The following is a 53,051-nucleotide window of genomic DNA, read 5'->3' on the forward strand; positions in this document are numbered from 1 at the left end:
TTTGGCAGGGAAACACTTGAGTTTCAATCTCAACAGGCCCTGCAAAGAACTTATTCAAGGGAAGGGGAAAGTTATGCAAGTCCACTTAAAAAATTTAAGGCCCTTCTTACTGTAGATGGAATTATGAACGGGGTTGCCACAGGAGACCTTGACGGTGATAAAAAAAATGAAATTGTTGTTGTTCAGGACAGAATCGTACAGATTTTTAAATATGCATTTAACGGAAAGATCAGCCTGGTCCAAAAAATTGAAGACACTTCAGTATCCACTCGTATTGTGGGTGTTGACGTGGCAGATATTAATCAAAATGGTTTTTCAGAAATTTTTATTACCCGGATCAACAACAACCACCAGTCTGTTGCCTCCTGTGTGATTGAATATAATGGCAGCAAATATGTAAAAGGGAAAACAACATATCCCTGGTACTTAAGAGTGATAAAAGATGCCAAAGGCAATTCGGAACTGTTTGCCCAGGCACACACCACAAAAGGTCCATGGCTTTCAAATGATGTCTTTAAAGTCGTGTGGCAGAATAATTCATATGTTCAGGGAACCCGTCTTAGGGTACCGGAAAAAGGGTTTTCCGTGTTGAGCATGACAAGCGGCAAAGCAGTCAGTAATGATACCGCAATGTACCTGTACACGGACGAACTGGGACAGCTTGTTGTTTTTAATGATTCCGGCAGTATCGAATGGTCCAGCGACAAAGGATATGGCGGCAGCAGTCTTTTTTATACGTTCCCCCAGAAGACTGCTGATGAGTTATATGATAAGGAGTATGCTTTTTTGCAACCCAAAACTATTACTTATGATAGAAATTCCGATGGGAAAGCTGAGTTGTTTGTCATAAAAAACAAGGAAGCCTCTGATTATTTTTTCAAGAACACCCGGGTATTTAAAAAAGGAAGTATTGAAATTTTTAACTGGAATGAAATGGGGTTGACATCTGAAAATGCGCCTAAAAAATTATCGGGTCCTGTTACCAGCATTGATATTGGTGATTATGATAATGATTTGAAAAATGAATTGCTTGTTACAATGATCAAGAAAAGCGATAATATGTTTTCCCGTGATTCAAAGAGTTTATTAGTTGCATATGATCTTGATTGAATTTATTCCCGATACACACTCTGCTTTATGCTGACTAAAAGTGATTGCGAGTAGTTGGCCATATAGAGGAATCAGGATCATTAAGATGATTGTCCTGGGCTAAAAAGAACAATTCTTGACCTATATTTTGGGGTATAGCCTTAAAATCAGTATCCGGTAAAATAGACTCGGCAGTTGAATACTTTTTTGTGAATTGCATTAATGAGTCAAAATGATACCGTTTTAAAAGCATTGTTAGTTTTATGGCTGTAAAACTGCTGATTTCATTATATTCTAAAGCATATGAAAGTCCATGGATTACCCTGGTTGTAGTTTTGTCCAAGTGCTGTATTCCGAATTTTTTTATCCTTAATATGGTATTCAGATGCTCGAAAGAAATTCCATAGACTATAACCCTTTCAAGAGTATCCCTCTTTGTCTGGTACATGGGTATAATGAGTGTGTCTTTTCTGACAATCTCGGAATAAGTACATCCAGTCAAGGCCATCCCAAGAAAACTCAGAATTATACCGGACAGCATTTTTACTGTAGTTGTTCCCATAATTTTCATCTTGTCGTATAGCCCGTTTCTTGTTTTATGCGACCATGGGGGAAAGTTTTAGCAGACGTCAAAGCTTTGCCTGGTGAATAAAAAAATGGGGCTTGCTGTTAAAAGCAAACCCCATTTAGTGTTAAGCAGTATTTATATAATTATAAATAATTTTACTTAGAAACTTACGCCTAACTGAACAGTAAGAGTAAGAAGAGCATCATCATTGGCATCACTATTATAATCAGGAACAATATACCCAACACCGCCAGAGAAAGTTACTGCAGGCATCCAGGCATAATCAAAGTTAGCAAGAGCATAAATTTTAGAATCCAGATTGTCAGATTCATTCGGTTCTGCATATCCAAGTTTTGCATACAGAGTCAAGGCGTCACTAGCTGCAAACTTAATATCGCCAACAACACCCATAACGCCTTTGCCGTTACCGGAAACATCAAAGATGTCGCAGGAGGGATTAGGAGAATTATTATATCCTAAAGCACCGGCCCAATCTAACATTACAAAGTTAGCGTCATCGACTATATTTGTAACCTGTGTGTCACCGGCATCAACATCATCAGCCCATATAGCGGTTACTCCACCACTCCATGAGTCAGAAAATTTTCCGTCTAAAGCAACCCAGAATTGAGTTCCTGCATAATCAGCCCCAGCACCATCATCGCCGAAATACGTATTCGCCTCACCGTTTATGGCGAAGTTAGCAACTGGAATGGAAAAATGGAGACCAAGACCAGACAAGTCAGTATCATCAGCTCCATTAACTGTGGTTGCAAAGGAAAGCCCGCCTGAAAATGCGTCACCGGCATAACCAACGCTTACGCCATAGGTGTCAGTATCATCATTGGCGCCGTCATCTGTAAGTACGTTACCATCTGTACCGCCTTCAGATTCTTTGACATAAACAAGGGTAAGGGTAAAAGGTTTCAAATCAACCGCAGCCTGAATACCCTGAAACTGATCACCCCAAAGAGTTCCTTCAAGTCCAAACATGCCGTATTGCTGACCAACAGTCAATGTCAGCGGGCCCTGGTTGATTTTAACCCAGGCACGGTCAACCATGAGAGTGTCAGTACCTTGTTCCGGTCTGTAACCATCACCCCATGCAGCTTCTGAAATGTCAGTACGAATCTGTGCGCTGACATTGTCATTCACTTTCCAGTTAAACGCAACTCTCATTCTTTGATCAAAATAATCGGATTTTTCTGCTTCTCCTGGGTCTTTACTGACTGCTTCAAAACGGTAAGTACCGCCTGCAGAAAAGTCGGATGCTATTACCGGAGTAACATAAAATGCTGCGATAAGAGCTATCGCAAGTACTAATGCTAGTTTTTTCATCTTTTTTCCTTTTAAAAAAAGTTAAATTAAATTTTTTATTGTACTCCTTTTAAATACAATAAAAAAAAGTTAAATTGAGCACGATCTTTAAAAAAACGTTAAGAACCTTTATTTTCCAGGCATCCCCCCTTTCTTTAGAGATTAATGCTTTGCATGATAAACCATAAACTTGGGCAGGTGTCAATGATAAAATGCCTTTTTGGGGTGTTTTCAGTAAAAAAACATGAAAAAGGGCAGATCACCATATTTTCCACCAGGGTTTTTCCTCATCTTCTCCTGTGGGGCGGGTCGGCATCATCCGTTCTGGATTCATCCGCCTTAAGTCCTCTTCAGTGATGATCTTTTCTTTTTTAAACTTTTCATAGGAAACAGTCGTTCGATCAAACATTTTTTTATTAATTTTGGCTGCAATAATATCGATTTGCGAGATAATCTTGTCAATTGTTTTCGACTGCCCGTAAAAGGTCAGAAAGGATTTTTCTTTTAAGTTGTAAACTTTTGTATCAATACTATACGCACCTGAAAACTGGGTTACTATGCCCGTGATCACATAATCGGCAGTTGTTTTTCCCCCAAGTTTAATGATGGTTTCACTTTCAGAAGATTCGGTTATGCCGGACAATTCTTTTGTTACTATACCTGTTTTAACAACAGCCACATTGCCTTTCCACGACAGTCTTGACCGAAGCATGTTTAAAACGCCTGATGTGATATATGAGATATCTTCTTGTGAGTTTGTTTCAAACGGGATAATGGCTATGGTTTTCATGTTTTTTGTATCTGCCATACCGGAACTTATGGGAATAAGTATGAAAATGATTAACAATAAAGATATTTGGTTTTTTAACCTGTTTAACTTGTTCACTATAAACTCCGTTTATTTTAATTTGGTTTTCAACAATTGTGTGACGATCTTCGGATCAGCCTTGCCTCGGTTTTTTTTCATAATTTGGCCCATAAAAAAGCTGAAAAGTCTGGTTTTGCCGTTTTTATATGCTGCTGCTTCATCCGGATTTTCAGCAATGACATTCTGGACCAGTGTTTCAAGTTCAGATGAATCAGACACCTGTTCAAGCCCTTTTTCCTTTACAATACTTTCCGGGTCTTTCAAGGATTCAACCATTTCTTCAAATACGGTTTTTGCCGCATTGGCATTGATTTTTTTATCCTCAATCATCTGGATGAGTTTTGAAAAGGCCGGTGCTTTAACCGGGGAGTTGCCGATGGTTATCCCTTTGCTGTTCAGCATGCCCAGAAAGGTAGTTATAATCCAGTTGGCCGCCAGTTTTTTGTCTTTAAGGGGGCCGGCGGTTTCTTCAAAAAAATCAGCAAGCTCAATGGATGAAGTCAAAACGCCGGCATCATAGCCCACAAGTTTATACTCTTTAACAAATCTTGAACACTTTTCATCGGGAAGTTCAGGTATGTCTTTTTCAACATCCTGTATCCATTTATCATCCACAATGAGCGGCACAAGGTCGGGATCAGGGAAATACCGGTAATCATGGGCTTCTTCTTTGCTGCGCATGGGGGTTGTTTTGTTTTTGGCAGGATCCCAGAGTCTTGTCTCCTGGATTACCTGGCCGCCTTCTTCTAAAACATAGGTCTGGCGCTCAATTTCATAGGAAATGGCTTTTTCAACATTTTTAAAAGAGTTGAGATTTTTAAGTTCTGCCCTGGTACCAAATTCTTTTTGTCCTGCCGGCCTTAAGGATATATTGGCGTCACACCTGAAATTTCCTTGTTCCATGTTGCCGTCACACACATCAATGTATTTTAATATGGAATGCAGTTTTCTTAAATAGGCACCTGCTTCCTGGGCCGTCCGTATGTCGGGCTCGCTGACAATCTCGATTAAGGGAACCCCGGTCCGGTTTAAATCCACCATGCTTCTGGCCCTGGCCGGATCATGGATGAGTTTTCCCGCATCTTCTTCCATATGAATTCGGGTGATGCCTATTTTTTTTTGGCCGGATGTTTGAGTTTCAATTTCAAGGTATCCATGCTCGGCAATGGGAAGTGCAAACTGGGATATTTGATATCCTTTGGGAAGATCCGGGTAAAAATAATTTTTTCTGTCAAACCGGCTTTCCTGATTGATCCTGCAATGGGTGGCCAGAGCCGCTTTAATGGCAAAGGTGACCACCTGTCTGTTCAGGACAGGCAAAACGCCTGGCATACCCGTACAAACCGGGCAGGTATTGGCATTGGGGGGTTTTCCAAATTCAGTGGAGCAGCCGCAGAAAATTTTGGTTTTGGTTTTCAGCTGCGCATGGACTTCAAGACCTATAACAGGTTCAAACTGCATGAATCATTATTTCCCTTACAATTTTATTTAATAATAACCTCTTTTTATACCTGTGTTGGTTTTATTAATCAATATAATTTTTATTGCATAAACCCCGTGAAAAATATAAAAGTATGGCCTGATGTTTTGAAATTCACAGGTATTAAAGAAGACGGGGTTTAGATGAAGTTTTTCTTTTGTGTCATCGGCATGGTCATGATTGTTGAGGGGCTGCCATACTTTGCATTCCCCGGAAAAATGAAAGAAATGGTTCAGATGATTACAGGGCTTGATAATACAAATCTCAGGAAGTTCGGATTTGTTTTAATGTTTGCGGGGCTCTGCATTATTTATTTTGCCATGGATGGACGCGGATAATGTTTTTGCTGTCAGACTATGCTTACGATCTGCCAAAGGAAAAGATTGCCCAGGCACCCTGTAAAAACAGGAGTGAATCAAGGCTGTTGCATCTGAACAGAAAATTTGAAACCATCTGCCATCATCAATTTAAAGACATTACAGCATTACTGAGAGACGATGACCTTCTGGTGATTAATAATACCAGGGTAATTCCGGCAAGACTGTTGGGGAAAAAAGAAACCGGCGGCAAGGTCGAGGTGTTGATTATCGATTATGCAGCCGGTATGAAAAACCTTGAGGAAATCGGATTTTTCAAGTGCGACTGCCTGATTAAGGCATCAAAAAGTCCGAAAGAAGGCGCCGGACTTTTATTGGCAGATGAGGTCGAAGCAAGGGTTGAAGCAGTAAAAGGAGTTGTCTCTGAAATAAAATTTTTAAATGGGAAAGCATTCTCAGAATTTTTACAAAGATCTGGTAAAATTCCGCTGCCGCCGTATATAAAAAGAGATGAAGTGATCTTTGGCCGGAATGACCGGGAAGACTACCAGACGGTTTATGCATCAAAAAAGGGGGCAGTGGCTGCACCGACAGCAGGGCTTCATTTTACAAAAACCTTGATGAATGATCTTGGAAAAAAAGGAATTGAATTTGCTCAGATTACCCTTCATGTCGGATATGGAACATTTGTGCCGGTAAAAGTGGGGGATATAAGGGATCACCAGATTCATTCCGAATATTTTTCCTTGTCAGAGAAAGCAGCAGATAAAATTAATAGCGCCAGACGCCAGAACCGCCGGATTGTTGCCGTGGGTACCACCAGCGTAAGAACTCTTGAATTTCTTTCCGATACAAAAGGAAGGGTCACCGCCAGCACCGGTATGTGTGACCTTTTTATATACCCCGGTTACACCTTTAAATGCGTGGATGCCATGATTACCAACTTTCATCTTCCTGAATCCACGCTTTTGATGCTGGTATCTGCATTTTATGACCGGGAAAAAATATTGGATGCATATCAGGAAGCCATCAAAAAAGACTATCGATTTTTCAGTTATGGCGATGCCATGCTGATTGAATAGGAAAATCATGTTAACCTTTGAATTATTAAAAGAATCAAATGAAAAAAAAGGATCTGAGCAGTCCAGGGCCAGGCTCGGAACCATCACAACCGATCATGGTGTCATTGACACCCCTATTTTTATGCCGGTGGGGACACTGGGGTCAGTAAAAGGTGTCAGTGTAGAAGACCTTGATCATTGCAGGGCTCAGATTATTCTTGGCAATACCTATCATTTGTATTTGCGGCCGGGGTGCGAGGTGATTGAAGTAATGGAAGGCCTTCATGAATTTATCCGCTGGGATAAGCCCCTGCTGACAGATTCCGGGGGATTCCAGTTCTTTTCTCTGGCAAAGCTGGCTAAATTTACAGATGAAGGGGTTTCTTTTCAGTCCCATATTGACGGATCAAGACATGTTTTCTCTCCTGAAAAAGCGGTTGAGATTCAACTAATCCTGGGCTCTGATATCATGATGTCCCTTGACTGGTGTATCGGGCATCCTGCCAGCGAAAAACAGACCCGGCAGGCGCTGGACAAGACAAGCATGTGGGCCAAAAGAGGTTTTGATCATTGGCAGGAAAAAGGGGCGGTGAACAATCTGTTCGGAATTATACAGGGGGGGATGTTCAAGCATCTTCGCTCTCTTTCCGCTGACCAGTTGACGCAGATTGATTTCCCGGGCTTTGCCATCGGGGGATTAAGTGTGGGGGAGCCAAAAGATCTCATGTATGAAATGGCAGACCATACCCTGCCGTTGCTGCCGGTTCACAAACCCAGATATATTATGGGGGTGGGTACGCCTGAAGACCTGGTTGAACTGGTCGGCATGGGGTGTGACATGTTTGACTGTGTCATGCCATCCAGAAATGCCAGAAACGGTCAGCTCTTTACTTCCAGGGGAACCATGAATATTTCCAATGCAAAATTCAGGCTGGATAAAGGGCCCATTGATACGGATTGCAATTGTTATACCTGTCAGAATTATTCAAGGGCCTACTTAAGGCATTTGTATAAGTCCAGGGAGCTTTTGGCTTACAGGCTGAACACGATTCATAATATTTATTATTATCTTGATCTTATGGAAAAAATGAGAGATGCAATAAGACAAGACAGATTTTTAGACTTTAAAAAAGAGTTTTATTCTAAATGACAGAACTGAAAGGAAGCAGACATATGCACGAAATGGGGATTGCAAAGCAACTGGTTCAGATTGCCATAGATTCTATTCCCCGGGATATTGAGAATCCAAAGGTAGAAAAACTGAATCTGAGAATCGGAAGACTCGCGTCTGTGGTTGAACACAGCCTGACCTTTTGTTTTGAGATCCTAACAAAAGATACCCCTTTGGAGAATGCCAGGCTGGATATTGATGTTGTTCCGGTAATGGTTCATTGTAACTCCTGTGATAATGGATGGGAAGTGACAGGCCCAGTGTTTAAATGTCCTTTTTGTGAGGACGGGGATGTTGAAATGCTGACCGGAAGGGAAATTGAGATCACCTCTCTGGAACTGGCAGATGAATTAAAGATATAAACCAAAAATAAAGACAGGCAGAATAATGGAAATAGATATTCAAAAAAAAGTCCTTGAGGCCAACGACACAGAAGCAGATATTAACAGAATGTTTTTCAAGGACCAGAATGTGTTTGTACTGAATATGATGTCATCTCCCGGTTCAGGGAAAACCGAAATCCTTTGCAGGACTCTGGCAAAATTGATGCCGACTGTCAGGGTAGGGGTGATTGTGGGGGATATCTGTACCACCAATGACGCAGACAGGCTTAAAGTAACCGGCGCCAAAGTCACCCAGATCAATACGGATCAATTTGGTGGCGACTGCCATCTGGCAGCACATCTGATTATTGCATCGGCAAAACAGCTCGGGTGTAAAGACCTTGATCTTCTTATCGTGGAAAATATTGGGAATCTTGTCTGCCCGGCTGAGTTTGATATTGGAGAAGATGCAAGGGCGGTTGTGTTGAGCGTAACCGAAGGTGAAGACAAACCTTTGAAATATCCTTTGATGTTCAGGGCTGTCGACATAGCAATTTTAAACAAAATTGATTTGCTGCCATACCTTGATTATGATGCAGAACTGGCAGTGGATAACATGAAACAGGTGCATCCCCATTTGCCGGTGTTTGAGATGTCTGCCAAAACAGAAGAGGGGTTTGAGCCCTGGCTTGAGTGGGTGAAGATTAAAGTGTTTGAAAAAACAGGGAAATAGTTTCAAGAGAAGACAGGGTTAAAAGAGGAAGATCATGGAAAAGAAAAAAATGGCGTTTGCCGGCTCCTGGTATCCTGCAGGCTCTGGTGAGTGCAAAGCATCCATACAGAGTTTTTTAAAAGAAAAGCAGGGATCTTCCCCCTTTGATGGCAGTTTTATGGGGGGCATTGTTCCCCATGCAGGCTGGTACTTTTCCGGATCAATTGCCTGCCGGGTGATTGCCGCTCTTGATCCCAAAAAAGGATCTGACGAAAAAATTGATACGATTCTTCTGTTTGGCGCCCACATGCATGAGCAGTCCGAGCCCTTTATCCTGACTCACGGGGCCATTGAGACACCCTTTGGAGATATTGAGGTGGATAGGCAACTGGTAGATGAAATTTGTGCCGATGTCAGTATCCGTCAGAGGACCCCTTTAAACTTTCCCGAGGAGAATACTCTTGAACTTCAATATCCGTTTATCAAGTATTTTTACCCGGATGCAAAAATTGTGGTCTGCGGTGTTGCCCCGTCATCTTTTGCCGCTGTTATCGGCAGTATGGCTGTGGAAGAAGCCAGAAAACTGTCAAGAAACATCAGAATTATCGGTTCCACAGATATGACACATTATGGCCCTGATTTTGGGTTTACACCGGCTGGAACCGGTGAAAAGGCTGTGGAATGGGTAAAAAATAAAAATGACAGAAATGCTATCCAGGCAATGATGGAAATGGACGAGTCAAAGATTGTTGCCCAGGGCCTGGAAAACAAAAATATGTGCTGTTCAGGAGCTGCGGCCGCTACAGCAGCCGCCTGTAAAAAACTGGGCGCAGTCAAGGCGGTTGAACTTGACTACGCCACAAGTTTTGAGAAATCCGCTTCCGCAAGTTTTGTCGGATATGCCGGGATTCTTTATGCGTTATCCTGAAATAAACCTGATTCTGAAATAAAGTGGATGGCTCTTTTAATTCTTAGAATTGTTTTTTCTTTGCCAAGGGCCAGGAGCATTTCAAAGATGCCGGGGCTTACAGTCGTGCCGGTGATGGCAACCCTTAACGGCTGGGCAATTTTCCCGAATTTGAGATCGGTTTCATCCATGATTTGTTTGAAAACGGTTTCAAGCTCTTCCTGGGTATAATTTTCAAGGCCTTCAATATAGTCCACAGATTTTTGCAAAACAGGAAGTATATCCGGCTTCAAAAATTTTTTGGCGGCCTTTTCATCAAACTGCACAGTATCCTGATAATAAAAAACCGCACCCTGCGCCATGTCAACAAGGGTTTTGCTTCTCGGCTGAAGCGTTTCAATAACCCCTTGGGTAAAGGCATCATTTCTGGCGTTAATCCCTATGTTTTTTAAATGGAATAAAAGAGGGTCTGCCAATTCTTCAGGGCTTTTGTTTTGAATGTGTTTTGAATTGAGAGAGACAAGTTTATCAGTGTCAAACATGGAAGCAGATCTGCCCAGGTGTTCCAGGTCAAATTTTTCAATGAGGTCATTTTTTTCAAAAAATTCCTGGTCACCATGGGACCATCCCAGCCTAACCAGGTAATTGATCATGGCGTCGGGTAAAAATCCCATTTTTTCGTACTCGCCAACCGACATGGCGCCATGGCGTTTGCTTAATCGCGATTTATCAGACCCCAGAACCATGGGCACATGGCCGAAAACCGGCAGGTCTGCGCCAAGCGCTTTATATATCAGCATCTGTTTGGGGGTGTTGATCAGATGGTCATCCCCCCGGATAATGGTATTGATTCCCATGGTGATATCATCAATCACAACGGCCAGATTGTACATGGCAGATCCGTCACTTCTCTGGATAATAAAATCATCCATTTCAGAATTCTGAAATGCCGTATCTCCCTTTACAATGTCTTTGACAATGGTAACGCCTGAATCCGGGGTTTTAAGGCGGACAACAGTGTTGTCAGATTTTTTAAGATTTTTTTGCCGGCATTTTCCGTTATACATGGGTTTTAATCCCCTGGCCTTTGCCTCTTCCCTCATGACATTGACCTCATCAGGGGTGCAGGAGCAATAGTAGGCAGCCCCGGATTCAACCAGTTTTTCTATGTATTCATTATAAATATCGTATCTTTCAGTCTGGAAATAAGGGCCCTCATCCCAGTCAATGCCAAGCCATTTAAGCGACTCCAATATGGCATCCACAGATTCCTTTGTGGATCTTGCCGTATCCGTATCTTCAATTCTTAAAATAAATTTTCCGTTTGTTTTTTTTGCATACAGCCAGTTAAAAAGGGCTGTTCTGGCCCCGCCGATATGAAGGGTTCCGGTGGGGGAGGGGGGAAACCGTGTGATAATTGTATCCATTTGTTCTCCATTTCATAAATATTGTGTAAAATCGAGATGTTAATTATCACAAGATGTCTTTTTATTCAAGCCGACGTACAAACGTCGGCTTGAATATTTTTTTAAGCTTTCTTATTTGATTTTAAAAGAATTTATATTCCATTCCAAAAGCAACGAAAGTAACCGCTTTTTCGTAAGTTATGGATATACCAGGGGCAGGCACAAAGGAAGCATCATCGTAAAAAACATGACCTAAACCAAAGGTTAATTTTAATTTATCATTCATCTGATATCTTAGACCGGCGCCGAGGGTATGGGCATTCAGTTCCGGTAATTCCGGGGTCATGTCTTCGGCTTTATCCACGCCCGAATCTGTGTAAAGGTATCCTAAAGTGGCATTTAACGTGTCTGTGAAAGCATAGTCAACACCGATACCGATCTCATATCCGTTATCTACCGCACTGTTTTCGAAATCGGCATCTTCGTTTAAATATAAGGTCAGGTTGCTTTCAACTCTTATTTTTGGATTAATCTTATAGGACACGCCGGCTGCCAAAACAGCAGGAAGGTTTCTGCTTCTTTCAGCACCGTCCACAATACCCATTAGCGGCAGAATGCCCGCCGTATCTCTTTTTACGTCTGCTTCATAATCCAGATCAACTTTTGTATCATAGTGCAGACCGAAATTTAAGGCATCGGAAGGTGCGAAGTTGATCCCGATGATTCCCCCAAACCCATCCGCCTCTTCCTCAAAGGCCACGTCCGCAGTTAAAGGGTCACTATAAGGAGAATATGGAGTCGTGGCAGTGACGGTCATGGAGCCTTCCATTTCCCGCGTGCTTTTTACATATCGTATCCCAAGGGAGACAGACCACATGTCATTTATTTCATATGCCCCGCCCAACGTGAATCCAAGCCCCATGGCCTCGGCTTTTAAATTCTGGCTGGAAATGCCAGTGTACCAAAAAGCTGAAGGGATTTGGTTGAAATCAAGAAGGGCATTCGCTCCAGCTATGATAGCGGATCCCGCTTCACCGGTGGTTGCATTTCCATTTTTGTAGTCAACTTCCCCACCACCAATAACATTGGAAACAGCAAAAAAAGCAGCCCACTTGTCTTCTTTATAGACTGTAAACAAGCCGGGCACAACAGAGGGTTCATCCTGATCAAAATCTGTCCCGTTGATTTTATTATTGTAGTCTTTTGCAATAAAATGGGCGGACAGGTTTCCATAAAGCCCGTTTTCCATTTTCATAACCCCGGCAGGATTGTACATGACAATATCGGCAGCATCAGTTGCTGCGTTCCGGTTCAGAATGCCGATATATTCAGCACTCCAGTTGGTTTTATTGTCAGATCCGCCAGCCCATAATAACGAAGATCCCGTTAAAAAAAACACCAAAATAAACAATATAATACCCAGTTTTTTCATTGCTTCCTCCTTAATATAATTTGTGATCATGCGGTAAAATAAACATGAGATCGTATTGAAGTCAAATAGTTTTTTTAAATAAACAATGTTTTGATAAAATAAAACCCGCATTCCTTTGAAAATTGTGATTAGATGGGCGCTTCACTATTCTGTAATGTAGCGGCAACTGTTTTTTATCAATCCTTTTATCTCGTTTTAATTTCTTGACACTTTTGGGAAATTGGGGTAATTATGTGTGTTTTATTATATTGGCATATCATAATGGAAACTCAAATAAAATAATGTAGTTAGGAGAGATCAATGGCAGTACCAAAGCAAAAGAGTTCTAAAGCAAGAGGTAGAAAAAGACGGACACATTACAAAATAAGCGCGCCCACAGTGAGTGTGTGCCCTGAATGTCAGGAACCCAAACTTCCCCATACCGCCTGTCCGGAGTGTGGAGCGTATAAAGGAAGAAATGTAAATGACCCGGCTGATGACGAAGAATAGATAAGGAGATATCCTGAATCATGACGATTGAAACAAAAGTAAAGAAAGTGATTGCAGAAAAAATTCCAGATCTGGATATTGAGGATATTGTTCCACAAGCCTCTTTGATAGAGGATCTGGGTGCTGATTCCTTGACAATTGTTGAACTGATAATGTCAATGGAAGAAATTTTTGAGATTGAAATTGATGATGATGAGGCTGAGAAACTGGTCACGGTTCAGGACGCCATTGATTTTATCAAATCAAAATTTTAAAAAACGGGTAAATAAAATGGGTAAAGACAGGTCTATCATCATTGGAAGTGACCATGCAGCCTACGAGTTGAAGGAAAAGATCAAGACATATCTCATTGATATGGGATATAGTGTTGAAGATGCAGGGACAACCAGTGAAGCATCTGTAAATTATGTAGAGTATGGGAAAAAGGTTGCTGCTGCTGTCTCAAACGGCCACTATTTAAAAGGGATTCTGCTCTGCGGTACCGGGCTTGGCATGTCCATGACAGCCAACCGGTTTTCCAATGTCCGCGCAGCCCTTTGTTCTGATATTTTCTCAGCAAAGATGAGCCGGCTTCATAATGATTCCAATATCCTGGTCCTTGGTGGCCGGATTGTGGGTGATATCCTTGCATTCGCTCTTGTTCAAACCTGGCTGGATACCGAGTTTGAAGGGGGCCGGCATCTTGACCGTATTCAAAGTATAGAGCATTAGATGGTCCGGAAGAGGTAGATAAAATGGGAGTTGTTGACAAAACGGATTTTGAAATTGCAAAGATTATCCAGCAGGAGGCAGACCGGCAGGAATACGGCTTAAATCTGATTGCTTCTGAAAATACCGTCAGCCTGGCAGTGATGGAAGCACAAGGCTCCATCCTGACCAATAAGTATGCTGAAGGGTATCCTGCAAGAAGATATTATGGTGGGTGTGAGTATGTGGACCAGGCGGAAGATCTGGCCATTGAGCGTGCCAAAAGACTGTTCAACGTCGAATATGCAAATGTCCAGCCCCATTCAGGCTCAGGGGCCAATATGGCGGTTTATTTTGCGTTGTTAAATCCCGGGGACCGGGTTCTTGCCATGGATCTTTCCCACGGCGGTCATCTGACCCATGGTGCTGCTGTCAGTTTTTCCGGTAAATTATATGATTTTGCCCATTATGGACTATCGCAGCAAACCGAGATGATTGATCTGAACCAGGTCGAGATGCTTGCAAAAAAATACCGGCCTAAACTGATTGTGGCGGGCGCAAGTGCTTATCCCAGGATCATTGACTTTAAAGGGTTTTTTGAAATTGCCAGATCTGTCGGCGCTTTTTTTATGGTGGATATGGCCCATATTGCGGGTCTTGTTGCAGGTGGTGTCCATCCAAGTCCGGTCGGGTTTGCAGATGTGATTACCTCGACAACCCATAAAACTCTTAGGGGGCCTCGCGGCGGTTTGATTCTGTCTTCGGAACAATTTGCAAAGACGATCAACAGCCAGATATTTCCGGGTATTCAGGGGGGACCTTTAATGCATGTCATTGCAGCAAAAGCGATTGCCTTTAAAGAAGCACTTGGCAAATCCTTTGCAGACTATCAGAAACAGGTGATTAAAAATACTTCTGCCCTTGCAGCCGTGATGCTGGAAAGAGGGTATAAACTGGTTTCCGGTGGAACTGACAATCATATGGTACTGGTTGATTTTACACAGAAGACCATATCCGGTAAAGAGGCTGAAGAAAGACTTGGCAGGGCAGGTATCACAGTAAATAAAAATACGGTTCCCAATGAAAAACGCGGCCCCTTTGTCACCAGCGGTATAAGGATCGGGCTTCCTCTTGTCACTTCCAGGGGCATGGAGGAGGCGGCCGGAAAAAGAATCGCCGGATTTATCTGCGATATTCTGGATGATGAGTCAACTGTTGATGCGGTGGCAAAAAAAGTAAGAGATCTTTGCATTGAGTACCCGTTATATATTGGAAAATAGACCGATGACAGAAAGGCATTCTGACAGACCGTCGTGGCATGAATATTTTATGGGAATATCTGATCTCGTTGCCAGTCGTTCCACCTGCTTGAGAAGAAAAGTAGGGGCAGTCCTGGTGAAGGAAAAAAGAATTCTCTGCTCCGGATATAATGGTGCGCCGTCAAAGGTTCCCCATTGCAGGGAGACCGGATGTTTAAGAGAGCAGTTAAAGGTACCGTCCGGAGAAAAACACGAATTGTGCCGCGGGGTTCATGCAGAGCAGAATGCCATTATCCAGGCAGCCTATCACGGTATCCAGGTAAACGGGTCCGTTCTTTATTGTACCAATCAGCCCTGTTCCATTTGTGCGAAAATGATTATTAATGCCGGAATCAAAACCGTATATTATAAAGATGGATATGATGATCCCTTGACTTTGGATATGTTTGACAAAGCCAAAGTGGAACTTGTCCGGCTTGAGACTTAAACAAGAGAGGCCCACATGAAGTGCCCATTTTGCGGAAACCTGAATACAAGAGTGATTGATTCACGTCCCGGTAAAGTCGATTTTGAAGTTCGCCGGCGCAGAGAATGCCAGGAATGTGTTCAGCGGTTTACAACCTATGAACGGGTTGAACAAGTGCCTGTCATGATCATTAAAAAGGACAATCGCAGGGAAGAGTTCAACCGGGGAAAAGTATTGACCGGCATTAAAAAAGCCTGTGAAAAAAGAGCGATCAGCATTAATCTGATTGAAGAAACCGTGGATACCATTGAGCGGGACTTAAGGGAAACCAATGACCGGGAAATTCCTTCAAAGGTTGTGGGGGAAAAAATTATTAAGGCCCTAAAGCAAATTGATGATGTCGCCTATGTCAGGTTTGCTTCTGTTTACAGAGAATTTAAGGATGTGGCCGATTTTATCCAGGAGCTTAAAGGGCTGATTCCAAAAGAATGTCTGCCCATTGAATTTGATGCGATTTCGGATAAGGCTGATGACTGATCATGAATACATGGAGCAGGCAATAGCCCTTGCACGAGAAGCAAAAGGATTCACATCCCCTAATCCCTGTGTTGGTGCTGTCATTGTCAAGGATGGAACGGTTGTCGGAAAAGGATTTCACAGGGCAGCAGGCCTTGCCCATGCTGAAGTAGAAGCCTTAGATGATGCAGGTTCCAAGGCAAAGGATGCCACTCTCTATGTCACTCTGGAACCGTGTAATCATTTTGGGAAAACCCCGCCCTGTACCCAAAAAATTATCAAAGCGAAAATTAAAAAAGTTGTGGTGGGCTGTAAAGATCCCAATCCCTTTGTCAGCGGAGGCGGTATAAAGTTTCTGCAGGACAATGGCATTGAAGTGATTTCAGGTGTTCTAGAGAAAGAAGCCAAAATCTTGATCGAAGAGTTTATCTGGTATATTCAAAATGATAAAAAACCTTTTGTGATTTTAAAATGTGCATCCACTCTGGATGGGAGAATCGCAACATCCACAGGGGATTCAAAATGGATTACCAATGAAAAATCAAGGGCGTTTGTCCATCAGATCCGTCATGAAGCAGATGCTATTCTGGTGGGTTCCGGAACTTTGCATGCTGATGACCCGTCGCTCACCTCAAGAATCAAAGGCGTTGCAACAAAAGATCCCGCAAGGATTATTCTGGATACCCATTTAAGTATTAAAGAAGATGCAAAAGTGCTGACCCAGGAGTCTAATGCCGAAACTATTATTGTTACAGGCCCTGATGTTTCTGAAGAAAAAAAAGCTTTGCTTGAGAGTAAAGGAGCTCAAATTTTTGAAGTCCCGCTAAAGGAACAAAGACTTGATTTAAATGAACTGATGATTAAGTTAGGGCAGATGTCAATTTTAAGCCTTCTGATAGAAGGTGGCAGTGTGGTGGCAGGATCAGCGCTGAAGGCCGGGATTGTAAACAAGGCATTGTTTTTTCTGGCTCCCAGATTTTTAGGGGGCAGTGACGGCATCCCGGTATTTGAGGGAAAAGGTTCTGAATTGATAAAGGATGCCTTTGAACTTAAAAGCATGAATGTTACCCTGTTTGACACGGATATCCTTGTGCAGGGGTATTTGAAATAAAAGGGAATAAGACTATTGTTTACAGGAATTATTGAAAGTTTTGGAATCATAAAGCGGATTGAATCCAGCGGGGAGGGAAGAGTTCTCCATATCAGCTGTGATCTTGATCTGTCTGAAAGTAAAATCGGAGATTCCATTGCCGTAAACGGTGCCTGTCTTACTGCTGTCAGTCTTGAGAAAAATGCCTTTAAAGTGGACATGGCACCTGAAACTGTTGAGCGGACAACTTTTAAGTATTTGAGGTCGGGTTCCAGGGTCAACATAGAGCGGGCGTTAAAATTGTCAGACCGAATTGACGGGCATCTGGTCTCGGGACATATTGATGGAACAGGAATCATTTCTTCCATGACGCGACAGAGCAATGCCGTGATCATCAAAATTGATGTTTTGCCAAAGCTTGCTGCAGATATGATTGAAAAAGGATCAGTTGCCATTGAAGGGATCAGTCTGACCATTAACAAATGTTCGGACCATGATTTAGAGGTCAGTATTATTCCTCACACCGCAGATATCACAACCATCGGATTAAAACGGGTTGGTGACAAGGTCAATGTAGAGACCGATATGATCGGGAAATATGTAAAAAAGATGTTAATGGGAAGCCTTTCAAAAAATGATGCTTTGTTCAACGGGAAAAAAGATATCAGTATGGAACTTCTCGCAAGGAATGGATTTTTATAACCTTAAGGATTTATATATGCCGCATTTAACAATTGAACAGGCCGTTGAAGATATTAAAAATGGTAAAATGGTCATTCTTGTGGATGACGAAGACCGTGAAAACGAAGGTGATCTAACCATGGCAGCAGAGGCTGTGACTCCTGAAGCCATCAATTTCATGGCCAGATATGGAAGGGGACTGATCTGTCTTTCCCTTGATTCCATTATCGCAGATCGGCTTGATCTGCCCATGATGGTGGATAATAACACCTCACAATACGGAACCGGATTTACCGTATCCATTGAGGCCAAAAAAGGGGTGACTACAGGGATTTCCGCAGCTGATCGGGCGACAACCATTCTAACGGCGGTGGCGGATGACACCACACCGAATGATATTGCAAGACCCGGACATATTTTTCCATTAAGGGCAAGAGACGGAGGCGTCATGATAAGGATCGGGCAGACAGAAGGTTCTGTTGATCTGGCCCGTCTTGCAGGCAGGAAGCCTGCCGGGGTGATTTGTGAAATCATGGATGATGACGGAACCATGGCAAGGATGCCCTCCCTGGAAAAATTTGCGAAAAAGCATGGTATCGGCATCTGCACGGTTGCAGATCTTGTAAAATACAGGCTTAAAACGGAAAGTTTTGTAAAAAAAGCGGCTGAGACTATGATCCCGACACGGGCTGGTGGTGAGTTTCAGATCATTGCCTATGAAAATGATATCGATAACCTGACCCACATTGCCCTGGTTAAAGGACAAGTTGATCCCCAAAAAGAAATTCTGGTGAGAGTTCATTCGGAATGTATGACAGGGGATATTTTTTCATCCCTTCGGTGTGACTGCCAGGATCAACTCCATAAAGCCATGGCCATGATGGAAGAGGAGGGAAGCGGGGTCCTTTTATACCTTCGCCAGGAAGGCCGCGGCATCGGTCTTGTGAATAAGCTGAAAGCTTATGAATATCAGCGTCAGGGTATGGATACGGTTGAAGCCAATGAAAAACTCGGTTTTAAGGCAGACATGAGAGATTATGGTGTGGGTGCCCAGATACTGGTTGATCTGGGGGTCAGGAAAATGCGGCTTCTGACCAATAATCCTATGAAAATGATTGGCCTGGAAGGCTATGGGTTGAGTGTTGTTGAACAGGTTCCCATTGAGGTTGAATCCAATTGCCACAACCAGGGATACTTAAAATGCAAGCAGGCCAAGATGGGACATTTGCTCCATATGTAAATCAGATATAATAATCGGGGTCAGGCTTTCAAGCCTGACCCCATGAGAATAAGGAAAAGAAAATGCCGAAAATTATAGAAGCAGGGTTACAGGCCCAGGGGAAGAAATTTGGAATCATTGCCTCCCGTTTTAATGATTTTATCACTGGCAGGCTGGTAGAAGGGGCTCTTGATGCGCTTATCAGAAGCGGGGCAGAGGATAAGGATATTACTATTTTAAAAGTTCCGGGTGCCTTTGAGATTCCTTTGGCAGCAAAGAAAATGCTGAACCAGGGGGAATATGATGCCATTATCTGTCTTGGCGCTATCATTCGAGGTGCCACTAGCCATTATGATTATGTGTGCGCAGAAGTGTCCAAGGGCATTGCATCCGTCAGTCTGGACACCGAAGTTCCGGTGATGTTTGGAATTCTCACCACGGAAACCATTGAACAGGCCATTGAAAGGGCCGGCACAAAGGCTGGGAATAAAGGGTTCGACGTCGCCCTTGGTGCTGTGGAAATGGCAAATCTTTCTGAAAGTCTGAAAAAAGGTTAGATAAGATTATGGGTGACCGCAGGCGGGCAAGGGAACTTGCGCTTCAGGCATTATTTTTTTTTGATATGGATAAATCTGATTCAGATCAAAGCCTGGAGATATTCTGTGCCAGCAATGAAGAAAAGCTCACGCAAGGGGTTGCCCCTTTTTTTCTGGATTTGGTAAAAGGGGTTAAGGAAAAGGGTTCTCAAATTGATGCGCTTTTAAATAAATATTCAAAAAATTGGAAAATTACCCGAATGCCTGTGGTGGACAGAAACATCATGCGGATAGCCATATTTGAATTTTTGAAGTGCTCTGACATACCTTGCAGTGTTACTATAAATGAAGCGGTTGAAATTGGGAAAAAATATGGAACAAGGGATTCCGGTTCTTTTATCAACGGTGTACTGGACCGTATCAAATCTCTTGAAGGTTTTTAAATAGCCAGAAATTTTTGGAGGTTGTTTTGATTATAAAGAAACTTGAGGTGGGGCCGATTATGGCCAATTGTTTTATTTTAGGATGTGAATCTACAAAGCAAGCTGTTGTGATTGATCCGGGAGATGATGCTGATCGAATCTTGATGGAGCTGGCTAAATCCGAGCTAAAAGTAAAATATCTGATTAATACCCACGGGCATTTTGACCATGTAAGTGCCAATAAAAGAATGAAAGAAGCGACAGGGGCACAGATTGCCATACATCCCGAGGATGAGCCCATGCTGCACGAGCTTTCACAGTCTGCTCTGATGTTCGGGCTGTCGTCGGAAAATTCACCCCCGGCAGATATTCTTTTAGAAGACGGAGATGAGGTCATCTTCGGTGAAATAACACTACAGGTGATCCATACGCCCGGTCATTCAAAAGGGGGTATCAGTCTTTATACCAAGGGTCATCTTTTTTCAGGGGACACCTTGTTTTCAGGCTCCATCGGCAGGACTGACCTTCCCGGGGGCGATTATGATACGCTGATTTCAAATATACGGGAAAAGCTTTTAATCTTTGATGAAGATACCATCGTATATACCGGCCATGGCCCGGAAACAACCATAGGTAATGAAAAGAGAATGAATCCTTTTTTAAGATGATGGTCTTAAGATGAATGGATTGCTAAAGCATCTCCCTCTTTTAAAAGATGTTCATCAGGAAACGATTGAGCTTGACCGGCCATTTGAACAGATAGCCGCATCGTTTGACAGGGATATCGGGACGGTGCTTTTATTGTCCGGTTCAAGCCTTGACTGTTCCCAATATCATATTCTTGCCGTAAAACCCTGGCTTGAGGTGTACGCGAAACAGGACAATGTATCCATCAACTGCCTGGGAAAAAAAATCCATGTCCGGCAGGATCCGTTTTCAGTCATTCAAGCTCTGTTAAATCGGTTTAAATTAAAGGACACTTTTTTTGATTTTCCGGTTCATTCAGGCCTGTTTGGATATTTTTCCTATGATTTGAAAGATCGGATTGAAAAACTTCATAGAACCTGCATGGATACCCGTCTGCCGGATCTATGCTTGTATGCACCTTCCATCATCCTTGTCCAGGAGAAAGAGACAGACCAGGCCCGGCTTTGCATTCCTGTGCTGTCTCATGGGGCAAACCTTAAGTCGGCAGATGAGATCATTCAAAATAATAAACAGTTTTTCTTTGATAAAATCAAAAAGGACGTTAAAAGAAAATCCTTTTCCATAGACAGTTCAGGGTTTAAATCAAGTTTTTCTAAACCTGACTATATCACTTCGGTAAATAAGATCATTGACTATTTGAGGGCTGGTGATATTTATCAGGCCAATCTTTCCCAGCGGTTTGAAACCGGGTTTTCAGGGGACTGCTATTCATTGTTCCTGGATTTGTTTGAACGAAATCCCGCCTCTTTTTTCAGTTATATCCATGCCAATGACCATACCATCGTGTCCACCTCTCCTGAAAGATTTATCAAGCAGGATGGCCGAACTGTTGAAACAAGGCCCATAAAAGGCACCATTGCCCGTGGCAAAACAAAAGAGCAGGACCGTGAAAACGGGCTGTGCCTGACCCGGAGTACCAAAGATGATGCTGAGCTGACCATGATTGTAGATTTGATGCGAAACGATCTTTCAAGGGTAACCAAACATGGGTCTGTTATTGTTAAAGATCACAAACGGCTTGAGCCCTATGAAAATGTGTTTCACCTGGTTTCCATTGTGGAAGGCGAGCTTGAAGACGATAAAACATCCGTTGACCTTTTAAAAGCCACATTTCCCGGAGGTTCCATTACCGGCTGTCCCAAGATCCGTTCCATGGAAGTTATTGATGAGCTTGAATCTGTGAAGCGGCATGTCTATACCGGTTCCATCGGATATATCAGTTTTCATGACACCATGGATCTGTCCATTGCCATCAGGACAGCCACCATTGTTAACAATACAGTCTTTTTTTCGGTGGGCGGCGGTATTGTATATGATTCAGACCCTCAAGAGGAATACCAGGAAACCCTTGATAAAGGAAAAACATTGATGGAATCCCTGTCAGGCACTTTAAAAAAAGATAGTACCGGAAAGCTGAAAGCCTGGGTGGATGGGAAAATAATTGATCAGGATCAGGCCAGAGTATCGGCTACAAGCATGGGATTTCAATACGGGGCAGGCCTTTTTGAAACCATAAGGGTGGAAAAGGGAACCATATTCCATCTGGAAGATCATGTGTCGCGATTGAACAGGGCCTGGCAACGTCTTTTCCTTGACACGCCGCCGGATATTACCTGGGAAGATGTAATTCGGCTTTTAATCAGGGAAAATAATTTTCAGGATAAATTGCTTGCCGTTAAGATTATCGCATCAAGGGATGATCGGGGTGCCGGCAGGAAAGCTTTTCTGGCTGCTTTTACAAGAGAGTATGTCCACAGGCTTGAGACGCTGAATAAAAAAGGGCTGGACCTTGTTACATACCCATACGCAAGGCAGACACCTCTGGCAGATTATAAAACTCTGAATTACCTTTATTATGACCAGGCAGGCCGGTTTGCCAAAGCGCATGATGCAGATGAGACCGTCATTTTGAACCCGGATCATACTGTTTCTGAAACCAATACCGCAAGTATAGTTGCCATAAAAGACAAAACCGTGATGGTTCCCGAGTCCGATCATGTGCTGGACGGCGTGACACTGAAATCTGTATTGACGATCCTGTCGGACAGAGGGTATGATATCCGAAAAAAAAGGATACCCAAAGAGATATTTTATTCATACCCCAATATTATTTTAACAAATGCATTAATGGGGGCAGTTAAAGTGTTGACCATTGACAAAAAAAGCATAGAACATAGGAAAGGGATCTGTTCCGTGATCAATGAAGCACTTTTTAAATTGTGATTTAATAAAACCAGGAGGGAACAAACCATTAAAAGAATAAATATCATCATAGTCATACTGTCTCTTGTGTTTTGTCTGGCTCACCAAGGCCTGGCGCAAGCAAAAGTTAAACCAAAGGTTAAGATTGACAATCCGGTTTTCATTTTTGAATCAGTACCGGCAGGAGCTCATGTACTCCATGAGTTTGTCATTAAAAATACAGGCGACACCCCTCTTCATATTAATAATGTTCTTCCTCCCTGAGGCTGTGACAAGCATTCTTTTGACAGGGAAATTTCCCCGGGCGGGGAAGGCAGAATAAAGGTAAGTTTTAAAACCAACGGGTACGGTGGAAAGACCATGAAAAAAACAATTCTGGTCAAGACCGATGATCCTGGGAAAAAAAAGTTCAACCTGGTTGTCACAGGGCCGGTTGAGAAAGTTGTGGAAATTAATCCTGTATCGGTCTACCTGGATGGAACCCCCGGCGAAACCCTGGAATCCATTGTGACCATTACCCCTTCTGAAAAATACAAGTTTTCAATCCTGGGAATGGAACAAAAGATCAATACAAAAATTAAAGCACAGCTGATGGAACCAAAAGGAGATGAGAAATTCTGGCAGATAAAGATTAAAAGTACATCAGAAAAAGCAGATGACCTGTATGATGTGCTGACCCTTAAAACAGACAGCCGGTACAGGCCGACGCTTACCATAAGGGTATATGCCATTTTTCTTAAAAAACAGGAATCAAAATCTTAAGTTTACAGGACTTTTTTTATAAAAAATAATTATGGATATTTCAAAAATAAAAGCCGTGGTGTTTGACTGCGACGGTGTCATGTTTGACACGGCCGTGGCCAACAGAAAATATTATGATGAAGTGTTGCAGACGTTTGGTAAGCCCGCGTTGAATGAAGAACAGTTTGTCAATGTTCATATGATGACGATAAAAGGGGCGATTGAGTATCTTTTTCCGGAAATGGATGATCTTTCAAGTGTATATGACCGGCTTGAAAATATCGGGTATCATAAATTCATCAAGTATATGGCCATGGAAAAGGGCCTCAAAGACCTTCTCATAAGACTGAAAGACAACGGTTATATCCGGGGAATCGCCACCAACCGGACCAATACCATGGAAAAGGTGCTGGAAGACTTTTATCTGGAAGACTATTTTGAAGTGGTGGTGACAGCAGCAAAAGTCAAAAAACCAAAGCCGGATCCAGAGCAATTATTGTTAATAATGGGAGAATTTGATCTTCATTCGGATGAAATTTTTTTTATCGGAGATTCTGATTATGACCGGCAGGCAGCAGCCGGGGCAAAAGTAAGATTTGCAGCATTTAAAAAGCCGGAGTTGAAAGCAGATTTTAATGTGGATTCAATGGATGAAATTGCTGATGTTTTACAGATAAATGAATAAAATTCTTGACAAATTTGCTAATCCTCATTAAATCTTACAAGATTTTTTAGTTTAAAATTTTAGATAAGTGTTTGGATAAACATTTATTAAAGGTGGTTAATATATTAACAAGGAGAATGAAGTATATGTCTAAATTAGTAGCACCTCATGGTGGAAAAGGACTCGTAATTTGCAAGCTTGAAGGCGCAGAACTTGAAGCAGAACTTAAAAAAGCAGCAGGACTCAAAAAAATTGAGATTTCTTCCCAGGTTAAGGGAGATCTGATCATGCTGGGTATCGGTGGTTTCAGCCCTCTTAACGGGTTTATGACCAAAGCGGATTGGAAAGGCGTTTGTGCAGACTTCCTTCTTGCTGACGGTACCTTCTGGCCTGTTCCTGTAATGCTGGATGCCGCCAAGGAAGACGCAGCCGAGATTAATGTCGGTGATGAAGTGGCTCTCGAAAGAAATGGTGAAATTTTTGCCACCATGAAAATCGAAGATAAATTTGAAATGACCGAAGACGAGAAAAAATGGGAATGTGAGAAAGTTTACAAAGGTCATGGTGAAGAATCAGAAGAAGATGTGTTCTGGAAAATTGCCATGGAAGATCACCCCGGTGTTCAGATGGTTATGGCCAGAAAAGAATTCTGCCTTGCCGGTCCTGTAAAAGTTCTTTCCGAAGGCGAATTCCCTGAAAAATTTAAAGGTGTTTATCTGACCCCAACTGAAACCCGTGCTATCTTTGATGAAAGAGGCTGGGCAAACGTTGCTTCCATGCAGCTGAGAAACCCCATGCACAGATCCCATGAGCATCTTTGCAAAATTGCCCTTGACGTATGTGACGGCGTTCTGATCCATTCTCTCATTGGTAATCTTAAACCCGGTGACATCCCGGCAGATGTTCGGATTGAATGTATTGACACCCTGATCAAAGGTTTCTTTGTTCCTGATCATGTTGTCAATGGCGGATATCCTCTTGACATGAGATATGCAGGCCCAAGAGAAGGTCTTCTCCATGCAACCTTCCGTCAGAACTATGGTGTTAACAGAATGATCATCGGTCGTGACCATGCAGGTGTTGGTGATTTCTATACACTGTTTGAAGCACAGGAAATTTTTGATATTATTCCTGCACCAGAAGGCGAAGGCAAAGCACTCCTTTGCGAAGCGTTGAAAATTGACTGGACTTTCTACTGCCACAAATGTGACGGCATGGCTTCCATGAGAACCTGCCCCCACGGCAAAGATGACAGGGTTATCCTTTCCGGAACCAAACTGCGTCATGCTCTCGCCAACGACGAAGAAGTGGTTGATCACTTTGGCCGTGAAGAAGTTCTGATTATCTTAAGAAAATACTATGCATCTCTGACTGAAAAAGTTGAAATTAAACTCCAGAGCCATGCAGAGGGATCTAAGATGTAATTGAGGTCTTGTTAAAGACAATTATATTTTAAGAAGATACGATAAAGAGGGCGGTCTCTTGGTTAAAGAGGCGGCCCTCTTTTTTTATGGCATTCGCTTGAAATTTTATGAGTTCAGGAAATGCGCTCTACCATATCCGTTAGATGGTTTTCAGATTCTGAAGCTTAAGAATTGTTTCGTAGACTTGTTTTTTGGACAGGTTGAATTCTTTTGAAATCTGTTTTGCCAGACCTGATGTGCCAAGACCTTCGGTTGAAAGCCGTTCAAGAATAATTTCTTCAAGTTGTTGGTCATCAATGCTTTTTTGTTCCAACTGGCCCTGGATAAACAAGGAGCATTCACCTTTAATAGACTCTTTTTTGTTCAGTTTTTGAAGAATTTCAGACAGATTTCCCCGGATGTATTCTTCATGGATTTTGGTGATTTCCCTTGCAAGGCATGCTTTTCTGTCTCCCAGAATACTTAATATGTTGCCGATGAGGGTTTTGATTCGTCTTGGGGATTCATAAAAGATGAGGGTTGGGGTTTGATTTTTAACCGCTTCAAGAGCGTGTCGCTGCTTCTGCTGTTTTTTAGGCAAAAACCCCAAAAACAGGAAAGAATCGGTTGGAAGTCCTGAAATACTTAACCCGGCTATGGCGGCACTGCATCCGGGGATGGGAATGACACGGATTTCTTCTTTGGCAACGGCTGTGACCAGTTTATATCCCGGATCTGAAATGGTGGGTGTGCCGGCATCACAAATAAGGGCAATGTCCAGGCCGTTTTTCAAATGGGTGATGAGTTGAGGTGCTTTGTTTACCTCATTATGCTCATGGCAGGAAACAAGTTTTGTTCGGATGTCATAATGAGAAAGAAGTTTTTTCGAATGTCGGGTATCTTCTGCTGCAATCAGGTCGACTTGCCCTAATACCTTAACCGCTCTAAAGGTAATATCCTCCAGGTTTCCCACAGGAGTTGCAACAATATAGAGGGTTCCGGATGAGTGTTGGTTATTCATTCTAATGGCCCGTTCTAATAATTTTGAAAAGCATTTCTAATTAAATTAATATCAAACACACCATTTTTTTCAAGAACCTCAACCACATCAAATCGAACTCTTGAATTCATCTGCTTTTTTTCTTTTAAATAAAAGGAGGCTCCCAGGATAATCTTTTTTTGTTTTGAATAATTGACCGACTCTTTTGGCAGCCCTTTTTTAAGACTTCGCCTGGTTTTGACTTCGATAAAACAGATACAATTATTATCTGTTGCAATAATGTCTATTTCTGCAAGTTTTGTTCGATAGTTAGCCTCAAGGATGGTGAACCCCCGGGCTTGAAGAAAGGATATGGCTGCTGTTTCACCGCGTTGTCCCAAGTTTTTCCGGTCATCCGGCATTAATCACCTCTTTTACACCCTTGAAAGTCAGCCTGTGGACAGGGCAGGGCCCATGTTTTAAAATCGCTTCTTTATGGGCTTTTGTGGGATACCCCTTGTGCTGGATAAAATTATACTGGGGGTGTTTTTCATGAAGCTCTTTCATAATGGCATCCCTTGTGACTTTTGCAATAATGGATGCAGCAGCAATGGAAATGCTTCTTGAATCCCCTTTTATCACAGCGGCCTGGTCAATGTCCATGTTCAGAGTGAATTTACCGTCAATTAGAAGAAAATCAGGTGAGCCTGAAAGATTTTCAACAGCACGCTTCATGGAAAGCAAGGAGGCCTGAAGAATATTGATTTGATCAATCTCATGGTGCGAAGATAGTCCGGTGGCAACACAAATGGCCTGTTCCTTGATCACAGGAAAGAAGGCATTGCGTTTTTTTTCTGACAGTTTTTTGGAATCATTAATCCCTTTACAGGAAAAATTCTGAGGCAGGATCACGGCGGCAGACACGACGGGGCCGGCAAGGGGTCCCCTGCCGGCCTCATCAACACCTGCTATTATTTTATACCCTTGGGTTAAAGCCTTGTGTTCAAATTGCCACATTAGCTTACCCTGTAAGGAGTTTTAAGCAAACCGTTTTTCTTTAATCCTGGCCGCTTTACCGCGAAGATTTCTAAGATAGTAGAGTTTGGACCTTCTGACCCGGCCCCTTGTTACCACTTCAATTTTATCAATGGCAGGGGAAAAAAGCGGAAATATTCTTTCAACGCCAATACCGCCGGAAATCTTTCTGACAGTAAAACGGGCACTTGCATATCCTTTGGTTTTTTTAATCACTACACCCTGAAATACCTGGATACGCTCTTTTTCACCTTCTCTGATTTTTACATGTACTTTAACAGTGTCACCTGAGTCAAATTCAGGGATATCAAGACGCATCTGTTCTCTTTCTAATTTTTCGATCACGTTACTCATTTGTTCCTCCTAAGACCTTTCCCTTTTTGGCAAACATAGAACCGTATTCTATCTGCCATTTGTAATCCTGTCCAAATATATTGATGCCGCAGACCTGACAGAAAGGTGATTGTAATCAGTATTTCCGTAAATCGGGTCCAAAATGAAATCACAGGTATCAATTAATTCATCTGCCAGGCCCCATGCCGTTCCAAAAACAAGGACATGGGACGCTTTATTTTCAAGCTTTTGCCTTAACACCTCTATTGTTATTGAGCCGGGTGTTTTTTTTGCACTTGTGGCAATGGTCACAACCGGTTCCTTTCTTTCCTGTTCAATCGAGTTGACTGCATCCTCAAAGGTTTCAGCCACCCGGATAAGCTCAAGCGCTTTTTTTCTGAACGGGTTGAGCTTGCCGCCAACCCCTTTTGTCCAGTGTTCAATCACCTGTGTGGCAAGTATTGCCTGGTCTTCATAAGGAGTTACCACATAAAATCCTTTTATACCAAAGGTGATGGATGCCCTTGCAATATCATGCAAGTCTATGGTTGTCAGGGCTGATCCAATGGCCTGCTCTTTTTTGTTCATTACAGGATAATGGATCAATGCCACATAAAAGTTACTCTCTAACAAGTATTTCCAGCTCCTGACACCATTGCTTTATTATCTTTTTTTCTTCTGCACTCAGTTTGGTTTTTTTGAAAAGATCCGGTCGTTTCAAAAATGTATGCTGAAGAGAAGATTTTTTTCTCCACTGATTGATTTTTCCATGGTTCCCGGACAATAAAACCTCGGGAACCTTTAGCCCTTCAAAGTCCTCAGGTCTTGTATATTGTGCATATTCAAGCCGGTCATCTGTAAATGAATCCGATTTTGAAGATTCCGGGCTTCCTAAGACCCCCGGGATTAATCTGGCTATTGAATCAATAATGACCATGGATGCCAGTTCTCCGCCTGTCATGACATAGTCCCCAATGGAGATTTCCTCATCAACAAGCGTGGTGGTTATCCGTTCATCAATCCCTTCATACCTGCCGCAGACAAAAATAAGTCCCTTGTTTTGTAAGGCAAGTGTCATGGCCTTTTCCTGGTTGAACCGGGTTCCCTGGGGGGTCATTAATACAACCGGTGATTCGGGCGTCCTTTTTTTGGCAGCTAAAATAGCGGCCTTCAAGGGTTCCTGTTTCATTACCATGCCGCTTCCACCGCCATAGGGTCTGTCATCAATCGTGTTATGCCGGTCTGTTGAAAAATCCCTGATATTAATGCAATGCCCTGTGATCAGTTTTTTTTCAATACCCCGAAACATCATGCCATGCTCAAAAAAAGAGCTGATCAGCTCCGGAAACAATGTCAATACTGTAAAGTCCATCAATACTCCTCAGGCAGTGTTATCCTTACAGTCTTTTTTTCAATATTAATCGATTTAACAAAGTGTTTATGCATCGGTACAAGCGTTTCCCGGATTTTGTCAGTTACAACCAGCACATCATTTGCCCCCGTTGGAAAGATATCGGTTATTTTGCCGATAAATCCTTTTTGATGATCAACCACATCAAGCCCTAAAAGATCCTGCCAGTACCAGGTGTCTTCTGCCGGTTCCGGCAATTGATCCCGGTCAATGAGAATCTCTTTTTCTATAAGAGCCTCGGCAAGGTTCCGGTTGTCAATTCCATCAAGGGAGAGCAAAATTCCTTTTTTATGGGCCAAAGCCTTAAGAATGATATAGGGTTTACCCAAGCCTTCTTCTGATTTTAAAAGAACGTTTTTGCCGGGGCAAAAGGTATCAATGGATTCTGCAAAGGACCAGACCTTAAGAGTGCCATCAAGCCCATGAACTCCGGTTACCCTGCCTATGGTAAACGAAGTCGCTTTGTTCATACCCTACTCAATAATCTCAAGAACCGTACGTTTTTTAAGTTTGGTGGATGCCGCGCTTAAAATCGTTCTCATGGCTCGAGCCGATCTTCCCTGCTTGCCGATTACTTTACCCAGATCCTCTTTTGCCACCTTAAGCTCTAAAACAGAAGTTTGATCTCCACTAACTTCTGATACATATACCTGATCAGGATTATCTACCAGTGCTTTTGCAATGTATTCTATCAGCTCTTTCATGACTGCATCTCCTTTAAATGGGGTGTTGAGAATACCGGGACTGTATATAAAACAGCTTATGCTTAACTGACTCCCTGCCGTTTCAATATGCTCTGGACAGTGGTTGAAGCTTTTGCGCCTTCGCCCAGCCAATACTTTATTCTGTCCTCTTTCAGCGTGATGGCGGCTGGCTCAACCATTGGATCGTAGGTACCTAAGAGTTCCAAAAATTTTCCATCTCTTGGGCTTTCAACGTCTGCAGCCACTATTCTGTAAAAAGGTTTTTTCTTTGTGCCTTTTCTGGTCAATCTGATTCTTACGGCCATATTCTTTTCTTTCTCCTTAAAACGGCAGCATGTTTTTTAATGAACGCATGCCGCCTTTATTAAATTTTTTTATCATTTTCATGGACTGGGAATAGCTTTTTAAAAGCTTGTTGACGTCCTGAACCGTAGTTCCGCTTCCTTTGGCGATTCTTTTCTTTCTTGACCCTTTAATGATGGTGTATACACGCCGTTCTTCAGGTGTCATGGAAGTAATAATTGCTTCAATTCTGGTAAATTCCCTGTCATCTATATTTAAGCCTTTAAGCTGCTTTTTATTCACCCCTGGCAGCATTCCTATGAGATCTTTCATTGACCCCATTTTCCGGACGGACTTCATCTGGTTCCTGAAATCTTCCAGAGTAAAGGCATTCTTCCTTAGTTTTTTTTCAAGCGCTTTGGCCTCTTTTTGATCAACTGTTTCCTGCGCCTTTTCAATAAATGAAAGAGCATCTCCCATTCCCAGGATTCTGGAGGCCATCCTGTCTGGATGAAATGCTTCCAGCGCCGTTGACTTTTCACCCACACCGATGAATTTTAGCGGCTTACCCGTCACAGCTTTTATGGAAAGCGCTGCACCACCGCGAGCATCACCATCCATTTTGCTCAGAACAACACCGGTAAGATCAAGGGCATTGTCAAATGATCCGGCAATGTTCACCGCGTCCTGACCGGTCATGGCATCAGCCACCAGAAGGATTTCCGATGGGTTGATTCCTTTTTTAATGCGTTTAAGTTCAGCCATTAATTCTTCATCAAGGTGCAACCTTCCTGCGGTATCCAGTAACAGAGTGTCGCATCCCTGTTCTCTGGCTGCCAATTGTGCATCCTGACAAATTTTTAAAGGCTTCATGTCAGTTGTGGATTGAAATACCGGAATATCCAGTTGATTTCCAATCTTTTTCAACTGATCGATTGCCGCAGGTCTGTAAACATCCACCGGTACCAGAAACGGTTTTCTACCCTTTTTTCGAAGATAGAGTCCAAGTTTCCCTGCCGTTGTGGTCTTACCAGAACCCTGCAGCCCGATAAGCATAACAGAACCCAGAGGCTTTCCATCAAAATTTAAGCCCTGATGGCGGGAGCCCATCATTCTGGTAAATTCATCGTTTACAATTTTTATAACCTGTTGACCCGGGGTAAGGCTTTGCATTACTTCCTGGCCCAGGGCTCGGGCTTTTATGTCTGAAATAACAGATTTTGCAACCTTATAATTAACATCAGCCTCAAGCAGTGCCATCCGCACCTGCTTAAGACCCTCTTCGATGTTCTTTTCATTAAGGGTGCCATGACCTTTTAGTTTTTTAAAGACCGAATCAAGCCTGTTACTCAAATTTTCGAACATAAAGAGCCTAACCCCAAAATATCAAATCAAATCATTGAAATTAGTATAGATTCCGTGATATGTCAAGAAAATAATAACTTTAAGCAGATAAAAATATATGGAAAACATACTGAATTTTACAAGACATGATCTGGCGATCTGGCTTGAGGGTAAAGGCATCCGGTCGTTTAGAGCAGGACAGATATTCAAGTGGCTCTACATCCGGCAGGTCGATACGTTTGAACAGATGACCGATCTTTCCAAGGACTTTCGCAAGACACTGGCGGATTCTTTTTATCTCCGACGCCTTTTTATTGAGGACAAACAAATTTCTGCTGATACAACGGAAAAGTTTTTGCATAAACTTTCAGATGGACAGCATATTGAATCGGTCCTGATCCCTGAAAAGGATCATTTTACTCTTTGTGTGTCTTCACAGGTTGGATGTGTTCAGAATTGTCAATTTTGTTTGACAGCAAAAGGAGGGTTTGTCCGGAACTTAAATGTCTCGGAAATGATTGCCCAGGTCAGGGATGCAAGATACTACCTGCTTCAGAAAAACGTTGACCCCTTGAAGCTCTCCAACATTGTTTTCATGGGAATGGGGGAGCCTCTTGCCAATTATAAAAACCTGGTAAAGGCATTAGAGATTATCACAGACAGTGATTACGGACTTAAATTTTCATCCAGACGGGTAACGGTCTCTACGTGCGGCCTGGTCCCGAAAATAACACAATTAGGTCTTGATACCTGCGTGAATCTCGCGGTCTCTTTAAATGCAACCACTGACAAGATGCGGTCACGTTTAATGCCCATCAATAAAAAATATCCTTTAAACGAATTATTAGAGGCCTGTCGGACCTTTACCATGAAACCAAGAAATAAAATTACATTTGAGTATATTTTAATGAAAGGGGTGAATGATGCAAAAGAGGATGCCTTAAGGCTCGTGAAACTTTTAGCTCCGATTAAAGCAAAAATAAATCTGATCCCCTTCAATGGATATGACAAAAGTGGATTCAAACGCCCATCTAAAAAAGAAATCAGCGAGTTTCTACAGATTTTACTTGACCGGAATATTACAGCGATGACAAGAAAGAGCAAAGGCGATGATATTTTAGCGGCCTGCGGACAGCTAAAAGCAAAATTGTATTGAATCTTTGTGGATATGATTTATAATAAGCTTATGGCGCACTGCACTAATTGCCATGACCCTTATCAAAACCTTTAATTGATCGGAAGAAAATATGTCAAATGTCAGCCTGGAAAACAAAAAGATTCTGATTGTTGATGATGAGCCGGATGTCCTTGATTCTTTGGAAGAATTGCTCGACATGTGTACACTAGTCAGGGCACAAAACTTTGAAGAAGCAAATCATTTTCTGAAGACCCAGAAATTTGATATGGCAATTCTTGATATCATGGGTGTTGACGGCTATCAGCTATTGGAAACCGCCACTAAGAAAGATGTTATAACAGTGATGCTTACAGCGCATGCACTCAGCCCGGATAATATTAAAAAATCCTATCTTGGGGGTGCCTGCTCATATATACCCAAAGAAGAAATGATCAATATTGAAACTTTTCTTATTGATGTACTGACGGCTAAAAAGGAAGGAAAAAATACCTGGACAAGCTGGTACACAAGGCTCGCATCATTTTGCGATGAAAAATTCGGGCCGGACTGGGACAAGGATGAAAAAGAATTTTGGGAAAAGATGATTTATTATTAAATTAATTATCAGCCATTTAAAGATGCTTAACCCCCTTTAAGCCAAGCTTAAAGGGGGTTTTTATATCATTAGATGTTTAAACTCCACCGCCTTGACTGTATCGACGCAGATAATGTCCTCATTTTTTTTTATGACCCTTATGTCTGTAGTTTCTCCCGGGTTTGATTTGGTATATCCGGCACAGATCATAGCTGCCGTTTGAATGTTTTTTGAGGTAGCATTTCCTGTAAGGATCACATCAGGGCCGGGTATTTTGGCATGTTTCAATAAAACATCTTTGTCTGTATTAAAATATTTGAGCAGATGTTTGTTGTCATCTTTAGACCGCCCTGCAATCACTTTTGTTTTTAAATCCAGCCTGAAGTGCCTTCCATGTTTTAAGAAGTACAGCTCTCTTTTATCAAACACTTTTTGAACAGTCATCAAGTCCCTGAGCCTATTAGAAAAAATTTTATCCGTTAAAAGACAACCACCGGCAGGAGATGGGTATTCTTTAATTCCAAAATCCTTTGCCATCTGCAGTTGAATTTTTCTTGATCTGCCTGAAATATCCAAAAGTTTTTTTCTGTCAACCAGGCCTTTTTGTTCGACAAGGGTTTCGGGCAATAGTTTTGCACACAAAGGTCTTAAAATCTGCCCGTCAAATCCTGAATTTTTTTCCACATACCGCAATGAATTTTTATTCTGGGATTTGGGCCTTTGGCCTAAGACTTCTCCACTGAACAGAAAATGAAAACCTTTGTTTTTAAGAATTTCACCCGCCTTGGAAAACATCAATGCATGACAGTCCATACAGGGATTCATGTTTTTCCCAAACCCGGCCCTGGGATTTTTCATCATTTCCATATAGTCATCTGTGATATCAAGTGTGATCAGCGGGATATTGGTTTGAATTGATGCTTTTTGGGCGGATTCAGATGAAAAAAAAGGGGTTTCAAAACAAATCCAGGTCACCTCAACTCCCTGGTGTTGAAGCAGCAGGGCGGACAGGATACTGTCCAATCCTCCGGAACAAAGGCCTAGACCCTTAACATGGCCTTTTCTTTGATTTTTAGTCTGGCTTGAGGTTTCGACAATCTTCATATATACCTGCTCTATGACATTAAACGCATCAAACATAAAAACAATTCTTGAAACATTAAGAGACAGGTACCCTGTTGTCAAGACCCAGCTTGAACATCAAACACCTTTTCAACTGCTCATTGCCACCATTATGTCTGCCCAATGCACAGATAACCAGGTGAATAAAGTATCAAAAAACCTGTTTGAAAAATATCCCGGTCCGGAAGATTTGAGCCATGCCCCTTTAAATGACATCAAACGAATCATCTATTCTACGGGCTTTTATAATAATAAAGCTAAAAATATTAAAGCCTGTGCTCTTGCAATTCTTAATGAGTATCAGGCAAAAGTACCGGAAGATATCAGCAAACTTATCAAGTTGCCGGGAGTGGGTAGAAAAACGGCCAATGTGGTGTTGTCGGCGGCCTTTGGTCACCAGACAATTGTTGTGGATACCCATGTGTTAAGAATTTCTCGAAGGCTTGGCCTGACGGAAAATCGTGACCCCGTAAAAGTTGAGTATGAATTAAGGCAGATCATACCCAAACCATCCTGGAGTGATTTGTCTTTGCAATTGATTTATTTTGGAAGAGACATCTGTGATGCCAGAAAACCGCTTTGTGAAGATTGCCCGTTATTTAAACTCTGTCTGACAAAAGGAAAGGGATAAAGTCTGTGAAATAATCTACGACTCTTTTTTTAGTTCCCAGAATTCACGGCTTTCTTTGAGGATATCATTGATATCATCATCCACTATATCGTCCCGGATAAGATCATCCATTTCAATTTCATTGTTTTCACTTTTCTGATCTCCTGTTTGATCTGATTCGGGAATATAATTGCCTTGCCTGTCAAACATGAAGCTACCGCTTAAATGAGTCTCAAAATCCAGTCTAAAGGCAATTTTATTATTATAAACAACTATTTCGCCTCTTTTGTATGAAAGGGCTGTCGCTGCCATCTTTTTTTTAAGAATCTCCTTGACCGCAGCTAGGTCTATGTCATCTTTTACGGCTTCGATCAGATTCTTTTCACCATTTTTGATAACATCCGGATCAGTAATTTTCATTGAATCCCCCTTTCTAATGTTTTTTTTGTTCTACGACCATTTTATTATCACAGTCGTCCTTTTTTAATGATGGCAACCAGCAGCCAGATTCCCATAACGGCAGCAGCAGTAAACCCTGCGATCCCGATCACGGACACCCCGAAAAGCATAGGCGGTGCTTTGGAATTAATGAGTACTGCCGATCCCAATATCAATGCGGCTATAATGATTGAAAAAGAAATCCTGTTGCTGGTCTGATCCTGAGTATTCAGCAGTTTATCAAGGCCTTCGATTTTCATATTGAAGGAGAGTTTTCCGGATTTTGCAAGACGCATGATCTCAACGGCATCTGTCGGGAAGAGCTGAAGTAATTTATAGGATTCCCTTGCAATTCCCATAAATTCTTTAGCGATCCTTGAAGGTTTGAACTTTCTGTATTTTGCAGCAGTTATATAAGGGATGGCATGGGAAAGCATATCAAATTCAGGATCAAGTTTTCTGGCAGTCCCTTCTATGGAGATAACCGCTTTTATCATCAGGAAAAAATCCGGGGGAATCCTGAGGTTATGGATGGCACTCAGTTCAAGAAACAGGGGCAGCATTTTTGCGGTTTTAATATCTTTTAATGCTTTTGAAAGGTGCATGGATACAAATAAAGACACATCCTTTTCAAGATGTGTGAGATCCGGCTGGATTTCGTATTCAGCCAGTTCACACAAGAGCCTTGCAGTGAGTTTAAAGTTATTTGTGGCAATACTGTGGATCAGATCTACAAATATCTCCCGGGTGGTTTGATCTACAAATCCGGTCATTCCAAAATCCACAGGGCAGATGCGGTTCTTTTCCATGAAAAAGATATTGCCGGGATGGGGATCTGCATGGAAAAACCCATATTCAAACACCTGCTTCATTATGAAGTCAGCACCCCGCCGGGTGAGCAGCTTTTTGTCAAGTCCGGCCAGTTCAATGGCCTCCACATCATCAGCTTTTATTCCCTTAATATACTCCATGGCCAGAACCCGTTCACTTGATTCGGCAAAATATACTTTGGGGATATAGATGGTTTTGTCATTTTTGAACTGATCGGCCATTTGTTCCATATTGGATGCTTCAATGGAGTAGTCCAGTTCTTTTTCAATGGTTTTGGCAAATTCTTCCACAATTTTGACCGGTTTAAAAGCAGCAACTTCTTCAATATTATTTTCCATGATGGAAGCCAGATGAAGCACAATTTCAAGATCTGTTTCAATGGTTTTCCGGATGCCGGGCCGCTGGATTTTTACAGCAATTTCATCATTGTGGTTAATCTGTGCTCTGTGAACCTGTCCAATGGAAGCACTGGCAAAAGGTGTTTCTTCTATTGAGTCAAAAATTTTGTCATGGGGCTTGCCAAATTCAGACGCAATAATGGTTTTTACATGTTCAAATTCAAAGGCAGGAACATGATCCTGCAGTTTTGAAAGTTCATTTAAAAGGTCAACCGGAATGAGGTCGGGACGGGAAGAAAGAACCTGGCCCATTTTGATAAACGTCGGGCCAAGTTCTTCAAACGCCATTCTGATCCGCTGGTTTTTGGAGAGTTTTTCAACTTTTTCATGCGGATTGACAAAAGGAATGAGCCCGAGACCGGATTCAATGTAACGGTCAATATTCATGGCATCAATGATGTTTTTAAACCCATACTTTAAAATGATGCCGATGATTTGCTGATACCGCCGAAGATGGCGGTATCGTTTACTCACTCTGCCAATATTTTTAATACTCAGCATAAAAGGTCACTGATCATTTATGCTGAGACAATTTTTCTGTAAGATTATCAATCCTGTCATTGAGTGCTTTAATATCGGATTTTGATGGAAGTTCCAGCTTTAAGAGTATTTTTTCAATGGTTTTTTCAATTTTCTTATCAAACCCGATCCTTGCATCTTCATACTTTTGCTGGCAGTCTTTTAGAAAATCTTTGGCCTCGTCCTGGTTCATTTTAGAATTTTTAGCAAATTCTTTTGCCAGGTCTTCGATTTCGCTTTTAGATCTCAATGCCAGCCCAACGCCTGTTAACATGCTTTTTTTAAGATACTCAAACATATTCATTTCACCCTCCAAGAAATAGTTTATTTTGATCCAAAAGAGACGGTGAGAATATCTTCTACACTGGTGTCTCCTTCCAGGATAGCATCCATCTTACCATAAGCTGATGGAAGAAGGGTATTAATAAAAAATTTAGCTGATTCAATCTGGCCTGCATAAAAGGCAGCATCCTTATTTTTCTCAGCCTTTGCAGCAACGGCTCCCTTTTTGAGACTGCCCACTTTTTTAGCCAGCTTGGGCGCGGCAATAGATGCTCTCCACAGATGCATCCATGCAAAGGTGACATCCCCGGTTACTTCAAGGAAGGGGTGGGCAAAGGCATAGGCATTCAGAGCTTTCTCAGATCTGGCTCTCTGACCGATTTCCCGGGCAAGGGCTTCAAGCCTTGATACGGCATGGTCAACCTTTTCAACCAGTCCCTCAATTCCTTCAATCCCTTTGGCCTCTTCAACAGTCTTTTTCATCAGGTCAATAAAGTATTGAAAGCTTTCGCCTTTATTCATGGAAAGTTTTCTGCCGATAAGATCCATTGCCTGGATACCGTTGGTGCCTTCATAAATCATGAAAATTCTTGAATCCCTCATCAATTGTTCAACAGGAAATTCACTGACATAGCCGTAGCCGCCGTAGACCTGTACGCCATGGGAACAGATTTCCAGGGCCTTATCTGTGATATATCCCTTAACAATAGGCGTTAAAACTTCAATCAATGCACTGGTATCGGCTTTAAGTTTTTCATCCTCTGTTACGTGGACAATATCAGAGCATTTACCATAATAATAGATCAACGATCGCATGCCTTCAGTAAAGACTTTCATGTTCAAAAGCTGACGCTTTACATCTGGATGCTGGATGATGGCAACATCTTTTGCCGCCGGGTCTTTCCCAGCGAGAAGATGCCTTCCCTGAACCCTGTTTCTGGCATAATCAAGGGCATACATATAAGAAGCAGATGCCACTGAAAATCCCTGCATGCCGACAAAGGCACGGGCTTCATTCATCATCTGGAACATTTCGGGCATGCCTTTGTTTTCTACCCCTAAAAGTGTACCGATACAGTCCCCTTTTTCTCCAAGGGAAAGAGAAGCTGTAGAATTACCATGGATTCCCATTTTATGCTCAAGTCCCGTACACACGACATTGTTGAAATCCCCTAGGCTGCCGTCCTCATTCACATGATACTTTGGAACCAGGAACAGCGAAATTCCTCTGGTGCCGGAAGGAGCTCCTTCAATTCTTGCCAATACCGGGTGGATGATATTATCGCACAGATCATGTTCTCCGGCAGAGATAAAAATTTTTGATCCCTGAATGGAATAGGTGCCGTCCTCATTTTTTGTTGCCGATGTCGTAAGCGCCCCCACATCAGACCCGGCTTCCGGCTCAGTTAAAAGCATGGTTCCGCCCCATTTGCCCGCAAACATTTTTTTTATATAAAGTTTTTTTTGTTCTTCATTACCAAAGGCTTCCACCAGCTTGGCCGCACCGTGTGTCATGCCGTAGTAGAGCATAAATGCTGAGTTGGCTCCCACCATGTATTCAAGGGCAGCACACCCGATAAGTTTTGGCATTCCCTGACCACCAACCTCAGGATCATCACACATAGCTAGCCATTCACCTTCACAATAGATGTCCCAGGCCCGTTTAAAGGATTCTGGAACCGTAACCTTTCCATTTTCAAGTTTGCATCCGATTTCATCCCCATCTTTAAATGTGGGAAGGATTTCTTTTATAGCCAGGTTTCTAGCTTCAGAAACTATCAGGTCTATTGTTTTTTTATTAAATTCTTCAAATAACTCATGTTCAACCATTCCGATCTGTTCATGCAAGACAAAATCGACATCTCGTCTGTCAGCGATAAGTTGTGCCATATAATTTATCTCCTTTTATATAATTGTTTCTAATATATTGAACTCCAACAGTATTTTCCTAAGCAAAATAAACAGAATTGTCAACCTGTGGACGTGAAAAAGTTTGATTACGTTTAACTATTTTTATAAATACTTAACAAATTCTTGGATTAAATGAGCTCATAAAAAGTATGAATTTTGAGATAATTGCGTTGCCTGAGTCAGATCAGCTTAAAAAATTGATTATTAGGTGGACGAAGAATTTATGTTGTGATACAGGAGAACGATGGATATTAAATGCTGGGGCTCAAGAGGATCTATATCTGTATCAGGAAAGCAATATCTCAAGTACGGAGGTGATACCACCTGCATCGAGGTTACTGCGAAATCGGGAGAAACGATTATTGTCGATGCAGGAACAGGTATCCGTCACATCGGCAATTCCTTTATTGAAAGCAACATCCCCCGGTATTATCTTCTATTTACCCACGTTCACTGGGACCATATTCTGGGATTTGTTTTTTTTAAGCCGCTTTTTTTCAATAAAGTTAAAATAATGATCCAGGATCGCAAATTTTCAGGCATCTGTACCAGGGATGTTTTAAATGAAGTGATGAAGCCGCCTTTTTTCCCCATCGGTTTAAAGGATTTGAAAGCAGATATCAAATTTGAAAAAGCATTGAATAATACTTTTTCTGTCGGTTCTATCAGGATAGAAACCATTCCGCTTAGCCATTCCGGTGATGGGCTGGGGTATAAATTTATTGAAGACGACAAATCGTTTGTGTTTTTAACGGATAATGAGCTGGGGTTTGATCATTCTGAAGGCATGGGGTTTGATGCGTATCTGAATTTTTCACGAAACGCGGATCTCTTGTTCCATGATGGAGAATACACTGAAGAGGAATATAAACGAAAGAAGGGGTGGGGGCATTCTTCGATTCAGGATGTCCTGAATCTTGCAGTAAGAGCCAATGTGAAAAAGCTTGGGTTGTTTCACCTGAACCAATATCGAACCGATGACCAGATGGATAAAATTATTAATGAGTGCCAGGCGGATCTGAAAAAGAAGAACTCGGTTCTTGATTGTTTCGCCGCTTCCTGCAATATGGCAATTCATCTTTAAAAATAAAAAATATAAAGTTTAAGTTATACCCCATGGAACAAATGTCAAAACGTTCTCTTTTACAAATTACCCGGACCATGCTGTCCTGGAAAATGATGGCCATGTTTTTTTTTGGATTCTCTTCCGGGTTTCCGTTTTATATTATCAAAGACGTATTAAAATTATGGATGACAGAGTCTGGTGTGGATCTTGCGACTATCGGTCTTTTTTCTGCTCTGGGTCTGCCGTATACCTTGAAATTTGTCTGGTCTCCTTTGATGGACGGATATGTGCCAAGGTTTTTAGGGCGGCGGCGGGGGTGGATACTTATCGCTCAGATAGGGCTTATGGTGAGTATCGCACTGATAGGACAATTCGACCCTTCAAAGTCGTTGTTCTGGATAGTTTTCATGGCATTGTGCATCAATTTTTTCGGGGCAAGCCAGGATATTGCCCTGGATGCATTCCGGCGTGAATATTTAACAAGCGATGAACTGGGGTTTGGCACCGGCGTCTGGATGAATGCATGGCGGCTTGGCATGTATGTCTCTATCGGAATCGCACTTCTTACAGAATTAAATATCAGTTGGGCCAGCATTCATATTATCCTGGCATTGATGATGGGAATTGGAATTTTAACCACTCTTTTTGTTCCTGAGCCAAAAGTCGATGCAGCACCACCGGTTTCAGTGAAAGAAGCGGTTATTGAGCCCTTTGTTGAATTTTTTAAACGCCACGGTGCTGTTCTTGTTCTTTTATTTATCCTGCTGTACAAAATCGGGGATAATATGGCCGGTGCCATGACAATTCCGTTTATACTCAAAATGGGGTTTTCCAAAACAGAATACTTTATCATTGTCAAAGGGATCGGAATGTTCGGGCTTTTTGGCGGGGTGATTTTGGGAGGATCTATCATGATCCGTCTTGGTATTGCCAAATCCTTATGGGTGTTTGGGATACTTCAGGCTATCTCCACAGCATTGTTTGCCATTATGGTTATGGTTGATCATACTTCCCTGATCTGGGTGGAGTACAGACAAGTTATTCTGGGGTGTATTATAGGGTTTGAATTTTTTTCCACAGGTCTTGGGCAGGCTGCTTATGCCACCTATATGGCGATACAGACCAATAAGCGGTTTACAGCGACCCAATATGCATTACTGACAAGTTTGATGGCTGTCCCGGGTGTTGTTGCAGCTTCTGCTACAGGATTTATGGCAAAATATCTGGGATGGGATGTGTTTTATTTTTTGTGTGCAATTATTGCAGTTCCGGGACTGCTGCTTTTGTTTAAAATTGCTCCCTGGAATGCAAGTAATGAAGAATTGGAGACAACCCATTGATTGGATATCGGAAATAGTGCTTGACAAAGAATAGCCTTTTTTTTACTTAAAAGCTGGAAAATAACAAAAGTTATAGATTTGTTTTATTAACCAGTCCGCTTTCCTTGAGAGGTGAAGGTTTTTGCATTATTGTGCAACCCAATTGCACTGATATAAATAGACTGACCGAAACAATCTATTGGTCAGATAGAGCTTATTGCAGAATGCCGGTTTCAGGCCCTGATAAGCATCAGACAGATGTTTTTCAGGGTGATCAAAGAACCGGTTTTTTTATATCGTCTTGCAAACCATTGATTTATAACCCTCTTATTCAAAGCGGGAAACCATATGAAGACCTGCTAAATTAAAAAAAAATTGATTATCAGGTTTTTTTGCCCGGATCATTGTTTGCACTATTGGGAATAATTCGGAAGGGGCAGGGTTCATAGCTTTAAGCGGTGAAGCTATTATAAAAAACGGTTAGGAGTTAGGAGGTTAAAATAATGACCCAAAATTCAACACCAAAGGAAGATCTTGCAGGTTCTGTCATGGTTCTTGGCGGCGGAATCGCGGGGATGCAGTCTGCTATTGATTTGGCCAATTCAGGTTACTATGTATATCTGGTTGAAAAATCTTATGCCATCGGCGGCATGATGGCACAGCTGGATAAGACGTTCCCGACCAATGACTGTACCATGTGAGTGATCTCACCCAAACTGGTCGAGGTCGGCCGGCATCTGAACATTGAGTTATTGACAAACACACAACTTCTTGAACTTGAGGGCGAAGAAGGAAATTTTACCGCCAGGGTGAAAGAAAATCCAAGGTTTGTTGATTTATTAAAGTGTACCTCCTGTGGAGAATGTACCAAGGTTTGTCCTGTGGAAGTACCCAGCGAACATAACCAGGGATTAGCCCCTCGAAAGGCTATTTTTAAGCAATATGAACAGGCCATACCGGGAGCGTATGGAATTTCCAAACGATCCACGGCTCCGTGTAAGGCTACTTGTCCGGCCCATGTGAGCATCCAGGGATTTATTGCCCTGATGAACCAGGGAAAGCATGCCGAAGCCTTGAAATTGTTTAAGCAAGAACATCCCTTTCCCGGATCCTGCGGCCGTGTCTGTCACCATCCTTGTGAATTAGAATGCACCAGAGGGGACGTTGATGAACCTGTTGCCATCCAATACCTTCACAGGTATCTGGCACAACTGGATCTTGATGGTGATGAAATTTTTATTCCTGAAGTTGCAGAAAAGCGCGATGAAAAAGTGGCCATTGTAGGGTCGGGTCCTGCAGGACTGACCACAGCCTATTATATGGCTCAAAAGGGATATGGAGTTACCATATTTGAAAAACTGCCCGTTAAAGGCGGCATGATGACAGTGGGTATTCCGGAGTACAGGCTGCCCAAAGCCGAGCTTGCAAAGGAAATTGAAGTGATTGAAAACCTGGGTGTTGAGATTCAAACCTCGGTTGAATTTGGCAAGGATGTTACCCTTCAAAGCCTTAAAGAAAATGGTTACAGCGCATTGTTTATGGCAACCGGTCTTCATGGCTCCCGCGGATTGGGCGTCAAGGGAGAAGATCTGGACGGGGTGATCAAAGGGGTTGATCTCCTGAGAGATGCAGCCCTTGGCAAAGCTGAAAAGATTAGCGGCAGGGTCATGGTAATCGGCGGTGGTAATGTGGCGGTTGACGTTGCCCTCACAGCCAGGAGGCTGGGAGCCGATGATGTGACCATGGTCTGTCTTGAAAAACGTGATGAAATGCCTGCCTGGGATTATGAGATTGAAGAAGCCCTTGAAGAAAAGGTTAAAATTGTCAACAGTCTTGGACCCTTAAGATTTATTGGTATAGACGGAAAGGTTGATGAAATTGAATTTCAGGAATGTACATCTGTATTTGATGAAAATGGCAGATTTAATCCCCAGTATGATGACTGCAAATTAACCTCCTATGAAACAGACATTGTCATTGTGGCCATCGGTCAGATGGGAGAGCTTGAGTTTGCGGACAAGGAAGGCATTGCGTTAACCCCGCCCGGCGGACTTGAGGCGGATTCTGTTACTTTGCAGACCCCCATCGACTGGGTGTTCGCAGGGGGTGATGCGTTTTACGGACCCAAATCGGTTGTGGATGCCATTGCCAGTGGGAAGACCGCAGCAGAAAGTATGCACCGGTTCATCAATGGCGAAGATTTGAATGAAGGCCGGGAAAAGTCCTGGGACTTTGAAAAACCCGATATTTTTGATGTGCCCCGAATTGAACGGGCAAAACCTTCCAAAATAAGTGTGGCTGAAAGAGAAGGTAATTTCAAGGAAGTGACCCTGGATCTTGCCAGAGAGGCCATTGAAAGAGAAGCGGCCCGTTGTCTTTCCTGCGGGATCTGTTCGGAATGCTACCAATGCGTGGACGTCTGTCTGGCAGAAGCGATCAACCATGAGGAACAGCCCAAAATAAGAGATCTGAATGTGGGATCCGTCATACTGGCAAGTGGTGCCAAAGCCTATGATCCTTCAGGGCTAGATGATATTTATATGTACAAGAGATCGCAAAATGTTATGACATCTCTTGAGTTTGAAAGAATTTTAAGTGCCGGTGGTCCTACCTTGGGGCATCTTGTCAGACCTTCCGATGAAAAAGAACCTGAAAAGATTGCTTTTCTCCAGTGTATTGGTTCACGGGATACCAATAAATGCGGCAATGGTTATTGTTCATCAGTCTGCTGCATGTATGCCATTAAGGACGCCATGATTGCAAAAGAGCATTCCGAAAAGGAACTGGATGCGGCCATATTTAATATGGATATGCGGACCTTTGGCAAGGATTATGAAAAGTATTATAACAGGGCTGCAGAACAGGACGGTGTAAGGTTTGTAAAATCAAGAATCCATTCTGTGGTTGAAGAACCCGGAACAGATAATCTTATTCTTAATTATGCCGATGAAGAAGGTAAGATGCACAAGGAAATTTTTGACATTGTCATTCTTTCCGTGGGTCTTGAGATCCCGCAAGAAAGTATTGAGCTTGCCGAAAGGATTGATGTTGATCTGGATAAGTATAATTTTGTTAAAACTCCCACATTCAACCCCTTAAGCACCTCCCGTCCCGGAGTATATGTATCGGGCTCTTTTCAGGGTCCAAAGGATATTGCTTCTTCTGTGGCGGAAGCAAGCGGTTCTGCTGCAGCAGCCGGAATGAAGCTTGCCCCGGTTCGTTATACCCGTACAAAAATACTTAGTATGCCGGAAGAAAGAGATGTCCTGGGTGAAGAACCGAGGATCGGGGTGTTTGTCTGCAAGTGCGGTATTAATATTGCCGGGGTGATCGATGTTGAGGATGTTGAAAATTATGCCAAAACCCTTCCCAATGTCGTCTATACCGGTGAAAACCTTTTTACCTGTTCTCAGGATACCCAGGTCAGCATAAAAGAACTCATTGATGAGCATCAGCTAAACCGTGTTGTTGTGGCATCCTGTACCCCTAAAACCCATGAAGGCATTTTTATGGATACCTTAGAGGAGGCAGGTTTAAATAAATATCTTTTTGAAATGGCAAATATCAGAAACCAGGGCTCATGGATGCATTTTCACGAACCCCAAAAAGCAACTGAAAAAGCCAAGGATCTGGTTCGAATGGCAGTGGCAAGGGTTGCAACCCTGAGACCGCTTCATGATAAACAGATCACAGTGATTGACAAGGCCCTTGTTATTGGCGGCGGTATTGCAGGTATGAATGCTGCCAAAGTATTGGCTGATCAAGGCTATGAAGTTACTCTGGTTGAAAAGGAAAACAGCCTTGGCGGCCTTGGAAACAAGCTGCATCATACCATTGAAGGCGACGATATCAGGGCCTATGTGAAAGACCTTGTTTCAGCGGTTGAGAATCATGACAAGATAGATGTACTTAAACAGACGTTGATTGTTGGATTCGAAGGCTACAAAGGCAATTTCAAAACCACCGTCCTTGTGGGCCCGTCAATGGAAGAAAGAAAAATTGACCATGGTGTCATGATTGTGGCAACCGGTGCAACAGAATACCAGCCCAAAGAATTCCTTTATAATGAAAGTGAAGCGGTTGTCACCCAGATTGAACTTACCGATATGATTGAGGAGAATAAGGCTGAGGCGCTTGACCGTGTCATCATGATTCAATGCGTGGGATCAAGAAACGAAGAGAATCCGAATTGTTCACGGATCTGCTGCCAGAGTGCCGTCAAGAATGCCATTGCCCTGAAAGAACAGGATGCTGATACGGATGTTTTCATTCTCTACAGGGATATGAGAATGTATTCCATGCTTGAAGAATATTACACAAAGGCAAGGAATCTCGGTGTGATTTTTTCACGGTTTGATCCTGAAAATCAGCCTGAGGTGGCCAATGGCGAAAACGGCAAAATGACGGTTACTTTCACTGATCATGTTCTGGGACAGAAAATAGAAGCCAGTGCGGATCTTGTTGTATTAAGCGCAGGTGTCAAAGCGGCTGATACGGAAGAACTGTCAAGCATTATTAAGGCCAATAGGAATCCTGAAGGTTTTTTTATGGAAGCCCATGTGAAACTTAAACCGGTTGAAGCGCTCACTGAAGGTGTTTTCATTTGCGGTACGGCCCACGGACCAAAATTGATTTCTGAAACCATTGCCCAGGCACTGGCAGCCGCATCAAGGGCCACCACGTTCCTTTCCCAGGAATACCTGACCCTGTCTGCAGTGACAGCCGAAGTAATACAGGAAAATTGTGCATCCTGTCTTGTTTGCGTCAGGTCCTGTCCATATAATGTGCCGGTCATTAATGAAATGGGTGTCAGTTATATTGATCCGGCCCTTTGCCAGGGATGTGGTGTGTGCGCATCCGAATGCCCTGCTAAAACAATAAAATTTAACTGGTATGAAGATGAACAATTGCTCAGCAAGGTGGACACTTTGCTGGAGGGGGTAATATGAAAAATGATTTTCAACCTGTGATTTTGGCATTCTGCTGTAATTACTGAGGATATTCAGCTGCGGACCTGGCAGGTTCCATGAGAATGAAGATCCCGACAAATTTTAGGATTGTTCGTGTCCCCTGTACTGGAAGGGTTGATGTTATTCATATTTTAAGAGCCTTTGAGAAAGGGGCTGACGGCGTATATGTGGTCGGTTGCATGGAAGGGGATTGCCACTATAATGAGGGGAATTTCAGAGCCAGAAAGCGAGTTGAGCAGGCAGCTATTATTCTTGATAAGATCGGCGTGGGAGGAGAGCGGGTTAAAATGTTCAATCTTTCAGCCGGCGATGGTCCTTTGTTTGCCCAGTATTCCATTGAAATGGATACCAAGATAAAGGAACTTGGTCCCTCTCCTATCCGGTTGGCAAAACAGAACAAAAAAGATGCAGCTTAAGAGATAAAATATAATTAACAGCTTAATATGAGGTTGGCTTATGATAATAGCAGAGAAAAAACCCATTGAAGAGATCATTGATGAAGTAAAAGATTTCAGCAGAATCCTGATACTCGGGTGTAACGAGTGTGTAACGGTTTGTGAAGCAGGCGGTAAAAAAGAAGTGGAAATTTTGGCGTCGGCATTAAGAATGTATTTTATCAATAAGAATGATGAAAAAGTGATTGATGAAAGAACCCTGGAGCGTCAGTGTGATCATGAATACCTGGAAGAACTTCGAAGCAGTATTGATGATTATGATGCCATTGTTTCTCTTGCCTGCGGCGTGGGTGTGCAGTTTGCCGCGGAGAAGTATCTGACGACCCCCTTAATTCCCGGGGTGAATACGGTCTGTCTGGGTGCCAATGAAGACAGAGGACTCTGGACGGAAAGATGTCAGGCCTGCGGCTCATGTGTGCTGGCTAGGACCGGAGGGATCTGTCCGGTTTCAAGGTGTGCCAAAAGAGTGCTCAATGGTCCCTGCGGCGGCTCAACAAATGGTAAATGTGAAATCAGCAAAGATGTTGACTGTGCCTGGCAGCTTATTTTAGACCGGTTAAAAGCATTGGATAAAATGGATGACTATGAGAAAATCGCACCGATTAAGGATTGGTCAACAGACAGGGCGGGCGGTCCAAGAACAGTCACCAGGGAGGATGTAAAGATATGAGCAATCTAAATACGGCAAGCAATCTGGAAAAAGTATTAAAAGCGGGACACATTGGTGTCACTTCCGAATGCGGGCCTCCAAGGGGAAGTGATGCGGATGAGGTCAAGGAAAAGGGTGCGTTGATAAGAGATTATGTGGATGCTATCAATGTTACGGACAATCAGACTGCCATGACAAGAATGTCTTCTCTTGCAGCATGTGTGCATCTCAAACTCATGGGCATTGAGCCGGTTCTGCAGATGGTAACACGGGACAGAAACAGGGTGGCGCTCCAAAGTGATATTCTGGGTGCCGCCTCTTTTGATATTCCGAACATGCTGTGTCTGTCTGGAGATCACCAGAGTTTTGGTGACTGTGCACAAGGCCAGAACGTTCATGACCTTGATTCCATGCAATTGGTTCAGACGGTTCGATATATGCGGGATGAAGGAAAGTTTCTCGGTGGAGACGATATTAAACGCCCGCCAAAAATATTTGTGGGGGCTGCAGCCAACCCCTTTGCCGATCCGTTTGAAATAAGGGTACCGCGTCTGGCCAAAAAGATTGCCTGTGGAGCTGAATTCATCCAGACCCAGTGTATTTATAACCTGGATAAGTTTAAAGAATGGATCAGAATAGCAGCTGACAGAGGACTGACCGAAAAGACCTTTGTCATGGCAGGCATGACCCCTATGAAATCTGTGGGTATGGCCAAGTACATGAAAAACAGAGTGCCGGGTATGGATGTACCCGAGGAGATTATCGCTCGCCTGGCAGGCGTTGACAAAAGCAAGCAGGCCCAGGAGGGTATTGATATCTGTGTGGAGCATATCCAGGAACTCAAGGAAATAAAAGGCGTTTCAGGATTTCACATCATGGCCATAGAGTGGGAAGAAAAAGTTCCTGAAATAGTAGAAAGAGCCGGACTTTATCCAAGACCGGAAGTATAGTCAACACCCGTCAGAAGAGCTTTAAAGGATACAGGTTTAAAGGAAAATCCCTTTACCTGTATCCTTTTTTATATTAAGATCGCATAATATTTTTTTTTATAATTACTCTTGTATGACCTAAGGAGATAAGATGGCTGTAATCGTAAAGTATATCGTTGTCAGGAATGGAGAGGAAAAGATGACATTTGCGACAAAAAAAGAAGCTGACGCCTATGATAAAATGCTTGATATTGCCGACAATTTGTTTGAATTTCTGGAAAGTTCAAAAATTAAGCTTAATGAGAACCAACTTGAGGACATCTCTCTGTTACTGGCAGAAAAAAGGGATAAACTGATGCCCATTTTAAGAGGGATCAAGCCAAAGAAAAAAGCCGCTAAAAAACCGGAACAAAAAGTCGGAACAAAAGAGAGTACGCCCAAAAAAGCCAAAGGAAAAAAATAGCGGCCAGCATCTTATTGTAAGTTTAATTCCATTGCTATCTGTTACCGAACCCGCTTTATTGCAGTTTTCGTTAGAGAAGACAGAGCACCTTTCGGGGCACGGATAAGAAGTAAAGCGGGTGCATTATGAAGGATAAAATCTCTGCCTTTTTCTGTATTTTTCGTGTAACTTAAGGATAAACTCGTCACTAATGAAAGAGAGTTATCAGAGGGACTAAAATCAATAAAGGAGCATAAATAATATGAATCAGGTTATTAATCTGTTGAAAAATCATCGCTCAATTCGGAAGTTTAAACCGGAATCCGTCAGCAATGAAAAGGTGCATGCCATTATTGAAGCGGCCGGCTGGGCGTCCACATCAAATTTCATTCAGGCCTATACGGTTATCCGTGTGAAAAACAAGGAAACACGAAAACAGATTGCTGAACTTGCAGGCCCCCAGCCCTGGGTAGAAGCAAGTCCGCTGTTCCTCGTGTTCTGTGCTGACTTAAAGAGATCTCAGGGTGCCTGTATGCATGAAAACAAAGAGATGGTATCAGGTTTTACCGAGCAGTTTATCATTGCCACAGTGGATGTGTCACTTGCAGCTCAAAATGCTATGATTGCAGCGGAATCGCTGGGTCTTGGTGGTGTTTTTATTGGCGGCATCCGGAATGATCCCGAAAAAGTCTGCCAGCTTCTGAAGATTCCTGATCATGTTTACCCGGTTTTCGGCATGTGTCTTGGATACCCGGATGAAAAACAGGAACAGAAACCAAGGCTGCCGGTCAATATGGTTCTGAAGGAAGATGATTACCAGGAGGAGAATTCGGATTTGAAAAAATACAATGAAATCTGTCGTGACTATTACCAAAACCGTTCCACCTCTTCCAGAGAGGATACATGGACAAGCCAGATATCAGTCATGATGAGTAAGCCCGCACGCCCTCATATGAAAGCGTTCCTGGAGAAAAGAGGATTTGAGTTTAAATAAAACAGATTAAAACAATTGATATTTGTACCCCAATAGACATAAGAGGGACTCTTCAAAAATTAATTATATCAAAATCGATAGCTCGCTGTCCCAGATCTGTTTGTATCAACACTCTTAAGCAAAACAATTTACTCTTCAGAAGGAGCTGTGTCCTTATTTTCCTCGACAGTCGTTTTTTGTCTCTCCAACTTGCGTTGCTTTTTTTCTTCTTTTTTCTTTTTCTTTGCCAATTCTTTTTGGCGCTTTTCAAATGAATAGTTTGGTTTGAACATGGACAAATCCTTATTAATACTTTGTGTTTTACCTAAAAAAGACTGCGGCAAAAAAGGACCCTGCAGATTGCAGGGTCCTCAAAATGCGTATGCCAGTTTACTGCTGGACAACATTCTCTGCTGCAGGCCCTTTAGGACCATCAACAACATTAAAGGTTACCCGTGCACCTTCCGTTAAGGATTTGAATCCCTCGGACTGAATTGCGGAATGATGAACAAATAAATCTTTGCCGCCATCATCCTGTTCGATAAAACCAAAACCTTTTGCATCGTTAAACCATTTTACTGTTCCTTCAGCCATCTTGTATTACTCCTTTGTAATCAGTTCCTTAGGGGGAACCACTTTGTTATATTGCCGAAGCATCATTTGATACATCGACTGGCAAGTCTGGGTATCCAGACAAATTTCTTATTGACGAGTTGCTCTGTTTCTGCTGGCAGCCAGGGAAAAAATACTGCTACGCTGATTTCTGGCTCGCCCGCTTGAAGCTGGTTTTTTTCCTCCCGGCATTGGTCGTGAAAAGCGTTGCCTTTTTTCTTCAACCACAGTCTCTTTGGGCTCCCAGGCAAAACCAGGGGTTTTCTGGCGACGCATCTTTTTTCCCAGATTCCGCTCTATGAGTGAAATTATTTTGCTGTCTTCCTGACCGGCAAAAATAAATGCCTGACCGGTTCGTTCTGCGCGTCCGGTACGCCCAGTACGGTGGGTGTATGCTTCGGTTGTATCCGGGACATCATAGTTGATGACATGGGAAATCCCTTTCACATCAATCCCCCGTGCGGCAATATCGGTGGCTACCAGGATCTTGAATGTACCATTCTTAAAACCGTTCAGTGCCTTCTGGCGTTTTGGCTGGGAAAGATTGCCTTGAATTGAAGCAGCTTGATAGCCCGCTTTTTGCAGTATCAGAGCCAGGCTTTTTGCCTTGTGTTTGGTTCGGGTAAAAACCAGGGTACTCTTCATTTTTTCTTCTTGAATAATGGTCTTAAGCAAAGAGGTCTTCTGTTCTTTTGCAACCTGAAACAGGACATGAGAAATTGCGCGAACCGGCTTTGTATGATTGATTTGTACTATTGCCGGATTTATCAATATATTTTCCGCCAGGTGACGGATTTCCTTAGGCATGGTGGCAGAAAAAACAAGGGATTGACGCTTTAAGGGCAGCTGTTTGATAATCCTGCGGATATCAGGTAGAAATCCTTTGTCAAACATATGGTCTGCCTCATCAAGAACCAGCGCTTCAACAGCCTTCAAAGAAAAAGCCCGGTCATTAAGCAGATCCAGCAATCGACCCGGGCAGGCAACAATAATTTCCACGCCGCTTCGGATTGCTTTGATCTGGGGTTGCTTACCCACACCACCATAAATGGAGATACTCCGCAAACCGGTTTTTTGTGCCATTTTGGTGATATCTGCATGGATCTGTTCTGCCAACTCCCTTGTGGGTGCTACGATTAACGCCCGCACTTTTTTTCGGGGGCCGTCCAGCAACCGCTGAATTAGGGGCAGTGCAAAAGCTGCAGTCTTTCCAGTCCCGGTCTGGGCAAGACCAAGGATATCTCTGCCGTCAAGTATTGGAGGAATAGCCTCTTTCTGGATCGGGGTGGGAAGTGTATAGCCGCAGGCAGCGATGCCAGCTTCTATCTTAGGGTCAAACTTAAAATTTTTAAAACTCATTAATACTCCTATGTATTACGTAATGATCTACCAGGTCATTGGCCCGGTTGAAAGATCTGCGGATCCATTAGAATCCGTTTATTATTCTTTTATTTAGTTTTATGGAAAATGATTGAATCGATTATACTGAGGGCACCAAAGGCAATCGGCAGATCACCGCCCGAGTTAGTATCTGTTAAGACATGATAAGGGGTTATACTATAAAATGTCATCATCGTTTCTCCTGTTTATTGAATCAGCAGAAACTTCGGCGGCAACAAACGATGTTTTTAAACAACGAGGTTAACGAGGAAAACCTTGAAGGAAAATTTGATTCTATCTAAATATAATTAGATAGTATACATGAATGTATAGAAATTGCAATGAAATAAAAAGAAAGTCGCTAAACCTGCCAAGGATCAAAACTCAAGGATACTTACATTATCCTTGGCACAATAAAAAGCCAATATTCAAATAAAGTCTTGAAGTCTGCTAAATTACCAACCCCAACATATGGGGGATAGGGTCAGTCCTGTAAATTTAATTTTTTATATAACAGCATGAATCGTGAGAATATTCTGTCAAAATTCTTGTCATTCTACCATATCTCCAATAAGGTTGAATATCAGTTTAAGATTTTGACTCTACTTGAG

General features: G+C 42.5%; 59 protein-coding genes (1 of these 59 cut by a window edge). 34 read left to right on the top strand and 25 right to left on the bottom strand.

The genetic code is table 11. From position 1 onward, the window contains the following. Nucleotides 1-1,110 carry the 3' portion of an FG-GAP-like repeat-containing protein gene (locus tag HGJ91_RS04875; RefSeq protein ID WP_291346580.1) on the top strand. It extends 498 nt beyond the left edge of the window, so only the last 1,110 of its 1,608 coding nucleotides appear in the window; its start codon lies off the left edge, out of view; the stop codon is at nt 1,108-1,110. 34 nt (nt 1,111-1,144) lie between these two features. On the opposite strand, the gene HGJ91_RS04880 is transcribed toward HGJ91_RS04875, so the two are convergent. The 4 genes from HGJ91_RS04880 to gatB form a co-directional block, all read right to left on the bottom strand. Continuing rightward, a complete protein-coding gene (locus HGJ91_RS04880) occupies nt 1,145-1,651 on the bottom strand; it encodes a hypothetical protein (protein ID WP_291346581.1) in 507 nt (168 codons plus the stop codon). A gap of 165 nt (nt 1,652-1,816) precedes the next feature. Then, entirely contained in the window at nt 1,817-2,995 is a 1,179-nt protein-coding gene (locus tag HGJ91_RS04885; protein ID WP_291346582.1) for a porin, read from the bottom strand. 238 nt (nt 2,996-3,233) lie between these two features. Further along, the gene (locus HGJ91_RS04890) at nt 3,234-3,782 is read right to left on the bottom strand and encodes a hypothetical protein (RefSeq protein ID WP_291346583.1); all 549 of its coding nucleotides are present in this window, start codon (nt 3,780-3,782) and stop codon (nt 3,234-3,236) included. Nucleotides 3,783-3,872: 90 nt separating this feature from the next. Continuing rightward, a complete protein-coding gene (gatB, locus tag HGJ91_RS04895) occupies nt 3,873-5,303 on the bottom strand; it encodes an Asp-tRNA(Asn)/Glu-tRNA(Gln) amidotransferase subunit GatB (RefSeq protein ID WP_291346584.1) in 1,431 nt (476 codons plus the stop codon). Between the two features lie 162 nt (nt 5,304-5,465). On the opposite strand from gatB, the gene HGJ91_RS04900 reads away from it, so the two are divergent. The 6 genes from HGJ91_RS04900 to amrB are packed head-to-tail and all read left to right on the top strand — an operon-like array spanning nt 5,466 to nt 9,834. Then, the gene (locus HGJ91_RS04900) at nt 5,466-5,660 is read left to right on the top strand and encodes a DUF2065 domain-containing protein (protein WP_291346585.1); all 195 of its coding nucleotides are present in this window, start codon (nt 5,466-5,468) and stop codon (nt 5,658-5,660) included. After that, nucleotides 5,660-6,721: a tRNA preQ1(34) S-adenosylmethionine ribosyltransferase-isomerase QueA gene (gene queA, locus HGJ91_RS04905; protein WP_291346586.1), complete on the top strand. Its 1,062-nt coding sequence runs from the start codon at nt 5,660-5,662 to the stop codon at nt 6,719-6,721. Before HGJ91_RS04900 ends, queA begins: the two co-directional genes overlap by 1 nt. 7 nt (nt 6,722-6,728) lie before the next feature. After that, nucleotides 6,729-7,850: a tRNA guanosine(34) transglycosylase Tgt gene (tgt, locus tag HGJ91_RS04910; protein ID WP_291346587.1), complete on the top strand. Its 1,122-nt coding sequence runs from the start codon at nt 6,729-6,731 to the stop codon at nt 7,848-7,850. Continuing rightward, complete coding sequence (locus HGJ91_RS04915) at nt 7,847-8,233, top strand: hydrogenase maturation nickel metallochaperone HypA (RefSeq protein ID WP_367142571.1); 387 nt, start codon at nt 7,847-7,849, stop codon at nt 8,231-8,233. The genes tgt and HGJ91_RS04915 overlap by 4 nt, the downstream gene beginning before the upstream one ends. Nucleotides 8,234-8,258: 25 nt before the next feature. Continuing rightward, nucleotides 8,259-8,927, top strand: a complete 669-nt coding sequence (gene hypB, locus HGJ91_RS04920) for a hydrogenase nickel incorporation protein HypB (protein ID WP_291346588.1) — start codon at nt 8,259-8,261, stop codon at nt 8,925-8,927. Nucleotides 8,928-8,961: 34 nt separating this feature from the next. Beyond that, nucleotides 8,962-9,834, top strand: coding sequence for an AmmeMemoRadiSam system protein B (gene amrB, locus HGJ91_RS04925; RefSeq protein WP_291346589.1), 873 nt, complete (start codon nt 8,962-8,964; stop codon nt 9,832-9,834). Here the strand turns inward: amrB and gltX are convergent. Both gltX and HGJ91_RS04935 read right to left on the bottom strand, forming a co-directional pair. After that, nucleotides 9,819-11,240, bottom strand: a complete 1,422-nt coding sequence (gene gltX / locus HGJ91_RS04930) for a glutamate--tRNA ligase (RefSeq protein WP_291346590.1) — start codon at nt 11,238-11,240, stop codon at nt 9,819-9,821. The genes amrB and gltX overlap by 16 nt on opposite strands. A 121-nt stretch (nt 11,241-11,361) precedes the next feature. After that, the gene (locus HGJ91_RS04935; protein ID WP_291346591.1) at nt 11,362-12,651 is read right to left on the bottom strand and encodes an OmpP1/FadL family transporter; all 1,290 of its coding nucleotides are present in this window, start codon (nt 12,649-12,651) and stop codon (nt 11,362-11,364) included. A gap of 300 nt (nt 12,652-12,951) precedes the next feature. Between HGJ91_RS04935 and rpmF the strand changes: the two genes are divergently transcribed. From rpmF to sat, 16 genes are all read left to right on the top strand, one after another. Beyond that, nucleotides 12,952-13,140, top strand: coding sequence for a 50S ribosomal protein L32 (gene rpmF, locus HGJ91_RS04940; RefSeq protein WP_291346592.1), 189 nt, complete (start codon nt 12,952-12,954; stop codon nt 13,138-13,140). A 20-nt stretch (nt 13,141-13,160) separates the two neighbouring features. Beyond that, on the top strand, nt 13,161-13,394 hold the full coding sequence (gene acpP, locus HGJ91_RS04945) for an acyl carrier protein (RefSeq protein ID WP_367142572.1): 234 nt from the start codon (nt 13,161-13,163) through the stop codon (nt 13,392-13,394). Between the two features lie 16 nt (nt 13,395-13,410). Continuing rightward, nucleotides 13,411-13,851, top strand: a complete 441-nt coding sequence (gene rpiB, locus HGJ91_RS04950; protein WP_291346593.1) for a ribose 5-phosphate isomerase B — start codon at nt 13,411-13,413, stop codon at nt 13,849-13,851. 23 nt (nt 13,852-13,874) lie between these two features. Then, nucleotides 13,875-15,107 carry a serine hydroxymethyltransferase gene (gene glyA / locus HGJ91_RS04955; RefSeq protein ID WP_291346594.1) on the top strand — a complete coding sequence of 411 codons (1,233 nt, stop codon included), beginning with the start codon at nt 13,875-13,877 and terminating at the stop codon, nt 15,105-15,107. Nucleotides 15,108-15,111: 4 nt separating this feature from the next. After that, complete coding sequence (locus HGJ91_RS04960) at nt 15,112-15,573, top strand: cytidine/deoxycytidylate deaminase family protein (RefSeq protein ID WP_291346595.1); 462 nt, start codon at nt 15,112-15,114, stop codon at nt 15,571-15,573. 15 nt (nt 15,574-15,588) lie between these two features. Next, complete coding sequence (gene nrdR / locus HGJ91_RS04965; protein WP_291346596.1) at nt 15,589-16,089, top strand: transcriptional regulator NrdR; 501 nt, start codon at nt 15,589-15,591, stop codon at nt 16,087-16,089. Next, nucleotides 16,082-17,179: a bifunctional diaminohydroxyphosphoribosylaminopyrimidine deaminase/5-amino-6-(5-phosphoribosylamino)uracil reductase RibD gene (gene ribD / locus HGJ91_RS04970; protein WP_291346597.1), complete on the top strand. Its 1,098-nt coding sequence runs from the start codon at nt 16,082-16,084 to the stop codon at nt 17,177-17,179. The genes nrdR and ribD overlap by 8 nt, the downstream gene beginning before the upstream one ends. 15 nt (nt 17,180-17,194) lie before the next feature. After that, nucleotides 17,195-17,860, top strand: coding sequence for a riboflavin synthase (locus HGJ91_RS04975; protein WP_291346598.1), 666 nt, complete (start codon nt 17,195-17,197; stop codon nt 17,858-17,860). Between the two features lie 16 nt (nt 17,861-17,876). After that, entirely contained in the window at nt 17,877-19,079 is a 1,203-nt protein-coding gene (locus HGJ91_RS04980) for a bifunctional 3,4-dihydroxy-2-butanone-4-phosphate synthase/GTP cyclohydrolase II (RefSeq protein WP_291346599.1), read from the top strand. A 62-nt stretch (nt 19,080-19,141) separates the two neighbouring features. Then, the gene (gene ribE, locus HGJ91_RS04985; protein WP_291346600.1) at nt 19,142-19,615 is read left to right on the top strand and encodes a 6,7-dimethyl-8-ribityllumazine synthase; all 474 of its coding nucleotides are present in this window, start codon (nt 19,142-19,144) and stop codon (nt 19,613-19,615) included. Nucleotides 19,616-19,623: 8 nt separating this feature from the next. Continuing rightward, nucleotides 19,624-20,037 carry a transcription antitermination factor NusB gene (gene nusB, locus HGJ91_RS04990; RefSeq protein WP_291346601.1) on the top strand — a complete coding sequence of 138 codons (414 nt, stop codon included), beginning with the start codon at nt 19,624-19,626 and terminating at the stop codon, nt 20,035-20,037. A 26-nt stretch (nt 20,038-20,063) separates the two neighbouring features. Next, the gene (locus HGJ91_RS04995; protein WP_291346602.1) at nt 20,064-20,684 is read left to right on the top strand and encodes an MBL fold metallo-hydrolase; all 621 of its coding nucleotides are present in this window, start codon (nt 20,064-20,066) and stop codon (nt 20,682-20,684) included. 10 nt (nt 20,685-20,694) lie between these two features. Continuing rightward, nucleotides 20,695-22,947, top strand: a complete 2,253-nt coding sequence (gene pabB, locus HGJ91_RS05000; protein ID WP_291346603.1) for an aminodeoxychorismate synthase component I — start codon at nt 20,695-20,697, stop codon at nt 22,945-22,947. 27 nt (nt 22,948-22,974) lie between these two features. Continuing rightward, nucleotides 22,975-23,688 (top strand): DUF1573 domain-containing protein, encoded by a 714-nt coding sequence (locus tag HGJ91_RS05005; RefSeq protein WP_291346639.1) that lies wholly within the window; start codon nt 22,975-22,977, stop codon nt 23,686-23,688. Nucleotides 23,689-23,719: 31 nt separating this feature from the next. Further along, nucleotides 23,720-24,352, top strand: coding sequence for an HAD family hydrolase (locus tag HGJ91_RS05010; RefSeq protein WP_291346604.1), 633 nt, complete (start codon nt 23,720-23,722; stop codon nt 24,350-24,352). A 125-nt stretch (nt 24,353-24,477) separates the two neighbouring features. Further along, a complete protein-coding gene (gene sat, locus HGJ91_RS05015) occupies nt 24,478-25,755 on the top strand; it encodes a sulfate adenylyltransferase (RefSeq protein ID WP_291346605.1) in 1,278 nt (425 codons plus the stop codon). A 139-nt stretch (nt 25,756-25,894) separates the two neighbouring features. On the opposite strand, the gene rsmI is transcribed toward sat, so the two are convergent. The 10 genes from rsmI to ffh all read right to left on the bottom strand — a co-directional run bounded on the left by rsmI (nt 25,895) and on the right by ffh (nt 31,843). Continuing rightward, on the bottom strand, nt 25,895-26,755 hold the full coding sequence (rsmI, locus tag HGJ91_RS05020; RefSeq protein WP_291346606.1) for a 16S rRNA (cytidine(1402)-2'-O)-methyltransferase: 861 nt from the start codon (nt 26,753-26,755) through the stop codon (nt 25,895-25,897). 14 nt (nt 26,756-26,769) lie between these two features. Beyond that, a complete protein-coding gene (locus tag HGJ91_RS05025; RefSeq protein ID WP_291346607.1) occupies nt 26,770-27,135 on the bottom strand; it encodes a YraN family protein in 366 nt (121 codons plus the stop codon). Continuing rightward, the gene (locus HGJ91_RS05030; RefSeq protein ID WP_291346608.1) at nt 27,125-27,730 is read right to left on the bottom strand and encodes a ribonuclease HII; all 606 of its coding nucleotides are present in this window, start codon (nt 27,728-27,730) and stop codon (nt 27,125-27,127) included. Before HGJ91_RS05030 ends, HGJ91_RS05025 begins: the two co-directional genes overlap by 11 nt. A gap of 21 nt (nt 27,731-27,751) precedes the next feature. Further along, nucleotides 27,752-28,102: a 50S ribosomal protein L19 gene (gene rplS / locus HGJ91_RS05035; RefSeq protein WP_291346609.1), complete on the bottom strand. Its 351-nt coding sequence runs from the start codon at nt 28,100-28,102 to the stop codon at nt 27,752-27,754. 48 nt (nt 28,103-28,150) lie between these two features. Next, a complete protein-coding gene (locus HGJ91_RS05040) occupies nt 28,151-28,714 on the bottom strand; it encodes an RNA methyltransferase (protein ID WP_291346610.1) in 564 nt (187 codons plus the stop codon). Continuing rightward, nucleotides 28,701-29,453, bottom strand: a complete 753-nt coding sequence (gene trmD, locus HGJ91_RS05045) for a tRNA (guanosine(37)-N1)-methyltransferase TrmD (protein WP_291346611.1) — start codon at nt 29,451-29,453, stop codon at nt 28,701-28,703. Before trmD ends, HGJ91_RS05040 begins: the two co-directional genes overlap by 14 nt. After that, nucleotides 29,453-29,962 carry a ribosome maturation factor RimM gene (gene rimM, locus HGJ91_RS05050; protein WP_291346612.1) on the bottom strand — a complete coding sequence of 170 codons (510 nt, stop codon included), beginning with the start codon at nt 29,960-29,962 and terminating at the stop codon, nt 29,453-29,455. Before rimM ends, trmD begins: the two co-directional genes overlap by 1 nt. Nucleotides 29,963-29,965: 3 nt before the next feature. Continuing rightward, nucleotides 29,966-30,196 (bottom strand): KH domain-containing protein, encoded by a 231-nt coding sequence (locus HGJ91_RS05055; RefSeq protein WP_291346613.1) that lies wholly within the window; start codon nt 30,194-30,196, stop codon nt 29,966-29,968. 62 nt (nt 30,197-30,258) lie between these two features. Continuing rightward, nucleotides 30,259-30,501, bottom strand: a complete 243-nt coding sequence (gene rpsP / locus HGJ91_RS05060; RefSeq protein ID WP_291346614.1) for a 30S ribosomal protein S16 — start codon at nt 30,499-30,501, stop codon at nt 30,259-30,261. A 16-nt stretch (nt 30,502-30,517) separates the two neighbouring features. Further along, nucleotides 30,518-31,843, bottom strand: coding sequence for a signal recognition particle protein (ffh, locus tag HGJ91_RS05065; RefSeq protein WP_291346615.1), 1,326 nt, complete (start codon nt 31,841-31,843; stop codon nt 30,518-30,520). 97 nt (nt 31,844-31,940) lie between these two features. On the opposite strand from ffh, the gene rlmN reads away from it, so the two are divergent. Together rlmN and HGJ91_RS05075 are read left to right on the top strand one after the other, a co-directional pair. After that, nucleotides 31,941-32,978 (top strand): 23S rRNA (adenine(2503)-C(2))-methyltransferase RlmN, encoded by a 1,038-nt coding sequence (gene rlmN, locus HGJ91_RS05070; RefSeq protein ID WP_291346616.1) that lies wholly within the window; start codon nt 31,941-31,943, stop codon nt 32,976-32,978. Between the two features lie 91 nt (nt 32,979-33,069). After that, complete coding sequence (locus HGJ91_RS05075) at nt 33,070-33,555, top strand: response regulator (RefSeq protein ID WP_291346617.1); 486 nt, start codon at nt 33,070-33,072, stop codon at nt 33,553-33,555. Between the two features lie 60 nt (nt 33,556-33,615). On the opposite strand, the gene HGJ91_RS05080 is transcribed toward HGJ91_RS05075, so the two are convergent. Further along, a complete protein-coding gene (locus HGJ91_RS05080; protein ID WP_291346618.1) occupies nt 33,616-34,638 on the bottom strand; it encodes a tRNA 4-thiouridine(8) synthase ThiI in 1,023 nt (340 codons plus the stop codon). Between the two features lie 13 nt (nt 34,639-34,651). On the opposite strand from HGJ91_RS05080, the gene nth reads away from it, so the two are divergent. Beyond that, the gene (gene nth / locus HGJ91_RS05085) at nt 34,652-35,287 is read left to right on the top strand and encodes an endonuclease III (protein ID WP_291346619.1); all 636 of its coding nucleotides are present in this window, start codon (nt 34,652-34,654) and stop codon (nt 35,285-35,287) included. Between the two features lie 15 nt (nt 35,288-35,302). On the opposite strand, the gene HGJ91_RS05090 is transcribed toward nth, so the two are convergent. From HGJ91_RS05090 to HGJ91_RS05105, 4 genes are read right to left on the bottom strand one after another with little or no spacing between them, the layout of a single operon-like run. Then, nucleotides 35,303-35,686: a hypothetical protein gene (locus HGJ91_RS05090; protein ID WP_291346620.1), complete on the bottom strand. Its 384-nt coding sequence runs from the start codon at nt 35,684-35,686 to the stop codon at nt 35,303-35,305. 47 nt (nt 35,687-35,733) lie between these two features. Next, entirely contained in the window at nt 35,734-37,434 is a 1,701-nt protein-coding gene (locus HGJ91_RS05095) for an AarF/UbiB family protein (RefSeq protein ID WP_291346621.1), read from the bottom strand. 13 nt (nt 37,435-37,447) lie between these two features. Next, nucleotides 37,448-37,756 carry a phasin family protein gene (locus tag HGJ91_RS05100; protein ID WP_291346622.1) on the bottom strand — a complete coding sequence of 103 codons (309 nt, stop codon included), beginning with the start codon at nt 37,754-37,756 and terminating at the stop codon, nt 37,448-37,450. Between the two features lie 20 nt (nt 37,757-37,776). Then, complete coding sequence (locus tag HGJ91_RS05105) at nt 37,777-39,624, bottom strand: acyl-CoA dehydrogenase (protein WP_291346623.1); 1,848 nt, start codon at nt 39,622-39,624, stop codon at nt 37,777-37,779. A gap of 265 nt (nt 39,625-39,889) precedes the next feature. On the opposite strand from HGJ91_RS05105, the gene HGJ91_RS05110 reads away from it, so the two are divergent. The 8 genes from HGJ91_RS05110 (at nt 39,890) to nfsA (ending at nt 50,469) form a co-directional block, all read left to right on the top strand. Further along, nucleotides 39,890-40,729 carry an MBL fold metallo-hydrolase gene (locus HGJ91_RS05110; RefSeq protein ID WP_291346624.1) on the top strand — a complete coding sequence of 280 codons (840 nt, stop codon included), beginning with the start codon at nt 39,890-39,892 and terminating at the stop codon, nt 40,727-40,729. Nucleotides 40,730-40,761: 32 nt separating this feature from the next. Further along, nucleotides 40,762-42,051, top strand: a complete 1,290-nt coding sequence (locus tag HGJ91_RS05115) for an MFS transporter (protein ID WP_291346625.1) — start codon at nt 40,762-40,764, stop codon at nt 42,049-42,051. A gap of 482 nt (nt 42,052-42,533) precedes the next feature. Beyond that, complete coding sequence (locus tag HGJ91_RS05120) at nt 42,534-46,979, top strand: FAD-dependent oxidoreductase (protein WP_291346626.1); 4,446 nt, start codon at nt 42,534-42,536, stop codon at nt 46,977-46,979. After that, the gene (locus HGJ91_RS05125) at nt 46,976-47,416 is read left to right on the top strand and encodes a hydrogenase iron-sulfur subunit (protein WP_291346627.1); all 441 of its coding nucleotides are present in this window, start codon (nt 46,976-46,978) and stop codon (nt 47,414-47,416) included. The genes HGJ91_RS05120 and HGJ91_RS05125 overlap by 4 nt, the downstream gene beginning before the upstream one ends. 40 nt (nt 47,417-47,456) lie before the next feature. Continuing rightward, nucleotides 47,457-48,125 (top strand): methylenetetrahydrofolate reductase C-terminal domain-containing protein, encoded by a 669-nt coding sequence (locus tag HGJ91_RS05130; RefSeq protein ID WP_291346628.1) that lies wholly within the window; start codon nt 47,457-47,459, stop codon nt 48,123-48,125. Next, complete coding sequence (locus HGJ91_RS05135; RefSeq protein ID WP_291346629.1) at nt 48,122-49,054, top strand: methylenetetrahydrofolate reductase; 933 nt, start codon at nt 48,122-48,124, stop codon at nt 49,052-49,054. The genes HGJ91_RS05130 and HGJ91_RS05135 overlap by 4 nt, the downstream gene beginning before the upstream one ends. A gap of 130 nt (nt 49,055-49,184) precedes the next feature. Beyond that, the gene (locus HGJ91_RS05140; protein ID WP_291346630.1) at nt 49,185-49,496 is read left to right on the top strand and encodes a YebG family protein; all 312 of its coding nucleotides are present in this window, start codon (nt 49,185-49,187) and stop codon (nt 49,494-49,496) included. Nucleotides 49,497-49,737: 241 nt separating this feature from the next. Continuing rightward, entirely contained in the window at nt 49,738-50,469 is a 732-nt protein-coding gene (gene nfsA, locus HGJ91_RS05145; protein ID WP_291346631.1) for an oxygen-insensitive NADPH nitroreductase, read from the top strand. 128 nt (nt 50,470-50,597) lie between these two features. On the opposite strand, the gene HGJ91_RS05150 is transcribed toward nfsA, so the two are convergent. The 4 genes from HGJ91_RS05150 to HGJ91_RS05165 all read right to left on the bottom strand — a co-directional run bounded on the left by HGJ91_RS05150 (nt 50,598) and on the right by HGJ91_RS05165 (nt 52,634). Next, entirely contained in the window at nt 50,598-50,792 is a 195-nt protein-coding gene (locus HGJ91_RS05150; RefSeq protein WP_291346632.1) for a hypothetical protein, read from the bottom strand. A 46-nt stretch (nt 50,793-50,838) separates the two neighbouring features. After that, nucleotides 50,839-51,042 carry a cold-shock protein gene (locus HGJ91_RS05155; RefSeq protein WP_291346633.1) on the bottom strand — a complete coding sequence of 68 codons (204 nt, stop codon included), beginning with the start codon at nt 51,040-51,042 and terminating at the stop codon, nt 50,839-50,841. A gap of 108 nt (nt 51,043-51,150) precedes the next feature. After that, entirely contained in the window at nt 51,151-52,419 is a 1,269-nt protein-coding gene (locus HGJ91_RS05160; protein WP_291346634.1) for a DEAD/DEAH box helicase, read from the bottom strand. An 89-nt stretch (nt 52,420-52,508) separates the two neighbouring features. Beyond that, complete coding sequence (locus HGJ91_RS05165; RefSeq protein ID WP_291346635.1) at nt 52,509-52,634, bottom strand: hypothetical protein; 126 nt, start codon at nt 52,632-52,634, stop codon at nt 52,509-52,511. Nucleotides 52,635-53,051: the final 417 nt, after the last annotated feature.

Origin of the sequence: Desulfobacula sp., assembly GCF_014237455.1 — a bacterium.
Taxonomy (GTDB): Bacteria; Desulfobacterota; Desulfobacteria; order Desulfobacterales; family Desulfobacteraceae; genus Desulfobacula.

Excerpts from the sequence above, each read along its gene's own strand:
- HGJ91_RS05155 (WP_291346633.1), bottom strand. The coding sequence starts at position 51,042 with ATGGCTGAAGGAACAGTAAAATGGTTTAACGATGCAAAAGGTTTTGGT.
- HGJ91_RS05115 (WP_291346625.1), top strand. The coding sequence starts at position 40,762 with ATGGAACAAATGTCAAAACGTTCTCTTTTACAAATTACCCGGACCATG.
- HGJ91_RS05110 (WP_291346624.1), top strand. The coding sequence starts at position 39,890 with ATGGATATTAAATGCTGGGGCTCAAGAGGATCTATATCTGTATCAGGA.
- HGJ91_RS05080 (WP_291346618.1), bottom strand. The coding sequence starts at position 34,638 with ATGAAGATTGTCGAAACCTCAAGCCAGACTAAAAATCAAAGAAAAGGC.
- HGJ91_RS04935 (WP_291346591.1), bottom strand. The coding sequence starts at position 12,651 with ATGAAAAAACTGGGTATTATATTGTTTATTTTGGTGTTTTTTTTAACG.
- rpsP (WP_291346614.1), bottom strand. The coding sequence starts at position 30,501 with ATGGCCGTAAGAATCAGATTGACCAGAAAAGGCACAAAGAAAAAACCT.
- nfsA (WP_291346631.1), top strand. The coding sequence starts at position 49,738 with ATGAATCAGGTTATTAATCTGTTGAAAAATCATCGCTCAATTCGGAAG.
- sat (WP_291346605.1), top strand. The coding sequence starts at position 24,478 with ATGTCTAAATTAGTAGCACCTCATGGTGGAAAAGGACTCGTAATTTGC.
- HGJ91_RS05130 (WP_291346628.1), top strand. The coding sequence starts at position 47,457 with ATGATAATAGCAGAGAAAAAACCCATTGAAGAGATCATTGATGAAGTA.
- HGJ91_RS05075 (WP_291346617.1), top strand. The coding sequence starts at position 33,070 with ATGTCAAATGTCAGCCTGGAAAACAAAAAGATTCTGATTGTTGATGAT.
- HGJ91_RS04960 (WP_291346595.1), top strand. The coding sequence starts at position 15,112 with ATGACAGAAAGGCATTCTGACAGACCGTCGTGGCATGAATATTTTATG.
- HGJ91_RS04915 (WP_367142571.1), top strand. The coding sequence starts at position 7,847 with ATGACAGAACTGAAAGGAAGCAGACATATGCACGAAATGGGGATTGCA.
- nusB (WP_291346601.1), top strand. The coding sequence starts at position 19,624 with ATGGGTGACCGCAGGCGGGCAAGGGAACTTGCGCTTCAGGCATTATTT.
- gltX (WP_291346590.1), bottom strand. The coding sequence starts at position 11,240 with ATGGATACAATTATCACACGGTTTCCCCCCTCCCCCACCGGAACCCTT.
- HGJ91_RS05105 (WP_291346623.1), bottom strand. The coding sequence starts at position 39,624 with ATGGCACAACTTATCGCTGACAGACGAGATGTCGATTTTGTCTTGCAT.
- HGJ91_RS05095 (WP_291346621.1), bottom strand. The coding sequence starts at position 37,434 with ATGCTGAGTATTAAAAATATTGGCAGAGTGAGTAAACGATACCGCCAT.
- amrB (WP_291346589.1), top strand. The coding sequence starts at position 8,962 with ATGGAAAAGAAAAAAATGGCGTTTGCCGGCTCCTGGTATCCTGCAGGC.
- nrdR (WP_291346596.1), top strand. The coding sequence starts at position 15,589 with ATGAAGTGCCCATTTTGCGGAAACCTGAATACAAGAGTGATTGATTCA.
- pabB (WP_291346603.1), top strand. The coding sequence starts at position 20,695 with ATGAATGGATTGCTAAAGCATCTCCCTCTTTTAAAAGATGTTCATCAG.
- rpmF (WP_291346592.1), top strand. The coding sequence starts at position 12,952 with ATGGCAGTACCAAAGCAAAAGAGTTCTAAAGCAAGAGGTAGAAAAAGA.
- HGJ91_RS05140 (WP_291346630.1), top strand. The coding sequence starts at position 49,185 with ATGGCTGTAATCGTAAAGTATATCGTTGTCAGGAATGGAGAGGAAAAG.
- HGJ91_RS05100 (WP_291346622.1), bottom strand. The coding sequence starts at position 37,756 with ATGAATATGTTTGAGTATCTTAAAAAAAGCATGTTAACAGGCGTTGGG.
- HGJ91_RS05055 (WP_291346613.1), bottom strand. The coding sequence starts at position 30,196 with ATGAAAGAGCTGATAGAATACATTGCAAAAGCACTGGTAGATAATCCT.
- HGJ91_RS05160 (WP_291346634.1), bottom strand. The coding sequence starts at position 52,419 with ATGAGTTTTAAAAATTTTAAGTTTGACCCTAAGATAGAAGCTGGCATC.
- HGJ91_RS04900 (WP_291346585.1), top strand. The coding sequence starts at position 5,466 with ATGAAGTTTTTCTTTTGTGTCATCGGCATGGTCATGATTGTTGAGGGG.
- ffh (WP_291346615.1), bottom strand. The coding sequence starts at position 31,843 with ATGTTCGAAAATTTGAGTAACAGGCTTGATTCGGTCTTTAAAAAACTA.
- tgt (WP_291346587.1), top strand. The coding sequence starts at position 6,729 with ATGTTAACCTTTGAATTATTAAAAGAATCAAATGAAAAAAAAGGATCT.
- gatB (WP_291346584.1), bottom strand. The coding sequence starts at position 5,303 with ATGCAGTTTGAACCTGTTATAGGTCTTGAAGTCCATGCGCAGCTGAAA.
- HGJ91_RS05025 (WP_291346607.1), bottom strand. The coding sequence starts at position 27,135 with ATGCCGGATGACCGGAAAAACTTGGGACAACGCGGTGAAACAGCAGCC.
- rlmN (WP_291346616.1), top strand. The coding sequence starts at position 31,941 with ATGGAAAACATACTGAATTTTACAAGACATGATCTGGCGATCTGGCTT.
- rsmI (WP_291346606.1), bottom strand. The coding sequence starts at position 26,755 with ATGAATAACCAACACTCATCCGGAACCCTCTATATTGTTGCAACTCCT.
- HGJ91_RS04890 (WP_291346583.1), bottom strand. The coding sequence starts at position 3,782 with ATGGCAGATACAAAAAACATGAAAACCATAGCCATTATCCCGTTTGAA.
- rimM (WP_291346612.1), bottom strand. The coding sequence starts at position 29,962 with ATGAACAAAGCGACTTCGTTTACCATAGGCAGGGTAACCGGAGTTCAT.
- HGJ91_RS05165 (WP_291346635.1), bottom strand. The coding sequence starts at position 52,634 with ATGATGACATTTTATAGTATAACCCCTTATCATGTCTTAACAGATACT.
- rpiB (WP_291346593.1), top strand. The coding sequence starts at position 13,411 with ATGGGTAAAGACAGGTCTATCATCATTGGAAGTGACCATGCAGCCTAC.
- glyA (WP_291346594.1), top strand. The coding sequence starts at position 13,875 with ATGGGAGTTGTTGACAAAACGGATTTTGAAATTGCAAAGATTATCCAG.
- HGJ91_RS05010 (WP_291346604.1), top strand. The coding sequence starts at position 23,720 with ATGGATATTTCAAAAATAAAAGCCGTGGTGTTTGACTGCGACGGTGTC.
- HGJ91_RS05090 (WP_291346620.1), bottom strand. The coding sequence starts at position 35,686 with ATGAAAATTACTGATCCGGATGTTATCAAAAATGGTGAAAAGAATCTG.
- acpP (WP_367142572.1), top strand. The coding sequence starts at position 13,161 with ATGACGATTGAAACAAAAGTAAAGAAAGTGATTGCAGAAAAAATTCCA.
- HGJ91_RS04885 (WP_291346582.1), bottom strand. The coding sequence starts at position 2,995 with ATGAAAAAACTAGCATTAGTACTTGCGATAGCTCTTATCGCAGCATTT.
- HGJ91_RS05135 (WP_291346629.1), top strand. The coding sequence starts at position 48,122 with ATGAGCAATCTAAATACGGCAAGCAATCTGGAAAAAGTATTAAAAGCG.
- nth (WP_291346619.1), top strand. The coding sequence starts at position 34,652 with ATGACATTAAACGCATCAAACATAAAAACAATTCTTGAAACATTAAGA.
- ribD (WP_291346597.1), top strand. The coding sequence starts at position 16,082 with ATGACTGATCATGAATACATGGAGCAGGCAATAGCCCTTGCACGAGAA.
- hypB (WP_291346588.1), top strand. The coding sequence starts at position 8,259 with ATGGAAATAGATATTCAAAAAAAAGTCCTTGAGGCCAACGACACAGAA.
- HGJ91_RS04980 (WP_291346599.1), top strand. The coding sequence starts at position 17,877 with ATGCCGCATTTAACAATTGAACAGGCCGTTGAAGATATTAAAAATGGT.
- rplS (WP_291346609.1), bottom strand. The coding sequence starts at position 28,102 with ATGAGTAACGTGATCGAAAAATTAGAAAGAGAACAGATGCGTCTTGAT.
- queA (WP_291346586.1), top strand. The coding sequence starts at position 5,660 with ATGTTTTTGCTGTCAGACTATGCTTACGATCTGCCAAAGGAAAAGATT.
- HGJ91_RS04880 (WP_291346581.1), bottom strand. The coding sequence starts at position 1,651 with ATGGGAACAACTACAGTAAAAATGCTGTCCGGTATAATTCTGAGTTTT.
- trmD (WP_291346611.1), bottom strand. The coding sequence starts at position 29,453 with ATGGACTTTACAGTATTGACATTGTTTCCGGAGCTGATCAGCTCTTTT.
- HGJ91_RS05030 (WP_291346608.1), bottom strand. The coding sequence starts at position 27,730 with ATGTGGCAATTTGAACACAAGGCTTTAACCCAAGGGTATAAAATAATA.
- ribE (WP_291346600.1), top strand. The coding sequence starts at position 19,142 with ATGCCGAAAATTATAGAAGCAGGGTTACAGGCCCAGGGGAAGAAATTT.